This window comes from Actinomadura madurae (genome assembly GCF_900115095.1).
Taxonomy (GTDB): Bacteria; Actinomycetota; Actinomycetes; order Streptosporangiales; family Streptosporangiaceae; genus Spirillospora; species Spirillospora madurae.
The window spans coordinates 1-56,250 of the sequence record NZ_FOVH01000002.1 but is presented as its reverse complement, the minus strand read 5'-3'; the positions used below and the strand labels follow the sequence as shown (position 1 = coordinate 56,250).

The following is a 56,250-nucleotide window of genomic DNA, read 5'->3' as shown; positions in this document are numbered from 1 at the left end:
AGGCGCCGTCCGGCCGCCGAACGCCTCCACCACGGACTGCGCGCCGCTCGCGGCGTCGTCGAGCAGCGCCTCCAGCTCCGCCATGACGGGATCACCGGCCGGCAGCGGCGGCTTCCCGGACGCGAGCCGGATCGGCGGCACCGCCCCGTCCAGCGTGACCAGCGGCGTGCCGAGGTCGAGGCGCATCCCCGCGACCGGCGGCGGGGACGGCGGGGCCGCGCCGTAGCCCTCCGCCCAGAGCGCGGCGACGACGCGGCGGAGCTGGGCCATCCCGTCCCGTTTCGGCACGTTGACGGCCATCGCGAGGTGCTCGCGGTCGCCGAGCCGGTCGGCGACGAACCCGGTCAGGCTCCCCGGCCCCACCTGCACGAACGCCCGTACGTGCGCCGCGCCGTACAGCTCCTCGATCAGCTCGCCGAACCGGACCGGTTCGAGCAGGTGGCGGACGGCCAGGTCCCGCACGTCGGGCGCGGACCGCGGGAACGGCGCGACCGCCGTCGCCGACCACAGCGGGACCCGGGGCTCCTGGACCGCCAGTGCCTCGAAGGCGTGCCTCACCTGCTTCTCGCAGGCTTCGGCGAGCGGCGTGTGGAAGCCCGTCGCGAACGGGAGCTCCTGCCCGAGCACCCCCTCCGACGCCAGCCGGGCGAGGATCTCGCGGATCTCGCCGCGCCCGCCGCAGATCACCGACTGGTGCGGGCAGTTGTCGTGGCTGACGAAGACGCCGGGGCGCCCGCCGGCCGCCTCCCGCGCCCGCGCCGCGCCGCAGCCGAGCGCCGCGTACGCGATGCCGGGGACGTCCGGGATCTCGCCGTCGAGCGCCTCGACGAGCGCGGCGACCTCATCGGTGGCGTACAGCCCCGCGACGGTCGCCGCCGTCCACTCGCCGAGACCGTGGCCCGCCACGGCGTCCGGCTCGACGCCCAGCTCGGCGAGCGCCGCGGCGAGCAGGCGCCCGGCCCGGATCGCGTCGGCGGCGTGCCCGATCAGGTCGGTGCGGCCGGTGAGCCGGGCCTTCGGCAGCCCGAAATGCTCGGCGACGTCGTCCACGCGCGGGTCGAAGGCGGGCTCGAAACCGGGGAACAGGAACGCGAGCCGCCCGCCGTCCGCCAGCAGCGGGCGGGGCGAGAACCACACGTCGCTCCGGCCGCGCCAGGCGCTTCCGCGCTGGACGACCGCCCGCGCCAGGTCCAGCCTGCGCGGCGTGGGGCCGACGATGGCGACACGGCACGGCAGGTCCGGGACGTCCCCGGCGACCTGGGCGAGAAGTTCCTCGTCCGGGACGGCCAACGCTTCGGCCAGGTCGTCGGTCGTGCGCGCCGCCAGCCTCAGCACGCCCTCCTCCGAGGGCGGCGCGTCGAGCCTGCGCCGCCGGGCCCGGCGGGCGGCGGGCGGCTCCCGCAGGATCACGTGGGCGTTCGCGCCGCCGAACCCGAACGCGTTGACCGCGGCCCGCCGGGGTCCGCCGTCCCGGGGCCACTCCGCGGCCTCCCGGACGAGCCGCAGGCGGCCGTCCTGCAGCGCCGGATGCGGCTCGTCCACGTGCAGCGTCGGCGGCAGCACGCCGTCGCGCAGCGCGAACGCCGCCTTGATCAGCCCGGCCATCCCGGCGGCCGGCATCGCGTGCCCGATCATCGACTTGACCGTGCCGAGCCCGATCGGCGGGCCGGCCGTGCCGAAGACGCGGCGCAGCGTCGCGAGCTCCGCCTCGTCGCCCGCGGGGGTGCCGGTGCCGTGCGCCTCGATCAGCCCCACCGCGCCGGGCGCGGCCGGGTCGAGGCCCGCGTCCCGCCACGCCCGCTCGACCGCGAGGACCTGCCCGTCCACCAGCGGGCTCAGCAGGCTGGCGGCCCGGCCGTCGCTGGACGACCCGACCCCGGCGATGACCGCGATGACCGGGTCGCCGGCCCGCTGGGCGTCCCGCAGCCGCTTCAGCAGGACGACGCCCGTCCCCTCCGCGAGGAGCGTCCCGTCCGCGGCCCGGTCGAACGGCCGGATCGTCTCGCTCGGGCTCAGCGCGCGCAGCCGGCTGAAGACGCTCCAGACGGTCGCGTGCTGGGCGTGGTGGACGGCCCCGGCCAGCATCGCGTCGGCCTGCCCGCTCCGCAGCGCCCGCACGGCGTGCTCGACCGCGAGCAGCGACGAGGCGCAGGCCGCGTCCAGCGTGTACGCGGGACCGCGCAGGTCGAAGCCGTGCGCGATGCGGGACGCGGTGAAGCTCGGCACGAGCCCGGCCGACGCCTCCGGGTCGTCCGGGCCCAGCCGGGCGCAGAACGCCCGGCGGATCTCCGCCAGCCGCCGCTCCCCGAGCTCGGGCACCAGCTCGGCGAGGATCCCGGCGACCTGGTGGGACGTCCTGACCCGCTGGTCGAACCGCGCCACGCCCGGCGTGATGTAGCCGCCGCGCCCGATGACCACGCCGATCCGGGTCCGGTCGGGCAGCCGCTCGTCACCGCCCGCGGCGGCGATCGCGTCGCCGGCGGCGCGCAGCGCGAGGAGCTGGTCGGGCTCCATCCCGGTGACCGCCGCGGGCGTGATCCCGAACCGGGCCGGGTCGAAGGTCGCCTGCTCGTCCACGAACCCGCCGCGCCGGCAGTAGAACCGGTCGCTCTCCGGCTCCCGGCCGTACGCCCCGGGGTCATAGTAGAGCGCGGGGTCCCACCGGCCGGGCGGCACGTCGGTGATCGCGTCGAATCCGGCGAGGACGTTGCGCCACAGCTCGGCCGCCGATCCCGCGCCGGGGAACACGGCCCCCGCGCCGACGATCGCGATCGGCTCCCGGGCGTCGCTCACCGGACGGTCCCCGTGAACACGACGTGCGTCTCGCCGCCGTGCGCGATCTCCCTGAGCAGCGCGGCGGCCGCGGCGTCCGGATCGACCGGCCCGACCCCGGGCTCCGGCGTCGCGGACCCCGGCCACGGGCCGCAGTCGGCGGCGAGCACCCGGCCGCGCAGCCGGGTCCGCCACACGTGCGCGAGCGTGCCGCACGCCTCGGCCGCGGCGGCGGGACCGGCCTGCCCCCGCCCGCCCCGCGCTCCGGCGACGCCGCCGAGGACGACGAAGAACTCCAGGTCGGACCGGACCGCCTGGACGAGCGCGGCGGCCCCGTCCACCCTGGTCCGGTAGGCCTGCTCGAACGACTCGGGCGCCATGTCGCGGACGAGCCGGCCCGCGGCGCGGCCGGCTCCGTGGATCACGCCGTCCAGCCGCTCGTGGCGCTGGTAGACGGCGCCGACGACGTTCCGCACGGCGTACGGGTCCCGCACGTCGCCGGCGTGGTACCGGACGGAGGCCGCGTGCTCCCGCAGCGCCGCGAGGTTCCGGCGCGTCTCGCGTCCCGCCAGCACCCTGCGGATCGTCGCCTCGATCTCCGCCGGGCCGGCCTCGCCGCGCGCCACCAGCGCCCGGCGCAGGGCGGCCTCGTCCTCGGCCTCGGGGAACTCCGGCTCCCCGGCGGGTTCCGGGGCGCGTCCCATGATCTCGATGTGGCAGCCGCTGGTCCGCGCCAGCTCCAGCGCGACGCGGGCGGTCATGCCGCGCGCTCCCCCGGTCAGCAGGACGACGCCGTCCGGCCCGAGGTCCAGGCCGCTCTCCGCGGGCAGGTCGGCGGGCACCAGGTCCAGCCCGTGCCGGAGGTCGCCCTCGTGGCCGACGGCGACCGGTCCGTCCACGGTCAGCAACTCGGCGAGGATCTGCCGGGCGATCGCGCGCGGGGTGTTCTTGGTGTCGGTGTCCAGCGCGCGGACGAGCACCTCGGGGTACTCGTGCGCGATCGCCGTCGCCAGCCCGCGCAGCCCGGCTCCCGGCGCGGGGTCCCCGGCACCGCGGCCTTCGAACCGGCGGCCGAACGTGCCGCCCGCCCCGCCGGCGAAGACGAGCCAGCGCAGCCCGCCGTCCAGCGCCCGCCGGACGTCCTCGAACGCCTGCGGCAGGACGCCCGCCGCCCCGGGCCGCAGCGCCGCCAGATGGACGAGGCCGTCGCAGGGCTCGTCCACGTCCGTCGGGGTCCGCACCTGCGCGCCGTGCCTCTCCAGCATGGTCGCCAGTTCCAGCGCGACGCCGCATCCGTCGTCCACGACGAGGAAGCGCCTCCCGGCGAAGGCCGTCCCCGAGTCGGGCGGCGCCGGGAGCGGGTCCAGGTCGACGATGCGCATGACGTGCCGGGCGAGGCCGAGCGGGACGGGTTCTTCCTCCATGACGCCGGTCACGCCGCCCGCCGTGGTCTCCGGTGCCAGGGACGGAGCCGGGGGCGGGCCTCCGGACAGGGCGGCGCTCGTCACGTGGGCGGCGGACCGGGCCTGCGGCGGGACGGCCGGAAGCGCCGGTCCGGCCGGCGCCGCGCCGAGGCGGCCCTCCAGCCAGGAGACGATCTCCCCGACGGTGGTCACGCCGGCGAGGTGACCGGGTTCGGGGAGGGCGACGCCCGTGCGGTGGGCCAGCTCCCCGGCGATCACCGTGCGTCCGGCGGAGTCGATGGACAGGTCGGCCTCCAGGTCCAGGCCGTCGTCCAGCAGGGATTCGGGACGGCCCGTCCGGGCGCTGAGCACGGCGAGCACGGTGGCGCGGACGTCGAGCGCGGCCCCGGGCTCCTCCCCGGCCGAGGCCTCACCCGACAGCGCCTCACCCGGCATGGCCTCACCCGACATGGCCTCACCCGACATGGCCTCACCCGACAGTGCCTCCTCGGTCACGACGGGACGCGGCGCCGGGACGGACGGCGCTGGATCGGCCGGGGCCGGATCGGCCGGGCCCGGCGCGGGCGTGGCCGAGTGCCGGTCCGCCAGATGCCGCATGACCACCTCCCGCTGAGCGGCGATCATCTCGCGGCCCGCGCGCAGGTACTCCAGGACGGCGGCCTCGGCGGCGTCCGCGCCGGGCGGGTCGATCCGCTCGGCGGGCCGCAGCCCGCCCGGCGGGGGGCCGCCGTCCGCGTTGCGGACGAGGTGGCCGCCGACCAGCCAGCCGGGCGCGGCCGCGGGCGGCCCGGCGAGCGCGCGGGCGCCGCGGCCGGCGAACAGCGGCAGCGGGTCGACCGGGACGCCGGCGGCGGCCAGCGCGGCGAGCGCGGCCAGCAGTCCGGCCAGGTCGTTCTCGCCGGGGGCGTCGCAGCTCACGGCGGTGTGCGGGCGGTCGCCGAGGATCCCGCCGACGAGGCCGGTGAGGGCCCGTCCCGGACCGGCCTCGACGAAGGTTCGGGCGCCCGCGTCGTACATCGCCTCGATCTGCTCCGCGAACCGGACGGGCGCGGCGAGGTGCCCGGCGAGGGTGGCGGCGAGCTCGCCCGCGTCGGTGCCGTACGGGGCGGCGGTCAGGTTCGACCACACGGGGAACGCCGGCGATCTCAGGTCGCGGCCGAGCAGCTCGGCGCGCAGGGCGTCGGACGCGCCGGCGGCGAGCGGGACCCCCTCGGTGGGCGGCGCCGCCGCGGCGGCGCTCAGCTCGACCAGTCCGGCGTCGTCGACGACGCCGGCGGCGCAGAGCGCGGTCAGCTCGCCGGGGCCGTGCCCGGCGGCGAGGTCCGGGTGGACGCCGACGGCCGTGAGCAGCCGGTGGACGGCCAGCCCGGCGATGCCGGCGGCGGGCCGGCCGACCCGCGGGTCGGTGAGCCCGGCCCGGTGCCGCCGGGACTCCGCGCGCGTGAACGCCGCGGGCGGGTACATCGCCGCCGCGTACCGCCCGCCCGCCAGGCGCAGGAGGCGCTGGAGCCGGGGGAACGCGACGAACAGGCCGGCGAGCATGCCGGGCCGCCCGCCGCCCTCGCCGGGGAAGAGGAACGCGACCTGCCCCGGGTCCCGGCCGGACGCGGCGAAGACGCCGGGCGCCGCGCGGAACTCCGTTGCGAGGGCGAGCTTCTCGCGCAGGTCGTCCGGTCCGGAGGCGACCAGCGCGACCTGCACCGGCCCCTCGGACGAGGCGGCGGTCCGGGCGAGGTCGCGCAGCCGGGGCCGCCCCGCGAGCAGCTCGGTGAGCCGGTCGATCTCGGCGCGGGCGGCGGACCGGTCGGCCCCGCGGATCAGGAACAGCTCGGCCGGCCATTCCGCCAGCCCGGACACCGGCTCTGGCGCCCCCTCGTATCCGGCGAGGACGGCGTGGAAGTCCGCGCCGCCGAGGCCGGAGGCGCTCACCCCCGCGTACCGTCCGCCCGGACGGACGGCCCAGGGCCGGGCGGACGCGGCGAAGGCGAACGGGCCGTCCGGCGTCCAGTCCGGAGCGGGCCGGGTCAGGTGCAGCGTCCCCGGGAGCACTCCGGCGTGCAGGGCCTGCGCGGTCTTGATGAGCCCGGCGAGCCCCGCGGCGCTCCGGGTGTGGCCGATCTGCGACTTCACCGAGCCGAGGGTGACGGCGCCCTGCGCGGCCGGCGAGAACACCGAGGTCAGCGCCGCCAGCTCCGCCCTGTCCCCTGCCTCGGTTCCGGCGCCGTCCGCCTCGACGAGCCCGACGGCGTCAGGTGCGACACGCGCGCGCTCGTAAGCGCGTTCGAGGGCGCGCCGCCGCCCTTGCGAGCCGGGCGCGGTGAGGCCCCCGCTCGCTCCGGCGACCGCCTTGACGACCGCGTAGATCCGGTCGCCGTCGCGTTCGGCGTCGGCGAGCCGCTTGAGCACGACGCACGCGACGCCCTCGCCCGGCGCGACACCGTCGGCCGCGGCGTCGAACGCGGCGCAGCGTCCGGACGGCGACAGGGCCCCCGCCGAGGCGAGCAGCAGGTAGTCCTGGACGCCGGTGCGCAGGTCGGCGCCGCCGCACAGCACCATGTCGCTGGTGCCGGCGGCGAGGTCCTTGCAGGCGGCGTCGAGCGCGGCGAGCGAGGACGCGCCGGCGGCGTCCACCGTGCAACCGGGCCCGCCGAGGTCGAGCCGATCCGCGATCCGCCCGGCGATCGCGCTGGTGAGCACCCCGGGGAGGGAGTCGCCGGACGGGCGCGGCAGCTGCTCGTCCAGTCCCTGCGGGACCTCGCCGTAGTAGGACGGGAGCGTCGCCCGCACCCCGTACGCGATGCCGAGGTCGCCGCCGCCCTCAGCGCCGAAGACCACCGACGTCCGGGACCGGTCGAACGGGCGGTCGCCGTAGCCCGCGTCGGCGAGGGCTCGGGACGCGACCTCCAGCGAGAGCAGCTGGACCGGGTCGATGCCGCCGAGGACGTGCCGCGGGATCCCGTACGCGGAGGCGTCGAACGGGATCTCCGGGATGAACCCGCCCCATTTCGACGGCGTCCTGCCCTCCTCGTCCGGGGAGTAGTGGACCTCGGGGTCCCAGCGGGTGACCTCGGTGACCGCGTCGACGCGGCCGAGGATGTTCGCCCAGTACTCGTCGGCGTCGCGGGCGCCCGGGAAGACGCAGCCCATGCCGATGATCGCGATGTCGGCCGGGGGCCGGGCGGCCGGTGCCGCCTCCGGTCCGGCGATGCCCAGCTCGGCGGCGCGGCCGGCGAGGAAGGCGGTCGCGCCCGAGGTGACCTGGTCGTGCAGGGCGACGATGGTGGTCGTGGCCGAGCGGAGGGCGGCGGCCTGCCCGAGCGGGAACATGCCCTCCTCCCGCTGGACATCGGTGTCCACCGGCGTGCTGCGGCGCATGCCCTTGCTCGCGACGCGCAGGCGGCCGAGGTTCAGCTTCTCCAGGCGGCGCCACACCTCCGGCGTGGGCGTCCCGACCTGCTCCAGCTCGCGGCGGGTCTCCTCGAACGTCCGGACGTAGGGGGTGCGGGCGCAGCGGGTCGCGTGCCCGGGGAACGTCTCCAGCAGAACCGTCGCGCGGCAGCCGAGCGCGACGTCCTGGAAGCCCGGCGGGATCGCTCCCGCCGCGACCGCCTCCGTGGTGAACAGGTAGGCGGTGCCCATCAGGACGCGGACGCCGGCGCCGCGCTCGGCGAGCGGCCCGGCGAGCGCCGCGACCATCGCGGCGGACCGCTCGTCGTGGACGCCGCCGGCGAACATCACCGACAGCTCCGCCGCGTCGCCGTCGAACGCCATCAGCCGCTCGACCTGGGCCTCCCAGAGCGGGAAGCTCGCACGCGGCCCGGCGTGGCCGCCGCACTCGGCGCCCTCGAACACGAACCTGCGGGCGCCCTCGGCGAGGAACAGGTCGAGCAGTTCCGGGGACGGGACGTGCAGGTACGCGGCGATCCCGGCGGCCTCCAGCGGCGCGGCCTGCGCCGGGCTCCCGCCGGCGATGATCGCATGCGCCGGCCCGGCCTCCCGGACGGCGGCGATCTGGGCCTCCAGCAGCTCCGGCGGCGCGAACCCGAGGATCCCGGCGCCCCAGGGCCGTCCGCCGAGCCGGTCGGCGGTGTCGCGCAGCAGCTCGCGCGCCCGGTCGCCGTCCATCAGGCCGAGCGCGAGGAACGGCAGGCCGCCGTCCTGCGCGACCGCGCCCGCGAACGCGGAGCCGTCGCTGATGTGGATCATCGGCTTCTGCGCGGCGACCGGTTCCCCGCGCGCCGCGAGCGGTTCGGCGGCGACGGCCGCGCGAAGGTGCGCCTCGATCTGTTCCCGGACGGCCCGCACCACTCCCCCGGCCGTCCGGTACCGTCCCGCGAGCGCGGCGGCGAGCGGCGCGTCCTGGCCCACGGGCAACGGCTCCTGCCCGGCCGCGCGGCCCTGCTCCTCCGGCTCGGTGCCGGGGTGGACGCGGTGGCCGTCGACCACCGTGGTCTCGGTGCCGCCCATCGCCTTCAGCGCTGCCACGATCCCGGCGGGCAGGTCCGTCTCGCGGACGAGCGCGAGCTGCACGTCGAGGACGACGCCCGAGGCGCCCCCGGCCACCGCCGCCGCGGCGGTGTGCGGGCCGATCCCGCCCGCCGCGAACACCGGGACGTCCAGCTCGGCCAGCAGCTGCTGGAGCAGCACGAACGTGGTCGGCTCGCCGACCCGCCCGCCGGTCTCGGCGCCCCGCGCGATGATCCCCACGTCGCCGGTGAGGCCGCGGGCCACGCTGATCGCGGCGCGCGCCTCGTCCAGGCCGACCGCCTCGACCAGGAGGCGGCGCCCGCGGGCGAACCCGGCGACGTCCAGGGAATCGTCCGCGTCCAGGCAAGGCGCGTCGAGCAGGACGGTGCCGACCGCGGGCGGCAGGTCGCCGGGCCTGACCTGGCACCCGGCCGGCACGCGGACCCCGAACGGGCCCGTCCACCAGCGGCGGGCGTCGGCGAGCGCGGCGCGCCCGGTCGCGCGGTCGGTGCCGAGGTCGAGGACGCCGGTCCCGCCCGCGCGCGCGACGGCCACCGCGAGATGAGGCGCGGGACGTCCGAACGGGGTGACCCCGATGATCTCGGCCAGGGACCGGCCGCCGTGCGCGGTACCGCCCCCCGTCATGTCCCGCCCGCCGTCCTGCCCTCGTGCGCCGCCATGCCTGCCCCCCGACGTCCCGCGCGGCCCGGCCGTGGCCGGCGCGGCTCCGCAACAACGGTGCGCCACACTACGGTCGGCGACATCCCGATCACCGGGACGACACACCCGGGGGCGCGTTGATGGCGGCCCGGCGAAGGAGTCTGGAACGTCTTTTGACGCGCGGGAGGGTTCGGCCGGGGTCAGAGGGTGGCGGCGGCGCGCTGCGCGCGGATGCCGTGCCGGACGATGCCCTCGTCGAGCCACCGGTCCAGGTGCCGCCAGGTGGTCGCCTTGGCGGAGCGTCCGGTCAGCACGTCCAGGTGGCCGCCGCTCGCGACCTCGAACCGCACCTGCGGCGCCCCGCGCAGCAGCCGGACGAGCGGCCGGACGGCCCGGACCGGCGCGAGCGGGTCGCCGCGCCCGGCGATGGCCAGAACCGGCACGCCCACCGCACCGAGATCGACCGTCCGCCCATTGATCTCGATGCCGCCCGCCAGCAGCGCGCCGTCCCGGGAAAGGGCGTGATAAATCTGCCGGGCGGCGCGTCCCGGATAGGACATCAACGCGCCGGCGAAATGATCGAGTGCCTCAATCTGTGCGAGAAAGTCGGCATTGTCGAGGTTGATTATCGTCCGGTAGGGGCGCACCAGGTAGGTGTCGATGCCGGCGAGCCCGAAGGCCCGCTCCCGCGGCGGCGGCGGCGCGGGAGGCACCCCGCGGGCGTCGGCCGGCGCGGCGATCGCGGCGACGGACGCGATCGGCAGCCCCGGGTCGGCCGCGGCGGTCAGCAGCGCGAAGATCCCGCCGAGGCACCAGCCGACGAGCTGGACCGGCTGCCCGCCCGCGTCCGCGCTGACCGCCCGGACCGCGCCCGGCAGCACATCCTGGACCCACTCCCCGATGCCCAGGTCAGGGCCGCCCTCCCGGGCCGGCTCCGGGTCGAGGAGGTAGCTGCGCCGCCCGGCCCGGACGACGTGCTCGGCGAGGCTGCACCCCCGGCGCAGGTCGTAGCAGCGCGCCGGGGCCGCCGGCGGCGGGACGAACAGCACCGGCGGCCCGGCCGGCACCAGCCCGTCCGGCGGCCGGTAGCGGTACACCGTCCCCCCGGGGCCGTCGCCGACCGTCTCCGCCGGCATCGGCCGCAGGTCGGCGATGTGGCCGTACAGCGCGAGCTGGAGAAGATTGGACGTGGCGGCTCGCAGGCCTCGCGGGGTGAGGATCATTTCGCCATTATCCATCCGCATTAGACGACCGCACCGGGCGCGCAATGACCTAAGCCGGCCCCCGCGCACTCCCGTATTACTACCCTGGTCTCAGTACGGTCGAAATCGACCGCCTGTGAAGCCTTCGTTAAATCGGATTGACAGCGCGGGCCGGAGGTGGCCCGGGGCGGGTCTCGCGCACGCACGGCCACTTCGCGCATAATGACGATCACAGTCCGTGGCGGCCGTGCCGCGGGCAGGCGTCCAGGCGGTGCGTGATGGCGACGCTCAATCCGGCGACGGGGCGGTTCCGGATCCCCCCGCTCCGTTGGGGCTCCGCCACGGGCACCCGGCCGGACCCCGTGCGCGCCGCCGTCGCGCCCCTGCTCGCCGCGCACCGCGCCGCCCAGCCGGGCGCCGCCCTCCCAGGCAGCGCCGAGGCCGAGCTGCTGCGCGGCTACACGGTCGCCGAGCGGCTGCACCGGGGCCAGCTCCGCAAGTCCGGCGCCCCGTACATCACCCATCCGCTGGCCGTCGCGATGATCCTCGCCGGGATGGGCCTGGACACCACGACGCTCGTCGCGGCGCTCCTGCACGACACCGTCGAGGACACGCCGTACACGCTCGGCGAGGTCCGCGCCGACTTCGGCGACGAGATCGCCGTGCTCGTCGACGGCGTCACCAAGCTGGACGGCAGGCGCTGGGGCGACCGCGCCGAGGCCGAGACGTTCCGCAAGATCGTGCTGTCCGCGGCGGCCGACCTGCGCGTCCTGGTGATCAAGCTCGCGGACCGGCTGCACAACCTGCGGACCCTGCGGTACCAGCCGGAGCACAAGCGGGCCCGCTACGCCCAGGCGTCCCACGAGCTGCTGGTCCCGTTCGCCGACCGGCTCGGCGTCCACGTCCTCAAGCGGGAGATGGACGACCTCGCCTTCGAGGCCCGCGACCCGCGGGCGCACGCCGCGACGCGCGCCGCCGTCCGGGACGCGCTGGGCCGGGCCGGCCGGACGTTCGGGCCCGCGGCGGCCCGGCTGCGCGCCTCGCTCGCCGAGCACGGCGTCCCGGCCCGCGTGCTGGTCAGGCCGTCCCACCTGTACGCGGTCCATCAGTCGTGCGGCGGCGACCTGGCCGGGCTGCGGCCGGGCGAGGCGGCGCGGGTACTGCTGCTGGTGGACGGCGCCGAGGCCGACTGCTACATCGCGCTCGGCGCCGTGCACGCCGCGCTGCACCCCGTCGCCGGGCAGGTCCGCGACTTCATCGCGATGCCGAAGGACAACATGTACCGGTCGCTGCACACCCGGGTGATCGGCCCGGACGGCGACCCGTTCGAAGTGATCATCCGCACCGGCGCGATGCATCCGGTCGCCGAGTACGGCATCGTCGCGCACATCAGGGACGCGGGCGGCGACACCGCCACCACCGTCGCGGGCCGCCGCGACCTGGTCTGGCTGAGCCGGCTGCTGGCCTGGCAGTCCGACGCGCCGTCCGCGGAGTTCCTGGACCGGCTGCGCGCCGACCTCGCCGCCGGCCACGTCGCCGCGTTCACCACCCGCGGCGACATCGTCGCGCTGCCCGCCGGCGCGACCGCGCTCGACTTCGCCTACGCGCTCGGCCCCGGCACCGGCGACCGCTGCATCGGCGCCGTCGTCAACGGGCGGCTCGCGCCGATGTCGGTGCAGATCCGCAGCGGCAACGTCGTGGAGATCCTCACCGACCCGGCGGGCGCGCCGTCGGAGGACTGGCTGGGCTTCGCGGTGTCGGTGCCCGCCCGCGTCCGCATCCAGCAGCGGCTCGCGCTGCGGCGCGCCGAGGAGGCCGCCGCCGCCGGACGGCACCGCCTCGCCCGGGCCCTCGCCGGGCGGGAGGTCGACCTGCTCGCGGCGGAGGCGCGCGGCGACTCCCTCGCCGTCGCCCGCGATCTCGGCTTCCCCGAGATCGACCAGATGTACGCGGCGCTGAGCACCGGCGCGCTCGGCCTCGACGACCTGCTGGCCCGGTTCGCCCGCCCCTGAGCCGCCGGTTACGCTGGCCGCGAGGTGATCGCATGGCACCGTTCGAGTACGGCGTCGACGGCCCGAAGGTGATCGTGGCCGGGGTGGACGGGTCCGAGACGTCGCTGCGCGCCGGCGCCTACGCGTGGGGGCTCGCGCGCCGCGGCGGCGCCCGGCTCGTCGTCGTGCACGTGGCGCCGGTCGCCTCGCTGAGCACCCTCACCCCGGGCGGCGCGTCCGCCCTGCGCGAGACCGCCGACGAGATCGCCGCGGAGATCCGCCGCGAGCTGGAGGCGGCCGGCGAGCGCATGCGCGTGCCCTACGAGTTCGTCGCCGAGCAGGGCGACCCGTACGGCGTCCTCGCCCGCGTCGCCGACGAGGTCCGCGCGGACGCCGTGATCGTCGGCGCGTCGGCGCAGGCGGGGCACCGGCTCGTCGGGTCCGTCGCGGTCCGGCTCGTCCGGACGGGACGCTGGCCGGTGACGGTGGTGCCCTGACCGGGCCGGCCGGTCAGCGTCTGAAGCGTCCGGGCGGGCCCTCCCATGGGGACCGCCGCGAACACGCCACCACCGCGGACAGCAGCACGACCACCGCCGTCCCGCCCGCGAGGTTGACGGCCGACGTCGCGAGCGCCGCGTCGAAGGGGCCGCGCAGCACCAGCGGCAGGACGGTCAGCAGCACGACCGCGAAGCCGCCGATCCACGCGAACGCGCGGACGGGACGCGCCGCCGACGACAGCAGCAGGTGCATCAGCGCGGTCGCCTGCACCGTCGCCGCCATCGCGCACAGCGCGTAGCTGGTCGCGGCGGGCGCCGTGCCGGCGCTGTCGCCCGCGAACACCGGCACCTCGACGCCGAACATCGCCCGCAGCGCGACCACCGCGACGAACGCCAGGCCCGCCCCGGCCAGGGCGGCGGAGATCCCCGCCCACCACAGCGCCCGGAACGGCCGGCGCGCGTCGGCCGACATCTCCTCGTGCAGGGCGACGAAGTCCTCGTACCGCCGCGCCGGCGCCTCCGGCGGGCGTCGCCGCACCGTGGAGGGGCACCGGAACGAACGTTCCAACGGCCGTGGCACAGGACGGCCGGCGTGCCTGCCGGGCAGGTCGCCGGAGTACCGCCCGAACGGTGAATCGGGCATGTTCCCTCCCCCGGTGCGAACGTAGAGGTGCTACCCGGCACCGATGGGCGGAACTCACCCATGCCCACCATTTTGCAGATGTTTGGCCGCGTTCCCTACTCCGGACGGGCCCCCGGAACGCGACGATCCCCGGGGAACGCGGTGTTCCCCGGGGATCGTCCGGTCGTCCGTCAGACCTGGCCGGCCTTCTCCAGCGCGGCGCAGCAGGTGCCCGTGATCAGGCGGGCCACCACGTACGGGTCCACGTTGGCGTTCGGGCGGCGGTCCTCGATGTAGCCCTTCTTCTCCACCTCGACCTGCCACGGGATCCGCACCGAGGCGCCCCGGTTCGACACGCCGTAGCTGAACTCGCTCCACGGGGCCGTCTCGTGCATGCCGGTCAGCCGCCGCTCGATGTCGGCGCCGTACCCGGCGACGTGCTCCTGCGCCTTCTCGGCGAGCGCCTCGCACGCCGTGATGATCGCGTCGTAGCCCTCGCGCATCGCCCGGGTCGAGAAGTTGGTGTGCGCGCCGGCGCCGTTCCAGTCGCCCTCGACCGGCTTCGGGTCGAGCGTGGCGGCGACGTCGTGGTCCTCGGCGATGCGGTACAGCAGCCACCGGGCGACCCACATGTGGTCGCCGACCTCGAGCGGGCCGGCCGGGCCGATCTGGAACTCCCACTGCCCCGGCATGACCTCGGCGTTGATCCCGGAGATCTTCAGGCCCGCCTCCAGGCAGGCGTCCAGGTGCCGCTCGACGATCTCGCGCCCGAACACCTCGTCCGCGCCCACGCCGCAGTAGTAGAAGCCCTGCGGGGCCGGGAAGCCGCGCTCGGGGAAGCCGAGGGGACGCCCGTCCTTGAAGAACGTGTACTCCTGCTCGATCCCGTACCAGGAGTCCTGCGCCTCGTACTGCGCGGCGATCGGGCGGAGCAGGGCGCGCGTGTTGGTCTCGTGCGGCGTCCCGTCCACGAGGTACACCTCGCACAGGACCAGCTTGTTGTCGCCGCCGCGGATCGGGTCGGGACAGGAGAAGACCGGCTTCAGCACGCAGTCGGAGCGGTCGCCGGGCGCCTGGTTCGTGCTGGACCCGTCGAAACCCCAGTCCGGCAGGTCGGCACCGTCCGCGAGGATCCGCGTCTTCGACCGCAGCCGCGCGGTCGGCTCGGTGCCGTCGATCCAGATGTACTCGGCCTTATAGCTCAACGTCGATCCCCTTCGTGTCCGCCGGCCGTGGGTGGGTTCGGCCCCACAGAACGTGCCAACCAGGCATTTCGCATCTGTTGCCCTCGTGTGAACGCCATGTAACACACGAGCTGACCTGCTGAGACTCTGCTCACACCGGCTTGGACGGTCAGGGACCCGCCGCGCGGACGACGCATGACCGGAGAAATGGTTTACCCGATCACCAAGATTGGCGCGAATCGGCCATTTTCTCCGACGTTTCCCGCCGTGACCTGGAACGACCAAAAACGATCATACACCTCGACCTTCGCGGCGTGTACTGAAAATCGCCCTGGGTAAGGCGAAACCTTCCCAACAGAGACGCAAGACCAAAAAGGAGGAATGCGTCTATGAGAAGGTCCCTCTTTCACCTGTCCGCACTCGTGATCGCACTGCTGACCGCGCTCGCGTTCAGCGTCGCACCCGCCTCGGCCCGCGAGGCCGCGGCCCCGCCCCCGCTCGACAGCGTCCCGGTGACGGGCACCGCGGCGGACGGCTCCACGTTCACCGGAACCGTCGTGCCGACCGCGTTCACGTCACAGGACCGGCGACTGCTCCTGGACGGCGCGCTGAGCGGAACCATGCGCGACGCCTCGGGCGCCACCACCGGAACCGTCGCCGACGCTCCGGTCTCGCTCCCGGTCTCCCTGCCCTCCGCCACCTGCCCGATCCTGCACCTGACCCTCGGCCCGCTGGACCTCGACCTCCTCGGCCTGACGGTGCACCTGGACCGGGTGGTCCTGGACATCACGGCGATCTCGGGTCCCGGGAACCTGCTCGGCAACCTGCTGTGCGCGATCGCCGGCATCCTCGACGGCACCGGCGACGCCGCCGCGCTCCCCGCCCTCGTCGCCCAGCTCAACGGGCTCCTCGGCCTCGGACGATGACGGCCCGCGGCCCCGTCCGCCCCGCGGACGGGGCCGCTCCCGCCCCCGCGTCCGCGTCCGCGTCCGCCACGACGATGGTCAAGGAAACCCCGGACCGCCGAAAGCGTCGGCAAATACTTATTGGCTTCCCTTAAAGCCTCCGAACGTTTACGTCCATGGCATCGACGCAATGGGCCGGCCGCTCCAAGATGATCAGGGAACCGTCGGCGCCAAGGCGCGCTTTCGGCTTCCCATCACAAGGAACAGATTCGGGGGAATGGGATGAAGCGAATTCTCGGCGCCTCGCTCGGCACGGTCGTCGTGCTGGGCGGGCTGGCCTCCTTCGCACCGGCCGGCCAGGCGGCGACCGCCGGCGAGAAGGGCGGGCGGACCCATGTCGTGCGGCCGGGCCACTCGATCCAGAAGGCCGTCGACCGCGCGAGGCCGGGCGACGTCATCAAGCTCAAGGCCGGCCGCTACGGCGGGGGCGTCCTCATCCGCAAGCGCCTGACGATCCGCGGCGCGGGCGACAGGACCGTGATCCGGCCGGGCCGCAAGGACCACTGCAAGAAGGCCGGGGTGCCGGGCATGGGCTTCTGCGTGGTCGGCCGCGCGAAGCACCTGGTCAGGGGCGTCACGATCAAGAGCCTGAAGGTCGAGAGGTTCAAGGACACCGGGGTCTTCGGCACCTACACCGACCGGCTGACCGTCAAGCACGTCCTCGCCGCGAGGAACGGCGAGTACGGCATCGCCGAGTTCAACTCGACCCGCGGCGCGTTCGTCCACAACCGCGCGATCGGCAACCGCCTCGACGCCGGCCTCTACGTCGGCGACATCAAGAACGCGCGCGGCACCGTCGTCGCCCACAACCACGCCTCGGGCAACGCGATCGGCGTGCTCGTCCGGCACGCCCGGCACGTCAAGGTGCTTGGCAACAAGCTCGTCGGCAACTGCACCGGCGTCGTCCTGGCCGACGACGGCCAGAAGGGCGGGCAGGGCCACACCAAGGTCTGGAAGAACCTGGTCGAGAAGAACAACCGGTTCTGCCCCGGCCAGGGCCCGGTCCCGCCGCTCGGCGGCACCGGCATCCTGCTCTTCGGCGGCGACCACAACTCGATCGAGAAGAACACCGTGAAGGGGAACCGCGGCAAGCTGCCCTACTCCGGCGGGATCGTCCTGTTCCCGAGCCCGGCGCAGCGTCCCGCGCACCACAACCTGATCAAGTTCAACCTCGTCCGCGGCAACGCGCCGTTCGACCTGGTCGACAACAGCGGCAGCGACACCAACCGCTTCCGCCACAACTCCTGCGGCACCTCCAAGCCGAACGGCCTGTGCCACCACTGACGGCGCGAACCCCCTGTTCCCACCGGAACAGGGGGTTCCACCGCGCTCACTCCTTGATCAGGCTGGGAACATCGCCGGCCTCGAAAGCGGGGCGTGAGGGCCTCCGAGCCGAGGTGACGAGCAGCGAACCCGCCGTCAGAACCACACCGAACCAGACGACGCTGGTGACGCCCAGATGGTCGGCGAACAGTCCGCCGAACAGCGCCCCGAGTGCGATGGACGTGTTGTACGCCATGGTGTTGAGCGACATCGCGGCTTCGAAGGTCTCGGGCGCGGCGGCCAGCGTCATGTTCACCTGGGACAACTGCACGACGCCGAAGGACAGCCCCCACAGCACCAGCGCGACGACCGCACCGACCTTCCCGCTCCCGACCGTGAGCAGCGACAAGAGCGACACGACAAGCCCCACGCACCCCACAACGAAGCTGCCCTTGAGGCTCCTGTTCACCGTGTACCCGGCGGCGAAGTTCCCGACCGCACCCCCCACACCGAAGACGATCAGCACCACGGTGATGAAGAGAGGCCCGGCGGACGCCTTCTCCTCCAGGAAGGGCCGCACGAACGTATACGCCCCGAAATGGCCGAGCACGAACAGCACCACAGTCAACAGCACCGACCGCAGCGGCACGTTCTTCAGGGGCAGCCCGAAGACCTCGCGCACCGAAACCGCGTTCGCCGAAGGAAGCGACGGCACCACCACTGCGACCGCGAAGAAGACCACCAGGCTGAGGCCTGCCCAGATCAGGAACGTGTTCCGCCAGCCGGTGAGGTCCTCCAGGACCGTCCCGAGCGGTATGCCCACCACCGTGGCGATCGAGATGCCGGACATCACGACCGCGGACGCCCTGCTCGCCTGACGCTCCGGGACGAGCCGCATCGCCATGCTCACCCCGAGGGCCCAGAACACCCCACTGGCGAACCCCATGACGAGCCGCGTCGCCAAGACCAGCGGATAGTTCGGCGACACAGCCGTGACCAGGTTCCCCAAGGCCAGGATGGCCAGCAGTACGGCGAGCAGCACCCGCCGGTTGACGCGCCTCGTCCACGCCACGATGAACGTCACGCCCAACCCGGCCGAGACGCCGTACAGCGTGACCATGAGCGCGGCGACCCCCACCGAGATGCCCAGGCTCCCGCTCAACGGAGTAAGGAGCCCGACAGGCATCAACTCAGTAGTGAGGAAGACGAACAGGCTCGCCGTGATAGCAGCGACCCCTCCCCAGGCCCGCAAAACCGGGCGCGAACTGGTGACCACTACACCCTCCAACGTCTCAACGTTGAAATCTTCAACGCTGAGACGTTAACAAGCTGATACCTTGACGTCAAACAGTTCAACGCTAAGGAGTTCAGGTGACCCGTGACGCCGTCGACGTCGTCCTGGAGCAGTGGGCACGTGCCCGCCCGGACCTCGACGCGTCCCCCATGGGCGTCCTCGGCCGCCTCTCGCGGCTGACCCGCATCGTCGAACGCGAACTCAAGGCCCTCTTCGAGGAGTTCGGCCTGGAACGGGGCGAATTCGACGTCCTCGCCACCCTCCGGCGCGCCGGCTCGTCCGACGGCATGACCGCGGGCGCGCTGGCCCGCTCCTCGATGGTCACCTCGGGCGCCGTCACCAACCGCCTCGACCGGCTCGTCGCCAAGGGCTACGTCACCCGCGACGTAGACCCCGCCAACCGCCGCACCGTCATCGTCGCCCTCACCCCCACCGGCCGCGACCTCATCGACCAGGCCGTGGCCGCCCACGTCGAGAACGAACGCCGCCTCCTAGCCGCCCTGGACGACAACCAGCAGAACGACCTGGCAGCAACCCTCCGCACCCTCCTCCTAAACCTCGGCGACGAGGCCCAGCCGGCCACCGACCGATGAGTTCCACGAACGGACGTGGTCTACATCCAGACCACAACCTTCGGAGGAACCAATGACCAAGGCACTACCGCCCGTCGTGGACGCCGAGACGTGGCAAAGCCACCTCGACGAGCTCCGCGCCCGCGAGAAGGCCGCGACCCGCGAACTCGACGCGATCGCCGCCCAGCGCCGCCACCTGCCCATGGTCGAGATGCCCGACTACACCCTGGAGGGCGAGGACGGCCCGGTCTCCTTGGCCGACGTCTTCGACGGCAAGTCGCAACTGATCGTCTACAACCACATGTGGTCCCCGGGCGAGACCTGGCAGTGCTCAGGCTGCACAGGCCTCACGTCGCAGTTCACGCGGCTGGAGTTCCTGGACGCCTACGACGCCAGGTTCGTCATCGTCACCCAGGGCCCGATCGACGAGGCCCTCGCCTACAAGCGCCGCGTGGGCAACAAGATGACCTGGTACTCCACCGCCGACAGCACCTTCGGCACCGACGTGGGCGCACCCCCTGGCGGCGGCTTCGCGGTGAACGTCTTCCTACGCGACGGCGACACCGTCTACCGCACCTGGCACACCAACGGCCGCGGCACCGAGCAACTCACCCACACCTTCGCCCTGATCGACCTCCTGCCTTACGGCCGCCAGGAGGAATGGCAGGACTCCCCCAAGGGCTGGCCCCAGTCCCCCACCTACAGCCGCTGGCCCAGCTCCGAACAAATAGCCACCCACTACGGCCCGCACACCTAACCCACCGAACACGGCCTGATGTCAGGATCGGCCGCACGCGGCCGATCCTGCCGGGCTACACATGGCCCCTCAACTGAGCCTGGCCGCAGATTAGGTCCTTGCTCACAGGCAAGGCCGCCCTCGTACAGAACCAGGGAGACTGGGCGCTCTACAGTGCTGGATGCCCCGAGAGATCGACCGCGCACTGGCAGCGTAAGGACCGCCTACGACACTCAACGACCGCAGACCGGGCCAGGCCATGATCCGCACCGGACCGGGCGCACGGTGGCCAGCGACGTTGCCTCACCGCAGCGTTTGGTAGACGTCGGACGAGTACAGGCCGAGCCTGACGTAGACCCGTCTCATCCAGGGATCACCCGTCCCCGAATCATCGTGGATCAGATACCCCGGATCGTGGTCGAGCGCGCCCGCCACGAACATGCTGTAACGGCTGGCAGGTGGGCTGAACTGAACGTAGTCAAGGATGCCGCGCGGGTCGCCTAGATCGGGCCTCGTGCTGGGATTGGTGTACCAGAAAGCCGGACGGATGAGGCCGCCGTTCTCGAACTCGTCCCAGCCGAGGATAGAGACCATGCAGTAGAAGTCGTGCCCATGACCATGTTCGACGATCCGAGGCAGGTGCGCGACGGTGGCGCGGATGAGCAGACGGTTCTTCTGCTCAGTGGTCAGACCCCCAAGGAATGCCAGTTGGGCGTACTGAGTGTAAAGCGGCGGCTCATCAAAATCATCGACCCGCTTGAGAAACGAGTCGAAATCATCGAGCAACTGATGATGAATCAGCCGCGCAAAGTCGGCCGCGAACCGTGGATCGATGAGCGCCGGTTGCTCTACCAATGATCACCCCTCACCGCAAGGGCCTCCCGGGATCGCCCATCGTGCCACGCTCGGCCCAGCCCGTAAGCCGCCTACTACGAGCAGAGCGGCATAGCTTGCTGATCTTCACTGGCAGGCGCAGCGGCATCCACCTCGGGAACAAGTTCGCGCCCGAGTCCGGCGCAACGCTCCGCGACCTCATGGGGCGTCGGCGACGACATAGGAGACTCAACCCGGGAGACCGGGTTGGTCGAGTACGAACTGGTGGCGGTGACGCGGGTCCAAAGAGATTCCGCGGGTAGAGGACGAGGCGTCATGGTCGGCGGGCTGGCCGTGTGTCCCAGCGTTGGCTGGCCCTGCTGCTGGCCGCGGTGGCAGGCATCCTGCTCACCGCGCTGGCGGGCAGCGCGCAGATCATGCAGTTGCGCGCGACCGCCCGCAAGCACCACCGGGCCGACCACAGGTTGTGAAGGCCGAGCCCAAGGACTCGCCGAAGGCCCGGCGGTAGCCCGGATTACCGGGAGCCCGCCACAGACCGCTGCTTGTAGAAGGACTCCTGCAGGTAGGCGGCCTCGTGCGGCTGGTACGGCTCCTCCAAGTACGCGGCCTCGTCGTCGTCGAGTCCGACGTCCACCGCGGCGATCGCGTCGGCCAGTTGGGCCGGCTTGGTGACCCCGACGATGGGCGAGGTCACCACCGGGTTGCGCATGACCCAGGCCAGGGCGACCTGGGCTGGGGACAGACCCCGCTTGCCCGCGATCTCGTGGACGCGCTCGGCCACTGCCTGGTCCTCGTCGCGGTAGAGGATCTTGCCCCCCTCGTCGGTCTCGGCACGCGCCGTGGCGGTGTCACGGACCCGCGTCAGCCTGCCCCGCGCCAGCGGGCTCCACGGGATCACGCCGATGCCCTGGTCGGCGCAGAGCGGGAGCATCTCCTGCTCTGCTTCTCGGTGGATGAGGTTGTAGTGGTCCTGCATCGACACGAACCGGGTCCAGCCGTTCAGGTCAGCCAGGTACAAGGCCTTGGCGAACTGCCAGGCGTACATGGAAGAGGCTCCGATGTAGCGGACCTTCCCGGACTTGACCGCATCGTGCAGCGCCTCGAGGGTTTCCTCGATCGGGGTGTCGTAGTCCCAGCGGTGGATCTGGTACAGGTCGATGTAGTCGGTCCCCAGTCGCTTCAGCGAGGCGTCGAGCTCGGCGAAGATCGCCTTGCGGGACAGCCCGGCGCCGTTCGGGCCGGGGCGCATCCGCATCCAGACCTTGGTGGCGAGAACGACCTCCTCTCGCCGGGTGAAGGCCTTGACCGCCTGGCCGACGATCTCCTCGCTGCTTCCGGCGCTGTACCCATTGGCTGTGTCGAGGAAGTTGACGCCGGCCTCGAAAGCCTGCTTGATGATGTCCCGGCTGGCGTCCGCGCCCAGCGACCAGGGCTCGCCGCCCCGGCCCGGCTCGCCGAAGCTCATGCAGCCGAGGGTGATGGCGGAGACTTCCAGTCCGGTCGTTCCGAGTTTGATGTATCGCACGCTTCGGAACCTAGGAGCTGGAGTGCGCTCCAACGCAAAATCGGAGGCGGGGGCATACGCGCCCTGTCAGGTTCCCGAGCGCGTGGGGCACTGCTCAGCCCCGACGGCAACCCGCCCTCGCGGGTCCGTCGCCACGACCGATCATCGCTCGATCACTAATTCCGCTGGCCCGGGCGGCGGTATCGCGGCGCTCGCGACGGCGCCCCTATCCGCGGGATCTCTTAGCTTAGTCACTCACTTTGTCACTCGGATGAGGAAGGGCCATGATCCGCGACAGCGGATCATGGCCCTGACCTTGGTGGGCGCGGACGGGTTCGAACCGCCGACTCCTCGCTTGTAAGGCGAGTGCTCTTCCCCTGAGCTACGCGCCCGGGTGCCGGGAAAGCGTACCTGGTTCTGGAGGGGGTGCGCGAAACGGTCAGGGGAGGGCGCCCAGGGTCTTCAGGGCGCGGCGCATCAGGGGCGGGTGGGCGAGGCCGTGGCGGGTGGCCAGGCGCATGATGCGGGGGTCGTCGATGGCTCGGGTGAAGGCGCGGCCGAGGGTGAAGGGGGTGGCGTTGGCGCGGCGGACGGCGTCGGGGTAGCGGCGGAGGACGTGTTCGGGGAACGGGGAGCGGTACGCGGTGGTGATCACTTCGGCGGCGATGCGGCCGGCCTCCAGGGCGTAGGCGATGCCCTCGCCGCTGGAAGGGTTGATCATGCCGCCGGAGTCGCCGGCGAGGAGGAGGCCGGGTAGGTAGTGGGGGCGGCGGCTGTAGCCCATCGGGAGGGCCGCGCCGCGGAGGGGCCCGGTGGCGTGGTCTTCGGTGAGGTTCCAGGACGCGGGGAGGGAGGCCAGCCAGCGGGAGCAGAGGCCGTGGTAGTCGGGGTGGTCCGTGCGGAGGAGGGCCACGCCGGCGTTGACGGTGCCGTCGCCCATGCCGAAGATCCAGCCGTAGCCGGCGGGGGCCAGGTCCAGCCAGATCTCGAGGTAGGGGTCGTCGTGGCGGGGGGCTGCGGAAGTAGCGGCGGCCCGCGATGCCGATGGGGCGCGCGCGGCGGGGGCGCAGGCCGAGGGCGACGCCGAGGCGGGACGAGGCGCCGTCCGCGGCGATCACCAGGCGGGCGCGGTGGGTTCCGGAGGCCGTGCGGACGCCGGTGACCCGGCCGTGGGTGGAGATGGGGGCGGTGGCCTTGGTGTTCAGCAGGGTCGCGCCCGCGGAGATCGCATCGCGGGCCAGGAGTTCGTCGAGGTCGGCGCGGGTGCGGGTGAGGCCGGAGCCGGAGGGCCAGGGGATCTCCAGGCGGCGGCCGGCGCCGATGAGGCGGATGCCGTCGTTGCGGAACCAGCCGGGGGTGGTGATGTCGACGCCCAGGGAGTGGAGTTCCCGGACGGCGTGGGGTGTCAGGCCGTCGCCGCAGATCTTCTCGCGGGGGAAGGACGTCTTCTCCAGGACGAGGACGTCCAGGCCCGAGCGGGCGAGGTGGGTCGCGGCGGCAGATCCGGCGGGGCCCGCGCCGACCACGATGACGTCGTGCATCACAGGTGCCGGTTGAACCAGTCGGCGGCCTGGGTGGTGACCTCTTCGAGCGCGCCCTGCTCCTCGAAGAGGTGGCCCGCGCCGGAGATCACGTGCACCTCGGAGTCCTCCAGGCTCTTGGATGCTTTCCGGTTCAGTTCCAGGACCTCGGTGTCGCGGCCGCCGACGATCAGCAGGACGGGGGCCCGGACGCGGGCGAGGGACGGGCCGGCCAGGTCGGGGCGGCCGCCGCGGGAGACGACCGCGCCGATCTGCGGGCGGGCCGCGGCGGCGGCGAGGGCGGCGGCGGCGCCGGTGCTCGCGCCGAACAGGCCGATGCGGAGCCCGGCGGTGTGGGGGGCGGATTCGAGGCCGTCCGCGAGCGCGTCGATCGCGCCGATGAGGCGGAGGGTGAGCAGTTCGATGTCGAAGCGGAGGGCGGCGGTGACGCGGTCGATCTCGTCCTCGTGCTCGGTGAGGAGGTCGATGAGGAGGGTGCCGATGCCCGCGGCGTTGAGGCCGTGGGCCACGGCGCGGTTGCGGGGGCTGTGCCGGGAGCTGCCGCTGCCGTGCGCGAAGAGGACGACGCCCGTGGCGGCGTCCGGGAGGGCGAGGTCGCCGCCGAGCTCGGCGTCCGGCAGCCTCAGCGTGATCATGTGTTGGGCGGTTCGGCGCTGATGTCGGCGAGGGCCGAGCGCTCGTCGCGCTGGACGGCGAGGTCGCCGATGGAGACCATGCCGATCGGGCGGTCGCCGTCGACGACCGGGAGGCGGCGGACGGCGTGCCGCCGCATGAGGCGGACGGCGGCGTCGGCGTCCTCGCCCGGCGCGATCGTGATCATGTTGGTGGAGCAGATCTCGGCGACGGTGGTGCCGGCCATGTCGCGCTGGGCGGCGACGGCGCGGACGACGATGTCGCGGTCGGTGACGAGGCCCCGGAGCCGGCCCTCATGGACGACCAGGACGTCGCCGATGCCGTGCCGGCGCATCAGGTCGCCGACCTCCACCAGGCTGGTGTCCGGTGACACCGCCACGGGCACCGGCGTCATCACTTCGTTCACCCTCTGGGCCATGCGGACCTCCCCTCTCGGGGCGTCGCCTACCCAGCGGCGGACGGGATATGTCTACCCGGCCGCGTCCGGACCGTCCTGCTCGGCGAGGAAGCGCTCGAACTGGGCGCCGAGCTCCTCGGCGGTGGGCATGTCCTGCGACTCGGCGAGCAGGTTGTCGCGCTCGGCGGCGCCGGCGAACGCGTCGTACTGCTGCTCCAGGGCCCGGACGACCTTCTCGACCTCGTCGTTGCCGTCCACCTGCTCGGCGATGTCGGCGTCGGTGGCGGCGGCCGCCTCCCGGAGCCGCTCGACGGGCAGCACGAGCCCGGTGACGGAGACGATCGCGTCGAGGGCGGAGACGGCGGCGGCCGGGTAGGCGGACTGGGCCAGGTAGTGCGGGACGTGGACGGCGAACCCGACGGCGTCGTGGCCGGCCTCGCCGAGCCGCAGCTCCAGCAGCCCGGCGGCGCTGCCGGGGACCTGGACCTTGTCGAACCAGGAGTTGCGGGTGATCAGCTCGGGGCGGGTGGCGTGCGCGGTGGTGCCGACGGGACGGGTGTGCGGGACGCCCATCGGAATGCCGTGGAAGCCGACGACCAGCCCGACGCCGAGCCGTTTCACCAGGTGCAGGACGGACGCGGTGAAACCCTCCCACAGCCGGTCGGGTTCGGGCCCGGACAGCATCAGGAACGGGCTGCCGACGTCGTCGTGGAGCAGCCGCACGACGAGCTCGGGCGCCTCGTAGGAGGCCCAGTGGTCGCGGTCGAAGGTCATCGGCGGCCGGCGGGCGCGGTAGTCGATCAGCGAGTCGACGTCGAAGCGGGCGATGACGCGGTGCTCCAGCGCTTCCAGGAGGTGCTCCCGCACGAGCTGGCCGGTGGACCCGGCGTCCACGAAACCGTCGAGGCTGTGCAGCAGCACCGGACCCGTCATCTCCGGCAGGTCGCCGTCAAGCTCGTACAGATCCTCAGGGTTAAGCAACTTCTCCCCCACCTCTACATGTCCTGCGCACAACACTAGGACATCCGGAGGCTCATCCCCGGTTCGGTCGTGACGCCCGTCACTCTCCACGCCGGGCGGCCCCGGCTCCATCCGAGCTCATGGCCCTTGGAAGACGCGGCTGGGGAGGAAGTCGTCTGGGTGGAGGGTGGTGAGGTCTTCGCGGCCCACCTCACCGGCGGTGAGGAGGCGGCTGGCGTGCCGCAGGCGGGCGCGTTCTATGGCATTGCGGACGGAGCGGGCGTTGGCGAAGCGGGGCTGGTCGCGGCGGCGGGCGAGGTAGTCGCGGAAAATCGGTTCGGCCTCGGGCGCGAGGGCGTAGCCCTCGCGGGCCATCATCAGCCGGCCGATGGCCTCCAGCTCCTCTGGTTCGTAGTCGGGGAAGTCGATGTGGTGGGCGATGCGGGAGCTCATGCCGGGGTTGGACGCGAAGAAGGAGTCCATGCGGTCCTTGTAGCCGGCGAGGACGACGACGAGGTCGTCCCGCTGGTTCTCCATGACCTGGAGGAGGATCTCGATGGCCTCCTGCCCGTAGTCGCGCTCGTTCTCGGCCCGGTAGAGGTAGTAGGCCTCGTCGATGAACAGCACGCCGCCCATGGCCCGTTTCAGGACCTCCTTGGTCTTGGGGGCGGTGTGTCCGACGTACTGGCCGACGAGGTCGTCGCGGGTGACGGAGACGAGGTGGCCGCGGCGGACGTAGCCGAGGCGGTGCAGCAGCTCGGCGAGCCGGACGGCGACGGTGGTCTTGCCCGTCCCGGAGCTGCCGGTGAAGCACATGTGCAGGCTGGGGCGTCCCGAGTCGATGCCGAACCGGGCCCGGACGCGGTCGACGAGCAGCAGCGCGGCGATCTCGCGGATGCGGGTCTTGACCGGGGCGAGCCCGACGAGGTCGGCGTCGAGGGCGTCCAGGACGGATCCGGCCTGCGAGTCGGCGCGTTCCCGGGCGAGGTCGACGCGGGCGCCGGGCGGAAGCGGCTCCCCGGTGGACGGGGTGGGATCCACCGGGGAGCCGTTCCGGCGAATCCCGAAGCCGGGCCGCTCGGTCAACGTCCCGCCCCGTAGCGGTCGCCTTCGGGACGGTCGAGCGCGTACGGGTGCAGCGTGTACCGGACGCGCCGGTCGGACGTCTCCGTCCGGTCGAGCCGGAAGCCGGGCTCCTCGGCCGGGCGCTGGACGATGAACTGCAGCGCCGTCGTCTGCCGTCCGTAGCGGGCGTCGTAGGCGTTCAGCCGGATGTAGTGGTGCGGGTAGGCCTTGCGGCACTCGTTGATCTCGTAGAGGACGCCGGCCGGGTCGGCGAGGTCGAACATCGGGAGCCCCCACATCTCCCAGTAGGGGTTGCGCGGGTGCGGGTCGTCGGTGAACTCGACCGAGCAGGGCCAGCCCTGGCCGAGCGCGTAGGCGATCTGCGCGGCGATGTCCTCGTCGGTGAGGTCGGGCAGGTAGGAGAAGGTGCCTTGGGTGATCCGCATCAGATGCTCACCGGGGTTTCGACGACGTCGGGGGTGTCGGTGGACTCGTAGGTGAAGGTGATGTCGCCCCAGGTGGACAGGGCGATGTCGAGTTCGCGGCTGTGCTTGGCGGCGGCGCGCAGAATGTCGGGTCCCTCGGCGAGGTAGTCGCGGCCCTCGTTCCGGGCCTTGATCATCGCTTCGAGCGCGACGCGGTTGGCGGTCGCGCCGGCGGCGATGCCCATGGGGTGGCCGATCGTCCCGCCGCCGAACTGGAGGATCGAGTCCTCGCCCAGGTAGTGCAGGAGCTGGTGCATCTGCCCGGCGTGGATCCCGCCGGAGGCGACGGGCATCGTCCCGGGCATCGACGCCCATTCCTGGTCGAAGTACAGGCCCTTCACCGGGTCGGCCCCGACCTTGTCCAGGCGCAGCGTGTCGTAGTAGCCGCGGACGCTGTTCGGGTCGCCCTCCAGCTTGCCGACGACCGTCCCGGCGTGGATGTGGTCGACGCCTGCGAGGCGCATCCACTTGGCGATGACGCGGAAGTTCACGCCGTGGGATTTCTGCCGCGTGTACGTGGAGTGCCCAGCGCGATGCAGGTGCAGCAGGACGCCGTTGCGACGCGCCCATCCGGCCATCGACTGGATGGCCGTGTAACCGATCGTGAGGTCGATCATCACGACGACGCTGCCGAGCTCTTTCGCGAACTCGGCGCGCTCGTACATGTCCTCCATCGTCGCGGCGGTGACGTTGAGGTAGTGGCCCTTGACCTCGCCGGTCGCGGCCTGGGCCCGGTTGACGCCTTCCATGCAGTAGAGGAAGCGGTCCCGCCACCGCATGAACGGCTGGGAGTTGATGTTCTCGTCGTCCTTGGTGAAGTCCAGGCCGCCGCGGAGCGCCTCGTAGACGACACGTCCGTAGTTGCGGGCCGACAGGCCGAGTTTGGGCTTGACGGTCGCGCCCAGCAGGGGGCGGCCGAACTTGCCGAGGTACTCGCGTTCCATGACGATGCCGTGGGCCGGTCCCTGGAACGTCTTCACGTAGTGGGGCGGGATCCGCATGTCCTCCAGGCGCAGCGCCTTCAGCGCCTTGAACCCGAAGACGTTGCCGATGATGGACGACGTCAGGTTCGCGATCGATCCCTCCTCGAACAGGTCGAGGTCGTAGGCGATGTGGGCGATGAACTGGTCGCCCTGCCCTGGGACGGGCTCCACCTTGTAGCACTTGCCCTGGTAGTTCTCATAGGACGTGAGCCGGTCCGTCCACACGACCGTCCAGGTCGCGGTGGACGACTCGCCCGCGACGGCCGCGCCGGCCTCCTCCGGCGGCACGCCCTGCTGCGGGGTGATCCGGAAGGCGGCGAGGATGTCGCTGTCCTTCGGCTCGTAGTCCGGACGCCAGTAGCCCATCTCCGCGTAGGGGATCACGCCCGCCGACCATCTGCCCGAGCTCATCGCCGCTCTCCTTCAGCCTGGAGCATTCGTGGAACCGTGACGGGTCGAGCTTCGCCGCCCGACACTTGCGATGTCCATCAAGTGTTCTACGGTGACCATCAAGCATTCACTTGAATGAGGAGGCCGGACGCGTGACTGAAGCACGGCTGCGGACGTTCGTGGCCCTCGCCGACACCGGGTCGGTGCGGGCGGCGGCGCGGCGGCTGTACGTGACCGAGTCCGCGGTGTCGGCGGCGGTGGCGGCGCTGACCCGCGATCTCGGCGTCGCGCTCGTCCGCAAGCAGGGGCGCGGGATCGGCCTGACCGAGGCGGGCACCGCCTACGCCGGGTACGCGCGGCAGGTGCTCGGGCTGCTGGAGGAGGGGCGGGCCGCGGCGCGCGGCGCGGCCGATCCCGGCCGCGGGACGCTGCGGCTGGCGGCGGTCACGACGGCCGCCGACCAGCTCCTTCCCGACCTGCTCGCGTCGTTCCGCGAGCGGTGGCCCGAGGTCGAGCTGACGCTGGAGGTGGGGCCGCGCCGCCAGGTGTGGAGCAGCCTCGCCGCGCACGAGGCCGACCTCGTGCTCGCCGGCCGGGCCCCCGCGGAGGCCGCGGCGACCGTGCTGGCAAGGCGCCCGAACGAGCTGGTCGTGGTCGGTGCGCCCGCGGTCGCGGCCGGTTTCGACCTCGCGCGCACGCCGTGGGTGATGCGCGAGCCCGGCTCGGGGACGCGGGCCAGCGCGGACGCCTACCTGGCCGAGCGGGAGACCGCGCCGCCGCGGCTCGTGCTCGGCTCGAACGGCGCGGTGGTCGCGGGCGCCGCGGCGGGGCTGGGGGTGGCCCTGGTGTCCCGGGACGCGGTCGGCGCCGAACTGGAGGCGGGACGGCTCGTGGTGGTCGGCGCGCCGGGCATGCCGCTCGACCGGCCGTGGCACGCGGTCGCCGGGGCCGCGCCGACCCCGACGACGCTGCTGTTCGTCCGGCACCTGCTGGACGCGCCGGGCTGGACCGCCGCTAGGGCAGGCTCCACAGCGACACCGACAGCAGCCCCAGGCTGACCGCGATGAGGACCATCGCGACGGACCGGCCGCCCTCGCCGGCGGGCACGCCCCTCTTGCGGGTCACCAGCACCAGGAACCACGCGAAGAACCCCGCGGCGACGACGTCCATCGCCACGGCGAGCCCGGTCACCACGCCACCATCCGCATCACCGGAGCAACCCTAGAGGAGTGCGGTCCCTCACATCGCCGTGCCCGCGTACACGCCGGGGCACGAAAACGACAGAATCGGATTCGGAACCGTGAAAGGGGCCCACATGACCGCCGCCCGCCCGTACGACATCGTCCTGTTCGGCGCCACCGGCTTCACCGGCGCCCTCACCGCCGAGTACCTGGCCGCGCACGCCGGTCCGGGCACGCGCTGGGCGCTCGCCGGCCGCAACCGGGCGAAGCTGATCGCCGTCCGCGACCGGCTGGCGAAGCTGGACGCCGCGTGCGCCGACCTTCCGCTGCTGCACGCCGACACCACCGACGCCGCCTCCATCGAGGACGTCGCGAAGTCGGCGCGCGTCGTCATCACGACGGTCGGCCCCTACGTCCGGTACGGGGAGCCGCTGGTGGCGGCGTGTGCGCGCGCGGGCACGGACTACGTCGACCTCACCGGCGAGCCGACGTTCGTCGACCGGATGTACGTCAAGTACCACCGGGAGGCCGTGCGCAGCGGCGCCCGGATCGTGCACGCCTGCGGGTTCGACTCGATCCCGCACGACCTCGGCGCCTACTTCACGGTCAAGCGGCTCCCGGAGGGCGTCCCGCTGCATGTGGAGGGGTTCCTGCGTGCGCGCGGGGACGCGTCCGGCGGCACCCTGCACTCGGCCGTCGGCATCTTCGGGGACGCCGCGGGCATGGTGCGCGCCGAGCGCGAGCGCCGCAAGGTGGAGGAGCCGCCCGCGGGCCGCAGGGTGCGCATCTCGCGGCGCCCGTCGCCGAAGGCCCGCATCGGCGGCGGCTGGACGCTGCCGCTCCCGACCATCGACCCGCAGATCGTCGTCCGGTCGGCGGCCTCGCTCGACCGGTACGGGCCCGACTTCTCCTACGGCCACTACGCCGCCGTCCGGCGCCTCGCCACGGCCGCCGGGATGGCGGCGGGCTCCGGCGCCCTCCTCGCGCTCGCCTCGCTCCCGCCCACCCGCAACCTGCTGCTGCGGCTCCGCGCGCCGGGGGACGGGCCGTCCGAGGAGCAACGCGCGCGCAACTGGTTCCGCGTGACGTTCGTCGGCGAGGGCGGCGGCGAGCGCGTCGTCACCGAGGTCGCGGGCGGCGATCCGGGCTACGGCGAGACGGCGAAGATGCTCGCCGAGTCGGCGCTGTGCCTCGCCCACGACGACCTGCCCGCGACGTCCGGCCAGGTCACCACCGCGGCCGCGATGGGCGACGCGCTGATCGACCGGCTGGTGAAGGCCGGGATCACCTTCCGGGTGCTGGACCCGGCGTGACCCGGCGGCGGCCGGGGATCGGAACGACGGCCTCCACGGTCGTGCCGACGCCCGGACGGCTCGTCACCGTGAACCGCCCGCCGAGCAGCTCGGCGCGCTCCCGCATGCCGCGCAGCCCGTAGGAGTCGGGGCGGCGGCCCCGGCCGCCCTGCGCGAGCACGTCCCGGATGGAGAAGCCGGCCCCGTCGTCGGTGACCTTCAGCCGGACCCGGTCGCGGGAGTGCTCCAGCAGCAGGTCGACGCAGGTCGCGTCCGCGTGCCGCAGGCTGTTGCCCACCGCCTCCTGCGCGATCCGGTACAGGGCGGTCTGGACGTGGTCGGGCAGCTCGTCCTCCAGCTCGCCCTCGACGGTCACCGTCACGTCGAGCGGACCGGACGGGGCGCCCGGACCGTCCCCGGCCTCCCGGGCGAGCGTGGCGAGCGCGGCCGACAGGCCGAGATCGTCCAGGACGGGCGGGCGCAGGCCCCCGATCGCCGCGCGGGTCTCGGCCGCGGCCAGCTCGCAGAGCCGGCGCGCCATCATGATCTGCGCGAGCCCCTCGGGATGGTGCTCGGGGATCGCGCGCTCGGCCGCCGACAGGTGGAAGCCGAGGCTGGCGAGCCGCTGCGCGACGCCGTCGTGGATCTCCCGGCTCAGCCGCGACCACTCGGCCTCCTGCGCCTCGACGGCCCGTTCGGCGAACCGCTCGGCGGCGTGCTCGCGCTCACGCGCGGTGCGCAGCCGCCGGCACGAGGACAGCACCGGCGCGAACAGCCCCGCGAGCGCGGTGGCGAGCGCGAGGTCGTCGGGCGGGCACGGGCCCGCGGACCGGACGTCCACGACCGCGATCACCGCGCCCTCGTCGTGCACGGGGATCGCGGCGCCGCGCCCGTCCGGATGGGCACGGACCCGGCCGTGCGCGGCGGCCCGGCCGACGTCCCCCTCCCCCAGCGGGACGGGCGGGCCCGGCCATTCGAGGACGCGCTCGTCGTCGTCCAGCACGTACACGTCGCAGAACGTCAGCGCCCCCGCGGACCGGACGACGAGCTCGGCCAGCCGCTCGGCCATCCCCGGCAGGTCGCGGCCGGAACAGGCCACCCCCGCGATGCGGACGAGGAGGTCGCCGCCGCGCCCGGCGAGCAGCTCCAGCGGAGCCGTCACCGGAACAGCCCCTCCCGCAGCGCGACCGCGATCGCCGCCGACCGGTCGGTCACCTCCAGCTTGCGGTACAGGGCGCGCAGGTGGCTCTTCACGGTCTCCTCGCTCAGCACCAGCCGCGCCGCGATCGCCTTGTTCGACAAACCTCCGACGAGCAGGGACAGCACCTCGCTCTCGCGCTGGGTGAGCCCCCGGTTCGCGCCGGGCCAGAACTCGCCGCGGGTGAGCCGCGCCGCGGTCACCGCCATCCGGCCCGCGAGCGTCGGGTCGACGACCGTCTCGCCCTGCGCGACCTCCTCCAGCCGCCGGACGAGCTCCGGGCCGTCAACCCGCTTGAGCAGGTAGCCGCCCGCCCCGGCCCGCAGCGCCTCGAAGACGTACTGCTCGTCGTCGTACACCGACAGGAACACCACTCGCGACTCCGGCACCCGCCCCGTGATCAGCCGGCACAGGTCCAGGCCGCTCTCCGGGCCGAGCCGCACGTCCAGCAGGACGACGTCCGGGCGCAGGGCGGTGACCAGCCGGGCCGCCTCCTCCCCCGTCCCCGCCTGCCCGACGACGCGCACCCGGCCGGGGAACCCGGCCAGCATCGCGGTCAGCCCGGCGAGGATCATCTCGTGGTCGTCCACCAGGACGACGCGTACGGGGGCGCTCATCCCGGCACGATAACAACCGAAAGCTACTCACCAGTAGCCGCGCCCGGGAAGGCGTCCCGCGGGTTCACCCCCGCTCTCCCCTGTTTGGGGGAAGAACGGCCCGGCGCACCTGCCTACGCTGCATCACGAAAACTGAATTCCGCAGGACGGAGGAGCCAGGTGCCCCATCGGATCGTGCATATGCTCCGGGCGCGCGGGTCGGGCCGCCGCCCCGTCATGCTCGCCATCGCGGGGGACAGCGCGGCGGGCAAGACCACGCTGACCAGGGGGCTTGTGCGGTGTCTGGGGGCCGACCGGATGACCGCGGTGTGCGTGGACGACTATCACCGCTACGACCGCGCCGAACGGGCCGGCAAGCCGTTCACGGCGCTGCACCCCGACTGCAACCACATCGACGTCATGGAGCAGCACCTGCAGTTGCTGTCCATGGGCGAGCCGATCCTCAAACCCGTGTACGACCACACGACCGGGAAGCTCGTCCGGCCGGAACTGGTCGAGCCACGCGACTTCGTGATCGTCGAGGGGCTGCTGCCGCTGCACACCCGGCTCGCGCGGGCCTGCTTCGACATCACCGTCTACCTCGACCCGCCCGAGCCGCTGCGGCACTCCTGGAAGGTCCGCCGCGACTGCGAGAAGCGCGGCTACAGCCCCGAGCAGGTCATGGCGGAGCTGGCCCGGCGCGAACCGGAGAGCGCCGCCTACATCCGGCCGCAGCGCAGGCACGCCGACATCGTCGTCCGGTTCGCGCCGGTCGCCGGCCGCCTCGACCCGCCGGGGACGCCGCTGTCGGCGGAGCTGCTGCTGCGTCCGACCATCGACCATCCCGAGCTGGCGGACGTCCTGGACGGCGGCGCAGGCGACACCGGGACCGCCATGCACCTGCGGCTGCACCGCGACACCGACGGCCGTCCCGTGGACGCCCTGCACGTGCACGGGTACGTCTCGCCGGAGGAGTCGCGGGTGGTCAAGAAGGCCATCTGGGAGCGTCTCGGCCCCCGCGCCGGCACCGGTCTCCCCGACCCCGGCGCGCTCGGCCGCCTCGGCGACTCCGGAACCAGCGACCCCCTCGCCATCACCCAGTTGCTCCTGCTGTACCACCTGCTGGACGCCGACCACCGCCAAGCCGCTTGAGCGAAGCGAACCGGGGGGTGTGGGGGGTCGCCCCCCCACAAGCAACACGCTTGAGCGCGAGCGAACCGGGAGGTGTGGGGGTCAACGGCTCCGCGTGTGCGCGGGGAGGCCCCGGGGCTTCGGACCTGTGCCCCGGGCCGCGCGCTCGCGGCCGCCGGGAGAGCGCCCCAGCGGGCGTGCGGGGCGCTCTCCCGGTCCCTCACAGCTCGTGCCAGGGGATCTCCGGGCGCTCGGGGGCGACCACCGCGAGGGACTGGCCGCCGCGGATGCGCTCGTCCGGGAGGGCGGTGAGCCGGAACCGGGCGTTCGGGCCGTGCGACTCGCCGACCGCCAGCAGCGTGCTCCCCCGGTGCAGGAGGAAGACCGCGACGTCGAGGCGGGACCACTCGCCGGCGTCCTCGGGGACGTCCACGCGGTAGAGCGTCCCGTCGCTGTCGAGCGTGCTCGCGAGGTTGTGGTAGATCGCCGCGACGCCCGGGTTGCGGATGGCGACGGCGACCACGGCGGGGTCGTCGACGTCCACCGGCTCGATGTCGGCGCTGATCAGGTCCAACGCCTCGGTGATCTCCGCGCGGCGGCCGCCGTCGCGCAGCCCCGCCAGCAGGTGGACCGGCGGGGCGCCTCTGCGCCGCAGGTAGGCCACGACGCCGAGCATCACCCGGACGGTCTCGTCGTCGGAGTGCCCCACGACCACGGCCGTGCGTGCGTGCTCCAGGCACGCCCTCTCGTAGGCGGTGTCGTCGAACGCGACGACGTCGTACAGGTCGGGGTCGGGATTCTCGCCCGTCAGCTGCCCCGGCCAGAAGATCGTGACGACGGGCGTCCGCGCGTACGCGGGGTCGGCGCGCAGCTGGCCGATGATGGCGCGCAGGGCCTCCCGCTCGTATCCGACGATCACGACGTGCCGCCGCCTGTGCAGCCGCGCCTGCCCGTTCGCCTTCATGGTCCTGCCCTTCGCCATCCAGAGCGTCAGCTCGGCGAACAGCACGAGCCCCGCGGTGAGACCGGCCACGATGATCAGCACGCCGCCGATCCGGCCGCCGACCGTCTCCGGCGCGAGATCGCCGTACCCGGTGGTGGTGCCGCTGACCAGGAAGTACCAGACGTACTGGGACGGGTTCTTGAGGTCCGCGCCGGGCTCCTCGAACACCGCGATCAGCACCCAGCCCAGCAGGAACGCGCCCGCGAGGACGAGCGCGGGCACGCGCCAGGACCGCCCGGTGATCCGGCTGACCAGGCGTAGCAGGACGATCGGCATCCGCGAAGCGTCGCAGCAGGCAAAACACCGCGTCAAGACCGGACGAGGCGTACGAATCGGACGGGTGCCGGCCGTCCCCCGCGGCGCCCCGGATCAGCCGGCCGGGCCCCGTTTCAGGACGCGCGACAGCGCCGCCGCGACCTCCTCTGACAGGCCCCCGTCGGCGGGCGGCTGCGCGCCCGAGTGCACCAGGTCGGCGCCGCCGAGATCGTCCCGGACGGCGTCGCGGGTGTGCCCGCAGTCGCGGCACTCCACCTCTCCGAGCCGGCAGACCAGGGCGGCCGAGCCGCACGCCGCGCAGCGGTCCAGGGTGTCCGCCCAGTCATGGGCGGCCTGGCAGGCCGGGCAGATCAGTACCTGGTGGTCGGCCCGCACCCCGCGCTTCCACGGGCTCGCGCCGCGCACGGGGTCGGTCTGCCGCGCCCCGCAGCGGAAGCAGGGCATCACACCTCCAAGGGTGCGGGGGACCGGTTCCGGCCATCCGTTACGGATGGTCGCGGACGGCACCGGAACCGGTCCGTTTCGCTCAGAGTTCGGCGAGCGCCTTGCGGTACTCCCCGATGTCGCGTGCGTCCGGAATGGCGTTCACGACCTTCCAGCGGACCACGCCCTCGGTGTCGATGACGAAGGTGCCCCGCAACGCCAGCCCCTTCGCCTCGTCGAACACGCCGTAGTCTCGTGCCGTCCCGCCGTGCGGCCAGAAGTCCGACAGCAGCGGGAAGTCGAATCCTTTCTGGTCGGACCAGGCCCGCAGGGCGAACATCGAGTCGACCGAGACCGCGAGCACCTGCACGTCGTCCGGATCGCCCAGGCTGGGCAGCTCGTCCCGGATCGTGCACAGCTCGCCCGTGCACACGCCGCTGAACGCCAGCGGGTAGAACACCAGGACGACGTTCTTGTCTCCACGGAAGCCCGACAGCCTCACCGGGGCGCCGTGCTGGTCCCTCAGCTCGAAGTCCGGCGCGGCATCGCCTACGTCGACGGCCAAGAGTGGCTCCAGCCCCGCCCTACTTGCGGACCTTGGGCGCGACCAGCCGCGTGCCGGACCATTCCTTGGCGGCACTGACGCTGCTGGTCTGCGACAGGCCGGCGGTCTGCGCCGCTTCGCCGATGTCGCTCGGCTCCACATGCCCGTCCCGGCCCGCCTTCGGCGTCAGCAGCCAGATGTTGCCGCCCCCGGTGAGCGGGATCATCGCGTCGGTCAGACCCTCGAACAGGTCGCCGTCCTCCTCGCGCCACCACAGCAGCACGATGTCGACCACGTCCTCGTAGTCCTCGTCGACCAGCTCGTTCCCCGTGAGCTCCTCGACGGAGCGACGAAGCTCCTCGTCTACGTCGTCGTCGTAGCCGATCTCCTGCACCACCTGGCCCGCCTTCAGGCCGAGCCGTTCGGCCAGGCTGCGCTCAGACTGCGCCTGACCCGCGGTCGCGCTCACGAAAGTCCTCCCATTGTCGTCAGTCCGCACGGTGCCGTGCTCGTGTCCTTCCGACCCCCCGAGACGGGTGGCCCGTCCGCACCTGCGCGGTGTTTGCGGGACAGTCCACACAAGTGAGGCCCCGTTGCGCAAGTGTCTTCCCGGCATTTGGTGGCCTCATCGACCCGAATACGGAGATCGCCGTCACCGCACGTCCACGGAGGGTGATGCGCCGCCCCGCGTATCCCGCCGCTCCGGTTCGGCCCCCGCTCATCCTTTAATGAAGGACAACCGAACCTGGCGCTCCGCATTGTCCACGTTGAGGTCGACCAGGGCCACCGACTGCCAGGTGCCGAGCGCGAGGCGCCCGCCGACGACCGGCAGCGTCGCGAACGGCGGGACGATCGCGGGCATCACGTGCGACCGCCCGTGCCCGCGCGACCCGTGCGCGTGGCGCCACCGGTCGTCCGAGGGCAGCAGGTCACCCAGGGCCGCCAGCAGGTCGTCGTCGCTGCCCGACCCCAGCTCGATGATCGCCACGCCGGCGGTGGCGTGCGGGACGAAGACGTGCAGCAACCCGTCGCCGCCCGCCGACGCGGCGAACCGCTCGCATTCGGCCGTGATGTCGTGCACGGCCTCGCTCGTACCGGTGGCCACCCGGACCACGGTGCTCTCCATGATCCCCGGTGTACCCGATCGGCGCCGCGGAACGCGTCCGCGGCGGCGCGATCTCCGGCCGCCCGTCTGCTCAGCGCGAAACCTGCTTACGGGGCTCGATGACGGCGTCCGGACCCGGGTAGACCAGGGTCTCGTGGCCGTCGTCGAAGCGGACCAGGTACGGCGGGCCGCCGGCCTCTCCGCGCACCTCGATGATCTCGCCCGTACGGTCCGGCTGCCCGACGACGTTGCCGTGCACGTGCAGCCGGTCTCCGATCCGTCCGTTCATCACTACTCCCCATGTCGCCGGAAAAACGGCTCTCCACAGGGTGGGTACCCCGGTTGACCGGGGAGAATGGTTACCGGTTGGTAGAGATGCGTTAGCCGTCATAAACGGCGACGATGGATCACGAACCGAGGCGACAACAGTCTGCCGGGGACCGGCCGCCTCCCGCTCGGTGGCGCGCAGGTCTCACCAGCAAGGACGGTAAGGACAGAGGGGACCCCGTGGCTTCCGGACGTCAACGCTTTTCGATCATCAGCGACGGCCTGCCGAGCCAGCTGCCCGACATCAACCCGGACGAAACCCGGGAATGGCTGGAGTCGCTGGACACGGTCATCAAGACAGAAGGCCGCGGCAGGGCGCGCTACGTGATGCTGCGGCTCCTGGAGCGGGCGCGCGAGCAGCAGGTCGGCGTGCCCGGCCTGCGCAGCACCGACTTCATCAACACCATCCCGCCGGAGTCCGAACCCTGGTTCCCCGGCGACGAGCACGTCGAGCGGCGCATCCGCGCCTACATCCGCTGGAACGCGGCGATCATGGTGTCCCGGGCCAACCGGCCCGAGCTCGGCGTCGGCGGCCACATCGCCACCTACGCCTCCGCCGCCTCCCTGTACGAGGTGGGCTTCAACCACTTCTTCCGCGGCAAGGACCACGGCGAGTCCGGCGACCAGGTCTTCATCCAGGGCCACGCCGCCCCCGGCATCTACGCCCGCGCGTTCCTGGAGGGCCGGCTGCCCGAGGACAAGCTCGACGGGTTCCGGCAGGAGCACTCGCACCCGGGCGGCGGCCTGTCGTCCTACCCGCACCCGCGGCTCATGCCGGACTTCTGGGAGTTCCCCACGGTGTCCATGGGCCTCACCGCGATCGACTCGGTGTACCAGGCGCGGTTCAACCGCTACATGTACAGCCGCAAGATCAAGGACACGTCCCGGTCGCACGTGTGGGCGTTCCTCGGCGACGGCGAGATGGGCGAGCCGGAGTCGCTCGGCGCGATCGGCCTCGCCGCCCGCGAGGAGCTAGACAACCTCACCTTCGTCGTCAACTGCAACCTGCAGCAGCTCGACGGCCCGGTGCGCGGCAACGGCAAGATCATCCAGGAGCTGGAGTCGTTCTTCCGCGGCGCCGGCTGGAACGTCATCAAGGTCATCTGGGGCCGCGACTGGGACCCGCTGCTCGCGCAGGACGTCGACGGCGTGCTGGTCAACCAGATGAACACCACCCCGGACGGGCAGTTCCAGACGTTCAGCGTCGAATCCGGCGAGTACATCCGGGAGAAGTTCTTCGGCGCCGACCCGCGGCTGCGCAGGATCGTCCAGCATCTGTCGGACGACGACCTGCGCAAGCTGTCCCGCGGCGGGCACGACTACCGCAAGGTGTACGCGGCGTTCAAGTCGGCCCGCGAGCACGTCGGCCAGCCGACGGTCATCCTGGCGCACACCATCAAGGGCTGGACGCTCGGCTCCGACTTCGAGGCCCGCAACGCCACCCACCAGATGAAGAAGCTCACCAAGGCCGAGCTGAAGGAGTTCCGGGACCGGCTCTACCTGGACATCCCCGACTCGGCGCTGGAGGCCCCGCTGCCTCCCTACTACCACCCGGGCGAGGACTCCGACGAGATCCAGTACATGCGCGAGCGGCGCGCCGCCCTCGGCGGGTTCCTGCCGAAGCGGGTCGTGCGGGCCAAACCGCTCAAGCTGCCGGGCGACCCCGTCTACAGCGAGATGAAGAAGGGCTCCGGCAAGCAGAACGTCGCGACGACCATGGCGTTCGTCCGGCTGCTCAAGGACCTGATCAAGGACGAGAACATCGGCGCCCGGTTCGTGCCGATCGCCCCGGACGAGTACCGCACGTTCGGCATGGACTCGCTCTTCCCCACGTCCAAGATCTACTCGCCGCAGGGGCAGACCTACGACGCGGTGGACCGCAAGCTGCTGCTGTCGTACAAGGAGTCCGAGAGCGGCCAGATGCTGCACGAGGGCATCAGCGAGGCCGGCTCGATGGCGTCCACCATCGCCGCGGGCACCGCGTACGCCACGCACGGCGAGCACATGATCCCGGTCTACATCTTCTACTCGATGTTCGGGTTTCAGCGGACCGGCGACCAGATGTGGGCGCTCGGCGACCAGATGGGCCGCGGCTTCCTGCTCGGCGCCACCGCCGGACGCACCACCCTCACCGGCGAGGGCCTGCAGCACGCCGACGGCCACTCCCCGCTCCTCGCGGCGACGAACCCGGCGTGCGTCCACTACGACCCGACGTGGGCGTTCGAGCTGGCGCACATCGTCAAGGACGCGCTGCGCCGCATGTACGGGACGTCCGAGGAGCACCCGAACGGCGAGGACGTCTTCTACTACCTCACCGTCTACAACGAGCCGTACCAGCAGCCCGCCGAGCCCGAGAACCTCGACGTCGACGGGCTCCTCAAGGGCCTGTACCGGTACCGGGAAGCCCCGGAGGTCGCCTCCGGGAACGGCGAGACCCCGCGGGCCCAGATCCTCGCGTCCGGCGTCGGCGGCCGGTGGGCCCTGGAAGCCCAGCGCCTCCTCGCCGAGGACTGGGGCGTCGCCGCGGACGTCTGGTCGGCCACGTCGTGGAACGAGCTGGCCCGCGAGGCCCGCGACTGCGACGAGTGGAACCTGCTCAACCCCGACGCCGAGCAGCGCGTCCCCTACGTCTCCCGGACGCTCGACAGCGTCGCCGGGCCGATCGTGGCGGTATCGGACTTCACCCGCGCCGTACCCGACCAGATCGCGCCCTGGGTGCACGGGGACTTCTCCTCGCTCGGCACCGACGGGTACGGCTTCTCCGACACCCGCGCCGCCGCCCGCCGGTTCTTCCACGTGGACGCCGCGTCCGTCGTCCTCGCGGTGCTCACCCGGCTCGCCCGGCACGGCGAGGTCAAGCCGGAGACCCTGCCGCAGGCCATCAAGCGCTACCGCCTCGACGCCGGCGTCAGCGACGTCTTCGCAGGCGGTGTAGGCAGCGCCGAGAGCAACACGGGCGGCGACGCTTGATCTAAGGGGTGATTGCGGAGGTGTAGGCCGCAATCACCGGAGAAGGGCCCCGGAATGGTTTCCGGGGCCCTTCTCGCGTTTTAGATCAGCGCGCCGGGGGCGTGAAGACGGCGAACTCGTTGCCCGACGGGTCCGCCAGGTGGGCGAACCTCAGGCCGTTGCCCGTCGTGGTGGCGGGCGCGGCGACCTTGCCGCCGTGCTTCTCGGCCTCGGCGCAGGCGGCGTCCACGTCCTGGACGAGAACATAGAAGATCGCGTGGTTGCCGGACGCGTCGGGCATGTGCGCGATGCCGCCGCTGGGGATGTCGGCCCCCGGGTAGCGGATCAGGTCGTAGCCGTCGTCGTCCGGGTCGAGCGTGAACTGCCAGCCGAACATGTCGCCGTAGAAGCGGCGGGCTGCCTCGGGCGCGTCGGTACCGACCTGGAACCACGCGACGGTGTTGAACGCGGGAACACTCATGGATCTCCTCCTTCGAACGCTGCGGGCACCAGCCTCCGGGAGCACTCCGACAACCCCCTGTCGGTGTTTCCCAGCCAGATTCCGCACGGCGAGGCGAAACGCGCCCACACGATGGTGCGGTCGCCGTCCGTCCGGAATCCCCATGCCTCCGCCAGGGCCTCCACGATCTTGAGCCCACGCCCGCCCTCGGCCCCGGTCTCCCCCTTGACCTGCGGCCGCCCGCCGCCCGCACCGTCATCGGCGACCTCCAGCAGGTAGAAGTCGCCGCCGCCGAGCAGGCTGACCGTCACCCGTCCACCTTTGCCCGAAGCCGTATGGGTGATGGCGTTGCAGACGGTCTCGCTCCCGACCGTCACCAGGTCGTCCAGCGCGGGATGCCCCGGAGGCAGCAGGTCGCGCAGGAACCGCCGCGCGAACCCCACCGACCGCCGGACGCCGGGAAGAGTAAGCGTGCCGAGCACGACCACCCCGCCGCTCATCACCGCGCCGTCCACGACACACCGCACCGGGCCGTTCCCGTCTCAGGCGCTCCCATTCCGGCGCCTCCCTTCGATTCGGAATCGCCCGCCACACTCGCCGCCCGAACCGCTCGTGTCCCCCACCCTGAACGTTTCCCGACTGAACGTTCAATGCGCACCGATTCCGTGAACAACCAACAACACAGAGTGACATCCTGAAGGAATGCCTTCCGGGAACGCCCCCACCGTTCGCCAGCGCCGGATCGGCTCGGCGCTCCGCAAAGCCCGCGACCACCACAACCTGACCGTCGCCACCGTCGCCCGCCGCTTCGGCCGCTCGCAGGGCTGGATGAGCATGATCGAGAACGGCCTCCAGGTCATCTCCCCCGACGAACTCAACGACCTCCTCGACTTCTACGCCATCGAGAACGGCCCCCTCCGCGAGTCCCTCCTCCACCTCGCCACCCACACCCCGGGGACCTGGGCTCGGGCTTACGAGTACCGGATCTCCGCCGCCGCCTTAGACCTGGCCAGCCTCGAAGAAGACTCCGCCCAGATCCGCAGCTTCGAACCCAGCATCGTCCCGGGACTACTACAGACCCCCGAGTACGCAAGAAAGATCATCGCCATCGGCAACGCCAAGCAACAGCACGAAATAAAGACACTGGTCGACTTCCGAATGTCGCGCCAGCGGGTCTTGGGTCAGCCAAGCCCTCCCCGTTTAGTGGCGATCATCGCAGAGGCCGTCCTCCACAATCAGGTCGGGCGCGATCCCACAATCTTGCAAAAGCAGGTTGGGCGGCTGGCAGAGGCCGCCCGCCTCGACCACGTGGAACTCCGCGTCCTTCCCAGCACGGCCAGCGAGTACCTCGGGCTCATCACCCCATATCTTCTCCTCTCCCTACGTCCACCCGGACGGCTCACTGTGTCGGTGGGCGACCACCTGACAGGCAGCATCTTTGTGGAAGACGAGGTGGAGGTTGCAACCCATGAGGAGATCTTCGAGCTACTACTGTCAGCGACAGTGAGTAGAACCGCTTCGCTGGAGCTCATTGAGCGGGTAGCGTCCCAATCATGAGCACCCCGACGCCGGACCGCACCCAGTGGCGCAAGAGCTCCTACAGCGGCGCCAATGAAGGAAATTGCGTCGAGGTGGCCGACCTCAACGACCAAGTCGCCATCCGCGACAGCAAAGCACCGGAGACCGGTCACCTCGCCCTGACCCGCGAGAGCTTCGCCGCCCTCCTCAGCCACCTGGGAGGACAGACATGATCGCTGCGCCTACCTGGCGCAAGAGCAGCCACAGCGGCGGCGTCGAAAACGAATGCGTCGAAAACGCCGACCTCAACGACCACATCGGCATCCGCGACAGCAAGAACCCCACCGGCGGACACCTCACCGTCACCCGCCAAGACTTCGCCCCCCTCCTCAACTACCTGACATCGGTGAGGTAAGCGAGGCGCGAGCTGGGATCTCTAGCGGGCCCTGGGGGCGGTCCTGGCTGCTGCGGAGGACGAGGAGCTTGATGGCAGTCGAACGGATGCATTGGGCTGATCTGCCGCCGTCCACCAGGATGAAGGGCAAACGCCAACCTGGGTGGTCAGGTGGTCGGCGAACTCGTCCGTTCGGTCTCAACCCCGGTAGTAGCGGCGGGTGGTTCCTTCGGTGTGAGGGCTTCCGCGGGTTTGGGCTTTGCCAGGCAGATGCCTGTGTAGGCGGCGGTGAACACCGCGACGCCGGACAGGAACACCCGCTTGCAGCCGAAGCGGTCGGCGAAGCGACCCAGCCTCCCGGGACGGGACGGACCCATGACTGGTGCTCGATCACGCAGTTGCCAACCGGGGTCTCGAATGCGGCCGGCTGGAGCAGTTGCATGATCACCACCAGCCATAACCGACAAGGCGGTATCCACATCCGAAACTTCTACAACTCGGAACGGGTCCTTGAAGACGACCCGTTCTATGTGAAGGTCGAGCCGTAGCCTCAAGAGCATGGCAAGTGCCGGTTGACGGGACCGATCGGTCTCGTCAACCGGCATATGTCGTCGATTTCCGTTGACCTTTATCCCGGCTTCGATAATTTTTGGGCAGTCACTTGCCCGATTACCATTTCCTCAGGTAGGATATGACGATGCTACACTTTTCCGTCAAGGGTGAGATTTACGCGGATAATCACTCGTTCCTGTTGGCGGAACCTGGAGAGTACCCGTCATCCGCCATTGAATTCTTCAATGGTCTGGTGGCGGTTCAGTCCGGGCTGGCCATGATCCTCACCGGGGTGGCGATGGGCCCGGTTGAGGTCACCCTTGAACTCTGGGATGAACTTCCATCCGTTGACTTCGGGGATTGGGATGAGATCGTCGAGGTTTCATTGTATGCCCGTGAGGCCAACGTGTCGCTTACCGGGCCCGAGGTGGAAGCACCGGCACACATGCCGGTTGTTTCTTCAGCAGGTCCAGGAAGTTACCGGCTGAGGGTTCACGCCCGGGGCAGGGACGAAAACTATGATCTCGCTGTACGGTCGCCTTCTGAGTCCTATCTGATCCAAACATGCCTCGGCCCGAGTGCCCCTGAAGTAGTAATCAAGGCCACCGATCAATGCGGTCGCGACTTTTACGCTTAAACCATCTCCGACCGGTGGGGGGCCGGCGTTTGGCCGCGGCCTCAGACGAACTCCAGGGAGCGGATGACGTAGTCTGCGGCTCATGGCCGACGGACACAGCGCCGCACAGGCCGAAGGGGTCGTGAGTCGGCTCCCAGCATGGTCGGTCGCCCCACCTGATGCTCTGGCCGCCTTCGCGGCGGCGAGTGCGAACCTGTGGACCGAGATCGCCGGGCACGATCAATCGTCGTGGACCAAGGCCATGGAGTTGGCCGCGCTTGAATGGGCGGCCTACCACACCGCACGCTGAGGGTGATTTGTTTCCGCTTGTTCACCGTCAAGGAACTCGGCCGCTTCATGATCCGCGCCTACGAAATGGGCATCTACAAGCGCTACTTCGACCTGATCGCCACCGGACGCAAGACCACCGAGATCCGGGTCAACGACTCCAGCCGCAAGAAGATCAAGGAAAGGATGCGCCGCTGGATTCGCTGGTGCGGACGATCGCGCCGAGCGCCGCTACGCCCATGCACTAGAACCAGTGCGAGCAGCCCCGCACCGGCTAGCGCCAGGTCGGTGGGGACCACGGTCTGGAAGCCGTACCTGGCGGCGAACGGGTTGACGACCACCAACGTTCACCAGGTGAGCGCGGCTGCTACTGGTAGGTGGTCGCTGCCGGTGGCTGGGAGCACCCGTGAGCTCACCGGGCTCATGCCCTTGACCATGATCTGGTCGATGCGTGCCACCGGGAACTTCGCCGGCCAGGTGAAGCCGAAGCCGGCCCCGGCCGCTACCTGGGTTGAGCGCATCTGGGAGGTGATGCCGGCGAACGCGCGGTCGTCCATGGTGCCGTTCAGGTCGCCGAGCAGCACCACGCGCTCGTTGTGCTCGGCGGCGATGGCCTCCCCAAGGGCCCGCGCGTTCCTGTCGCGGTGGACCGTCCAGAAGCCCGCCCGGGGATTCACTCGCGCCGACCCCAGGTGGGCCACGTACACCGCCAGCGGCCCGTGGTCAGTCGTGACCGTGATGCGCAGCGCCCGAAGGTATTCCTTCGTGACCTCGGGCGGTCTGGTCGCTGCCAGCGGCCCGTAGTCGGTCTGGATGTCGACCGGCCCGGTGTCGGACAGCGGCAGCTTGCTCCACAGCCCGACCGTGCCCTGAACCACACGGTGCGGGTACGCCTCCGCCAACTCCCGCTCATAGATGGGTTTGGCCTCGTCGGTCAGCTCCTCCAGGGCCAGCACGTCCGCACCGGACGCGGCCAGAGCGTGGGCAGTGCCGGCCGGGTCGGGGTTGTCCGCGCCGACGTTGTGGCTGGCCACGGTGAGGTCGCCGCCGGAGTGTGACGTGCCGACGAAAAGCCCACCGAAGAGGCTCAGCCATGCGACGAGCGGCAGCAGCAGTGCGGCCAGCGCGGAGGCCGAGCGGCGCCACAGGGCCCCGACCAGCAGCACCGGGACGAACAGGCCGAACCATGGGAGGAACGTCTCGACCAGGCTGCCGACGTTCCCGATGCGGTTCGGGATCTGCGCGTGCAGCAGTATGAGCAGGCCCAGCAGCACCGCCAGCGTCGCGAGGACCGGGCCGCGCTTCCAGGGACCCGGCCGGGAGAGGGCGCGGATGGCCTGGCGGGTGCGCGAGCGCCACGTCCCGGTGTCCGCGGCTTGCGGGTCGGCGGTGTGGGGTTCGGCCTCCGCCGCGTCCACCTGTGTCATCGACCGTCCTGGCTCCCTACCTGCGGTGATCATGCGACCTCGCCGCGGGCGATGTAGAGGTTCATGCGGGTGAAGTCGAGCGTGATGGTGAAGGGCTTGAAGAAGCAGTGGGCGAAGTGGCCGAACGAGTCGAACCCCGGCCCGTACGGCCAGGGCACGTTGACCGGCATGTTCGTGTCCGTCTCGCAGTAGACGTCCTTGGCGACGGCGCCGCCGAGGCGGATCTCCTTCGGGTAGCAGGGATAGGTGGTGGTCGCGTGGCTGTGGGCGAAGGTCTCGACCGGACGGTCGCGGTCGGTGCGAACACCCAACCGCTCGGCCACCTCCCCGGGCATGCCCGCGGCCATCGCACCGCTGTCTCCGCCGAAGTTCACGCCCATCACCTGCGGGCCGGAGCCGGCGATGCCGCCGATGCTGCTGAGGTCGTGGTCGCGGGACAGCCACAGCGGCAGGCGCTCGGCGCCCGCACGTGCGGCGTCCGCGCGGGCCCGGTACACCGCTTCGGGGGTCGGACGGCGCAGGATCAGCGACCGCCCCGCGTAGTCGAAGGTGGTCAGCAGGTGGTAGAAGACCCACGTGCCGATCATGCCGTCGCTGTCCGTTCCGACATCTGCGCCCGACTCCGTCGACGACCAGCCCACGGGGACGTTCCGCAGCTCGATACCGCCCAGTTCGAAGGAGTCCAGCACCCCGTAGTACACCCAGATGGTGGTGCCTTCGAAGTCGGTCTTCTCCTTGTACACGGGGCTCAGCCCGGCTTCCTTGGCCACCGTCGCGGTCACCTGCAGATTCGGGGCGCCGGTGTAGAACGTGAAGCGCTTCGGCGGTCCGCCGTTGACCGATGCCTCCACCAGCGGCACCGGGTCCATCTGCACCCATGGCACACGGCCTGTGTCGCCGTGGATCCGATAGGGCTCGCCGCGGACCGCCGCGAACCATTCGGCGTACCCTTGCTCGCCTGCCGCTCGCCAGCGCGGCACGGACAGCGAGAGCTTGTCCTGCCGGATGTAGCAGTCGCCCAGCAGCCCGTTGGTCTCCTTGTCGTCAGGCGCCAGTTCGAGGGCCATCGTGAGGTATTTCTCCGCGTCAGCGAACTTGTTGGACAGCAGCCCGATATAGCCGCGCCGGCGCGCCGCGCGCAGGTTCGTCGGGTCCTTTCTGAGGATCTCCTCGTACGCGCGGCCCGCCCACTCGAACTTCCCGGCCTTGAACAACGCGTCCGCGTCACCGCCGTCGGCGTGCGCCGTGCCCGCCTCGCCCAGCAGCGGCGCGGTCGCGGCGGCGCCGACCACCACGGCCGCCACCTCCAACAGCGAACGCCGGTCCCAGCCTCCGTCACCCGCCACGGCCTCCTCCTTCTCCGAAGCCGGGGCGCCATGCCCCCGGCACGGACCGCCGTGGTCCGCGCCTCCATGGAAGACGGGGCGCTGTTGCGGTGGCGTATGCGTTTTTCGATACGCCCGCGATACGCCTGACGGCAGCGAACCGCGCGGCCGATCAGGTTCTGCGCGAGATGACCATGATGTATTCGCAGGGAGCGTTCGTTCGGTTGGCGAAGCCGTGGTCCGCGTCGGCCTGGAAGAACAGGGAGTCGCCTGTGCCCAGGGTCTCGCTGATCCCGCCGATCGCGACGGTGAGGGTGCCTTCGAGCACCACGAGCTGTTTCTCCGTACCCGGCGGATACGCGGGCAGCAGCCCGGTGGAGACCTGCGCGGGGAGGTAGTGGACGACCATCTCGGCTCCTCCCGCGCCGGGGGCCGCTGACACGATGTGCCGCTCGAAGCCGGTTTCCGGGTCACGGAAAACGGGGCGATCGTTCTTGCGCATGACAATGGCCGCACCGGACGCGGCGGCCGGTGCACCGATCAGGTCCGAGAGCGACGTGCTGAGCGCGTGGGCGATCCTGGACGCGACGCCGATCGTCGGGCTCTTCTCACCGCGTTCGACCTTGGACAGCATCGCCCGGCTGACCGACGCCTGTGTGGACAGCCGCTCCAGTGTCAGGCCCGCCTCCTCGCGGCGTCTCCGCACGTTGCCGCCGAACGCGCCGGCCAGGTCGTCACCGTGCTGCGGTTCGGCCGCGTTTCCGTCCTGCTCGACCACCGTGCTCCTCGATCGATGGGTACCGCGCCGCCCACAGTGTAGGGTTTCTTCTAAAGTAGATAGCGTGTCTTCTATAAGAGACATTCGATGTGCGCCCAACGCGACGGAGGTTCCATGCGTCTGACCTCAAGTGGCCGGCACCATGCCACGTTCGAATTCGGCGACCTGCAGGTGATCTCGTTGCGGGACGGGTACATCGACATGGCGCCGACACGACTTCGCGCCGAGGACGGGCACGCGCTCGATGAGCTACCGGCCACCGTCCCGCTGGTCGGCGACAACCTGCGGCTGTCGGTGAACGCCTTCTTCGTCACCGACGGCACGCGGTCGGTTCTCATCGACACCGGCGCGTCCAACGCCTGGCACGACCCCACCATGGGATTGATCTACGACGCGCTCGACGAAGCGGGAATCGACCGCGCGCGGGTCACCGATGTGGCCATCACCCACAAGCACGTGGACCACGTGAGCGGCCTAATCGCGCCGGACGGTTCAGAGGCGTTCACCGACCTTGAGCGCGTGTGGATCGGCGCGGGCGACGCCTCGGTGATCACGGGGAGGCTCAAGCCGATCCGCGACCGGGTCGTGCCCGTGTCGGAGAAAGTCGCGATCAACGACTGGACCACCGCGATCCCGACACCGGGCCACACACCCGGTCACACCGTCTACGAGTTCAGGAGCGGCACCGGCCGCCTTCTCGCCTGGGGCGACACCGTGCACGTTCCCACGCTCCAATTCGATCAGCCGAAGGTGTCCTGGGAGCTCGACGGCGACCAGACCCAGGCCCGCGCCGCGCGAGCCGCCCTTCTCGAACAACTGACCCGACCGCACCACTTCGTCGCCGGCGCCCACCTCGACTCACCCGGCATCGCCCGCGTGACCCCCTCCGGCGACGGTTATGCGCTGGAATACCTCGCACCACCGATCGGCTGACCGAGCCCGTCGCGGTCAGGGGTTGGCGTACATGGTGGTGGCCACGCGGTCGAAGTGGCGTGACGCCAGGTCTTGGCGTCTGATCGCCCAGTACATGGTGGCCATCTCCAAGCCGGCCATCGCGGGGCGCCATTCGGCGAGAAGCGCCCAGTCCTGAAGATCCCCGGGGTCGGCGGTCTCTCGTGCGCAGTTGACGACGGGGTCGCCCCATCCCTCGGCGTCCGAGGCGTAGCCGCCGATCTGCAGGTGAGACCACTTGTAGATCCTTCGCTCTTCGCCCCAGATCTCTTCCCACACCTCGCGTAGTTCCTCGGCGCGAGGATGCTCGGCGGTGTCGACGGTCACCTCGTCATCGGCGATCTCGTGGTTGGGCAGGGACACGTTGGGCTTCAGGCGCAGGTCGCCTTGCAGCTCGGTGTCGAAGTCCAGACTCGCCAAGTGGTCGTCCGGGTCGTAGTGGTATTCCACCCGGCGTTCCTCGACGGCCGTGCCCGCGGGGACGTACACCGCGGCGCCGGTGGCGCCGTCCAGGCCGGTGATCGCGAACACCCGCACCCGCCGGCCCCGCGGGCTGCTTCCGGACTGCGCGCGGCCTCAGACGAATTCCAGGGGTCGGACGATGTAGTCGGACGGGAGGTCGTCGGGCATGGCATCGGCGGCGCGGTCGGGGGCGGTCTCCTCCAGGAGGACGGCGCGGCGGACGCGGTCGGTGCGGAAGACGCGGCAGCCGCCGCGCATCCGGCACCAGGCGGTCAGGTACCAGCCCTTGTCGGACGCGGTGAACGTGACGGGTTCGACGTCGCGCTCGGTCTCGGCGCCCCAGCGGTCGACATAGGTCAGGCGGACCACCCGGCGGGTCAGGACGGCCTCCTCCAGCACGGCGGGCACGGACGCCGCGTCATCGTTCCCGGCCGGGTCCAGGAAGCGGATGCGGGCGGCCAGCTCGCGGGCCGAGGCTCCGTCGTCCGCGGACATGGCGGCGACGATCTTGTGGAGTGCGGTGCGGGCGGAGCGCGAGTACGGCGAGCCGTTCGCCCGGGACAGGGTGATCGCGACGGCGACGGCCTCGGCGGGGGTGAAGTTCAGCGGCGGCAGCGTCCGGCTCTTGTCGAGGGTGTAGCCCCCGGCGCGGCCGACGTCCGCGAAGATCGGCACCCCGGCCTGCTGGAGCGCGCTGATGTCGCGCTCGATCGTGCGGACGCTCACCTCGTACCGCGCCGCCAGTTCGCGCGCGGCGAGCCGGCGAGGCGCACAGGCGCGCAGTTCCTCCACCAAGGCGTACAAGCGGTCCGTCCGGTTCACGCGGCGACCGTACGCGACGGCTCCGACATTTTCGGGACGCTAAGGGAAGCGCCAGAGGCGCACCGTTCCGTTGCCGCTGCCCGCGCCGGCGGCGAGCAGGCGGCCGTCCGGGCTGAACGCCAGGGTCACCCCGTCCGACCTCACCCAGTCCAGGGTCGCGAAGCTCTCGCCGGTGCGCATGTCCCACAGCCGGATCGTCCGGTCCAGAGCCGCGCTGGCCAGGACCCGGCTGTCGGGGCTGAACGCCAGACCTTGCACGCGGCCCTCGTGTCCGTTCAGCTCCCGCATCTTCCTGGATTGCAGGTCCAGGAGCCGGACCGTCCAGCCCGGCTCGTCCCGGACGTCGGACGCGGCGGTCCGCCCGTCCGGCGCGAACGTGAACAGCACGTTGGCGGGCCTGGGCACGGCGTTGGCCCGGTGCGTCCGCAGGTCATGGATCTGGATGTCGCCGCGGGCGCCGACAACGCCGAGCCGCTCACCGGCCGCGTCGAAGATCAGGTGCAGGGGCGCACCATTCCTCGGAGCGAACGCGCCGGTGCGCCGGCCGGTCGCGGTGTCCCAGAGCTCGATGCCGATTCCGACGGTGGCGAGGGTCCGGCCGTCCGGGCTGAGCGTCTTGATGTACGACCTGACCTCGGGCCTGATCGTCCGGAGCCGGGTACCGGTGGCCGTGTCCCACAGTTGGACCGGGCCCTTCCCGCGCAGGGTCGCCAGCAGCCGACCGTCCCCGCTGAGCGCCGTGAGCTGGTCGGTGCCCTCCTCGCCCAGCTCGTGCGCGGCTCCGCGGCCGGTCGCGACGGGCCACCGCCAGATCTGCCCCGCGCCCGAGCAGACCAGCGTCGCGGAGTCGGGGGTGAACGCGAGCTGGAGCGTCGTCGCCGGTCCGCCGGCGAGGACCAACGGCTGGGGCTTCTTCAGCGGTGTGGTGCCCTCTCCCGAGGCATCGCCGGGCCACCACCACACCAGCGAAGGGACGCCCAGTACAGCGGCGGCGCCCGCCGCACCGCCGATCAGGACGGCACGGCGTCGCGGCCGTGCGGGCGGGGCCGCCAGCAGCCGGGCGGCCTCGGCGGGCGAGGGCCGCTCATCCGGGTCCTTGGCCAGGCACGCCTCGATCGCGGGCCGCAGCTCGGCGGGCACCCCGGTCAGGTCGGGCGGGGCGCTGACGATCCGGTGGACGATCCCCGGCACGTTGGCCGCGTCGAACGGCCCGCGTCCGGTGGCGGCGAACGCCAGGACGCAGCCGAGGGAGAACACGTCCGACGCCGGGCCCGCCGTGTCCGCGCGGACCTGCTCGGGCGACATGAACGCGTACGTGCCGACGACCGCGCCGGTGGACGTCAGCGCGGTGGCGTCGGCGGCGCGGGCGATGCCGAAGTCGATGATGCGCGGCCCGTCCTCCGACATGATCACGTTGCCCGGCTTGAGATCGCGGTGCACCAGCCCGCTCGCGTGGATCGCCTCCAACCCCTCGGCCAGCGCCGCGCCGAGCGCGCGAACATCGGGGACGTCCAGTGGCGCGGCCTCGCGCAGGGACGGGCCGGGGATGTAGGCGGTCGCCATCCACGGCTCGTCGGCCTCCGGATCGGCGTCCACCACCTGCGCCGTGTAGAAACCGCCCACCTTGCGGGCCGCCTCGACCTCCCGCGCGAACCGCACCCGGAACTCCGGACGGTCCAGATGCTCGGCACGGATGACCTTCACCGCGACCCGACGACCACCGGACGAGACCCCCAGGAACACCTCCCCCATGCCCCCGGCGCCGAGCCGACCCTCCAACCGGTACGGGCCGATCCGGCCGGGGTCACCGTCCTGCAGCGCCTCCATCTGGGCGACTCTCCCGTCCATCCAGCGACTCCCGCACTCTCCTCGCGGGATGTGACGCCGCCCGAGCGCCTAAAGATCGCGAAGGAAGGCGAGCAGCGCGTCGTTGACCTCGGCGGGACGCTCCTGCTGCGTCCAGTGGCCGCATCCGGACAGCCATACGGTGCCGCGGAGGTTCGGCACGAAGTCGGACAGGGAGTCGATCACGTGGCGGGCGCCGAGCGCGACGCCGTCCCGGTCGCCGCCGATGTAGAGGGCGGGCGGGCCGATCGGGGCGCGGTGCCAGGCGGCGGTGAGCTCCCAGTTGCGGTCGAGGTTGCGATACCAGTTGACCGGGCCGGTGAAGCCGCTCTCGGCGTACTCCTGGACGTAGGCGGCGATGTCGTCCTGGGTGAGCCAGCCCGGCAGCTTCTCCGGGTCGGGGAGGACGTCGAGGAACCCGCCGTTCTCCGGGGCGACCAGCATCGGGCCTGGGCCGTCACCGGACATCCCGTACAGCATCCGGCGGAAGGTGGCCGCCCGGTCGCGGTCGAGTTCGGCCTCCGGGGCGTCCGGTTCCTGGAAGCGCACCATGTAGAAGCCGTCGCCGAACATGCGGCGCATCGACGCGACCGGCGGTCCGCTGCCGCGCGGCCGGTGCGGGACCGACATCCCGACCACCCCGCGGACCTTGTCCGGACGCATCTGCGCGACGGCCCACGCGACGGGGGCGCCCCAGTCGTGGCCCACCACGACCGCCCGGTCCTCGCCGAGGGCGTCGATGAGCCCGACCGCGTCCCCGGCCAGGTGCAGGATCGTGTACTGGTCGGCCTCGGCGGGGCCGCCGGTGCGGGCGTAGCCGCGCTGGTCGGGCGCGACGGCGTGGTAGCCGGCCTCGGCGAGCGCGGTGAGCTGGTGCCGCCAGGAGTACCAGCATTCGGGGAAGCCGTGCAGGAGCAGCACGAGCGGCCCCTCGCCCGCCTCGGCGACGTGCATGCGCAGCCCGCTCTGGGACTGGACGCGGCGATGCGTGATCTCGGTCATCGGCACCCCTCCCGTGCGGCCCTAACGGTAAGCCCCCCGGGTTTCCGGGCGGCACGCGAGATGGGAGTTCGCCGCGAATGCCGCCCGTCCATACCGTCCCGGACCGGATTGTGTGCGCGGGCCACATGGGAGGAAACGGGCGCACTCCGTAGGTTCTGCCCATGACGAGCGTGACGCCGCGGGCGGCCGCGGGGACTTCGGGGACGCTGGATCTGTCGGGCCGGCGCGCCCTGGTCACCGGCGGCGCGAGCGGCATCGGCCGCGCCTGCGCCCGGCGGCTGGCGGCGGCCGGCGCCGAGGTGGTCGTGGCCGACATAGACGGGGACGCGGCGGACCGGGCGGCGGCCGAGATCGGCGGTGCCGCGATGCGGGCCGACCTGGCCGACACGGGTGCCCTGGACGGGCTCGCGTCCGGGGTCGACATCCTGGTCAACAACGCCGGGATCCAGCATGTGGCGCCCGTCCACGAGTTCCCGCCCGAGACGTTCGCGCGGATCCTGCGGCTGATGGTGGAGGCGCCGTTCCGGCTCGTCCGCGACGCGCTGCCCGGCATGTACGAGCGGGGCTGGGGACGCGTCGTCAACATCTCGTCCGTCCACGGGCTGCGGGCGTCGCCCTTCAAGTCGGCCTACGTGACCGCGAAGCACGGCCTTGAGGGCCTGTCCAAGGTGGTCGCCCTTGAGGGGGCCGCGCACGGTGTGACGTCCAACTGCGTCAACCCCGCCTACGTCCGGACACCGCTGGTGGAGAAGCAGATCGCCGACCAGGCGCGCGCCCACGGCATGCCCGAGGACGAGGTCGTCGAGCGCGTCATGCTCGACCACGCCGCCCTGAAGAGGCTGATCGAACCGGACGAGGTCGCCGAACTCGTCGCATATCTCTGCTCGCCCGCCGCGTCGATGGTGACCGGCGCCTCGCTCACCCTCGACGGCGGCTGGACGGCGCACTGAGAATGGGCCGTATGACCTGCGGCGTCTTCCTCGAACTCCTGGCCCGGGAGGCCTCCCCCGTCGAGTTCGAGGGTCCCCTCGTCCAGGCGCGGGCGGAGGGCGCGCCGCCGGCCGTCCTGGAGGAGCTGGAGGCGGCCAAGCTGGCGGCGCTGCGGGTCCGCACGATCATGCGGCGGCACGCGCGCCGGGAGGCGGAGCTGGCGGCGCTGTTCGACACCGCGGGCGACCTCGCCGGGCTGCGCGACCTCGACGCGGTGCTGGAGGCGATCACCCGGCGCGCCCGGCGGCTGCTGAACGCCGACATCGCCTACCTGACGCTGAACGACGACGAGCGCGGCGACACCTTCATGCGGGTGACGGACGGGTCGGTGTCGGCGGCGTTCCGGCGGCTGCGGCTGCCGATGGGCACCGGCCTCGTCGGGCTGGTCGCGCAGACCGCGATGCCCTACAACAGCGCCCACTACCTCGGGGACGAGCAGTTCCAGCACCGCGGCTTCATCGACGACGCGGTCGCCGAGGAGGGCCTCGTCGCCATCCTGGGCGTTCCGATGAAGCTTGGGAGCCGGGTCATCGGCGTCCTGACGGCCGCGAACCGCAGCGAGCGCCCGTTCGACCAGGAAGAGGTCGCCCTGCTCGGCTCGCTGGCCGCGCACGCCGCGATCGCCATCGACAACGCCCGCCTCCTGGAGGAGACCCGGACCGCCCTGGACGAGCTGAGCGCCGCCAACGAGGAGGTCAAGGCGCGCAGCGCGGCGGTGGAGCGGGCGGCGCGCGCGCACGACCGGATGACCGCCGTCGTCGTCCGCGGCGGTGGCGTGGAGGACGTCGGCGCCATCGTGACCGAGCTGCTGGGCGGCACGCTGCACGTCCTGGACGCCGACGGCCGCCACCTGGCGACCACGGGCACCGTGTCGGCGCCGCTCAGCGACGAGGAACTGGTCGGCGTGTCGGCCTCCGCGCACTCCGCGCGCGCCCAGGGCCGGACGGTCAGGCGCGGCGACCTGTGGATCGCGTCGGTGTCCACCGGCGACGAGATGCTCGGCACGCTGGTGCTGCGCACCTCCGACGAGGTGGACGACGCCGACCAGCGGATCCTGGAGCGCGCGGCGCTCGTCACGGCGCTGCTGCTGCTGTTCCAGCGCAGCGTCACCGAGGCGGAGGGACGGGTGCGCGGCGAACTGCTGGACGACCTGCTCTCCGGACGCCGGACGGGCACCGACGCCCTGACCGCGCGGGCCCGGCGCGTCGGCGTCGACCTGAACGCGCCGCACGTCGTGCTGTGCGCCAAGTACGAGCACCGCGAGCACCGGCAGCGCGCCGCGTTCTGGGCGTCGTCCTTCGCCGCCGTGGAGCACGGGCTGGCCGCCTCCCGGCCGGAGGAGATCGTCCTGCTGCTGCCGGGCGACCGTCCGGGCGACACCGCGCGCCGGATCGCCAAGGAGCTGGGCGCCTCCCTCGGCGGGCCCGCCACGGTCGGCGCGGCCGGCCCGGTGACCGAGCCGGGCGGCGTCGCGTCCGCGCACCGGGAGGCGCAGCGCTGCGCCGACGCCCTGCTGGCGCTCGGCCGCCGCGGTGATGGCGCCGGCGCGTCCGAGCTCGGGTTCGTCGGCCTGCTCGTCGGGGACGACCGGGACGTGGCGGGGTTCCTGCACGGCGCGCTCGGGGCCGTCCTGGAGTACGACGAGCGCCGGGGCACCTCCCTGGTGCAGACCCTGGAGGCGTACTTCGGCACCGGCGGCAGCCTGTCGCGGACGGCGGAGCGCCTGCACATCCACGTCAACACCGTCAGCCAGCGCCTGGAGCGCATCGCCCGGCTTCTCGGCGACGACTGGCAGACCCCCGAGCGCGCTCTGGAACTCCAGCTCGCCCTGCGGCTGCACCGCCTCTCCCGCTGAAACGCGGCGTGCCGCCTCGTGGACGGCACGCCGCGTTCGCGGGTCAGGCTGGGGTGTCGACGGGTTCTTTGGTTTCGGGTGCGGGTTGGTCGGGTGTGGGTGGGTGGCGGGTGGTCAGGAGGTGGCGGGCGGTGCCCCAGATGCCGCGGCGGAACAGCAGGACGATGACGATGAAGATGGATCCGGTGACGATTCCGGTTTCCTGGAATCCGGCGGTGGCCAAAAAGTCCTGGAGTTGGACGACCAGGGCCGCGCCGATGGCGCCGCCCCACAGGGTGCCGATGCCGCCCAGGATGACCATCATCACCGCCTGCCCGGAGGTGGTCCAGTACACCCCTTCCAGGGAGGCGAAGCCGTGCCCGACCGCGAACACGCCCCCGGCCAGGCCCGACAGCCCGGCCGACAGCACGAAGGCCAGCAGCCGGTACCGGTCCACCGGATAGCCCAGGGCGCGGGCGCGGGCGGGGTTGTCGCGGATGGACACCAGAACGCGCCCGAA

General features: G+C 72.1%; 54 protein-coding genes, 1 tRNA gene and 2 pseudogenes (1 of these 57 only partly in view). 21 read left to right on the top strand and 36 right to left on the bottom strand.

Translation table 11 applies throughout. From position 1 onward, the window contains the following. The 3 genes from BM339_RS06085 to BM339_RS06075 form a co-directional block, all read right to left on the bottom strand. A protein-coding gene (locus BM339_RS06085) for a type I polyketide synthase (protein ID WP_075020196.1) crosses the window boundary here: on the bottom strand, window positions 1-2,793 show its 5' portion. It extends 1,509 nt beyond the left edge of the window; only the first 2,793 of its 4,302 coding nucleotides appear in the window; its start codon is at window positions 2,791-2,793; its stop codon lies beyond the left edge, outside the window. Beyond that, window positions 2,790-9,308, bottom strand: coding sequence for an SDR family NAD(P)-dependent oxidoreductase (locus BM339_RS06080; RefSeq protein ID WP_075020195.1), 6,519 nt, complete (start codon window positions 9,306-9,308; stop codon window positions 2,790-2,792). The genes BM339_RS06085 and BM339_RS06080 overlap by 4 nt, the downstream gene beginning before the upstream one ends. A 215-nt stretch (window positions 9,309-9,523) precedes the next feature. Continuing rightward, window positions 9,524-10,546: an alpha/beta fold hydrolase gene (locus BM339_RS06075; protein ID WP_075020194.1), complete on the bottom strand. Its 1,023-nt coding sequence runs from the start codon at window positions 10,544-10,546 to the stop codon at window positions 9,524-9,526. Window positions 10,547-10,803: 257 nt separating this feature from the next. Between BM339_RS06075 and BM339_RS06070 the strand changes: the two genes are divergently transcribed. Both BM339_RS06070 and BM339_RS06065 read left to right on the top strand, forming a co-directional pair. Then, window positions 10,804-12,537 (top strand): RelA/SpoT family protein, encoded by a 1,734-nt coding sequence (locus tag BM339_RS06070; RefSeq protein ID WP_083597338.1) that lies wholly within the window; start codon window positions 10,804-10,806, stop codon window positions 12,535-12,537. A gap of 32 nt (window positions 12,538-12,569) precedes the next feature. Next, window positions 12,570-13,013, top strand: a complete 444-nt coding sequence (locus BM339_RS06065; RefSeq protein ID WP_033333123.1) for a universal stress protein — start codon at window positions 12,570-12,572, stop codon at window positions 13,011-13,013. Between the two features lie 13 nt (window positions 13,014-13,026). Here the strand turns inward: BM339_RS06065 and BM339_RS06060 are convergent, their stop codons facing one another. Both BM339_RS06060 and glnII read right to left on the bottom strand, forming a co-directional pair. Further along, a complete protein-coding gene (locus BM339_RS06060; protein ID WP_143118293.1) occupies window positions 13,027-13,656 on the bottom strand; it encodes a hypothetical protein in 630 nt (209 codons plus the stop codon). A 170-nt stretch (window positions 13,657-13,826) separates the two neighbouring features. Beyond that, window positions 13,827-14,840 (bottom strand): glutamine synthetase, encoded by a 1,014-nt coding sequence (gene glnII / locus BM339_RS06055; RefSeq protein ID WP_021596367.1) that lies wholly within the window; start codon window positions 14,838-14,840, stop codon window positions 13,827-13,829. 368 nt (window positions 14,841-15,208) lie between these two features. On the opposite strand from glnII, the gene BM339_RS06050 reads away from it, so the two are divergent. Together BM339_RS06050 and BM339_RS06045 are read left to right on the top strand one after the other, a co-directional pair. Beyond that, window positions 15,209-15,745, top strand: a complete 537-nt coding sequence (locus BM339_RS06050) for a hypothetical protein (protein WP_075020193.1) — start codon at window positions 15,209-15,211, stop codon at window positions 15,743-15,745. Window positions 15,746-16,006: 261 nt separating this feature from the next. Continuing rightward, the gene (locus BM339_RS06045; RefSeq protein ID WP_021596369.1) at window positions 16,007-17,068 is read left to right on the top strand and encodes a right-handed parallel beta-helix repeat-containing protein; all 1,062 of its coding nucleotides are present in this window, start codon (window positions 16,007-16,009) and stop codon (window positions 17,066-17,068) included. A 46-nt stretch (window positions 17,069-17,114) separates the two neighbouring features. Here BM339_RS06045 and BM339_RS06040 read toward each other — a convergent pair whose 3' ends face one another. Then, on the bottom strand, window positions 17,115-18,323 hold the full coding sequence (locus BM339_RS06040; RefSeq protein ID WP_075020192.1) for an MFS transporter: 1,209 nt from the start codon (window positions 18,321-18,323) through the stop codon (window positions 17,115-17,117). A gap of 95 nt (window positions 18,324-18,418) precedes the next feature. On the opposite strand from BM339_RS06040, the gene BM339_RS06035 reads away from it, so the two are divergent. Both BM339_RS06035 and BM339_RS06030 read left to right on the top strand, forming a co-directional pair. After that, the gene (locus BM339_RS06035; protein WP_021596371.1) at window positions 18,419-18,934 is read left to right on the top strand and encodes a MarR family winged helix-turn-helix transcriptional regulator; all 516 of its coding nucleotides are present in this window, start codon (window positions 18,419-18,421) and stop codon (window positions 18,932-18,934) included. 52 nt (window positions 18,935-18,986) lie between these two features. After that, the gene (locus BM339_RS06030; RefSeq protein ID WP_021596372.1) at window positions 18,987-19,670 is read left to right on the top strand and encodes a DUF899 domain-containing protein; all 684 of its coding nucleotides are present in this window, start codon (window positions 18,987-18,989) and stop codon (window positions 19,668-19,670) included. Between the two features lie 282 nt (window positions 19,671-19,952). Here the strand turns inward: BM339_RS06030 and BM339_RS06025 are convergent, their stop codons facing one another. Next, entirely contained in the window at window positions 19,953-20,504 is a 552-nt protein-coding gene (locus BM339_RS06025) for an Imm15 family immunity protein (protein WP_075020191.1), read from the bottom strand. 314 nt (window positions 20,505-20,818) lie between these two features. Here BM339_RS06025 and BM339_RS51160 point away from each other — a divergent pair, with 314 nt between their 5' ends. Further along, the gene (locus BM339_RS51160; protein ID WP_256255225.1) at window positions 20,819-20,953 is read left to right on the top strand and encodes a hypothetical protein; all 135 of its coding nucleotides are present in this window, start codon (window positions 20,819-20,821) and stop codon (window positions 20,951-20,953) included. Between the two features lie 44 nt (window positions 20,954-20,997). Here BM339_RS51160 and BM339_RS06020 read toward each other — a convergent pair whose 3' ends face one another. From BM339_RS06020 to BM339_RS05975, 10 genes and pseudogenes are all read right to left on the bottom strand, one after another. Beyond that, window positions 20,998-22,008, bottom strand: coding sequence for an aldo/keto reductase (locus tag BM339_RS06020; protein WP_021596375.1), 1,011 nt, complete (start codon window positions 22,006-22,008; stop codon window positions 20,998-21,000). Between the two features lie 296 nt (window positions 22,009-22,304). Next, window positions 22,305-22,379, bottom strand: a tRNA-Val gene (locus tag BM339_RS06015). Between the two features lie 47 nt (window positions 22,380-22,426). Continuing rightward, a complete protein-coding gene (locus BM339_RS50595) occupies window positions 22,427-22,927 on the bottom strand; it encodes a hypothetical protein (protein WP_075020190.1) in 501 nt (166 codons plus the stop codon). Window positions 22,928-23,111: 184 nt separating this feature from the next. After that, window positions 23,112-23,528: pseudogene (locus tag BM339_RS52575) on the bottom strand (NAD(P)/FAD-dependent oxidoreductase); the annotation flags it as partial. Further along, window positions 23,528-24,163, bottom strand: coding sequence for a dienelactone hydrolase family protein (locus BM339_RS06000; protein WP_075020189.1), 636 nt, complete (start codon window positions 24,161-24,163; stop codon window positions 23,528-23,530). The gene BM339_RS06000 and the pseudogene BM339_RS52575, both read right to left, overlap by 1 nt. Continuing rightward, entirely contained in the window at window positions 24,160-24,579 is a 420-nt protein-coding gene (locus tag BM339_RS05995) for a CBS domain-containing protein (RefSeq protein ID WP_021596377.1), read from the bottom strand. Before BM339_RS05995 ends, BM339_RS06000 begins: the two co-directional genes overlap by 4 nt. A gap of 51 nt (window positions 24,580-24,630) precedes the next feature. Then, on the bottom strand, window positions 24,631-25,539 hold the full coding sequence (locus BM339_RS05990) for a proteasome assembly chaperone family protein (RefSeq protein ID WP_024936063.1): 909 nt from the start codon (window positions 25,537-25,539) through the stop codon (window positions 24,631-24,633). Window positions 25,540-25,656: 117 nt separating this feature from the next. Further along, window positions 25,657-26,604: a CbbX protein gene (gene cbbX, locus BM339_RS05985; RefSeq protein WP_083597336.1), complete on the bottom strand. Its 948-nt coding sequence runs from the start codon at window positions 26,602-26,604 to the stop codon at window positions 25,657-25,659. Then, window positions 26,601-27,029, bottom strand: coding sequence for a ribulose bisphosphate carboxylase small subunit (locus BM339_RS05980; protein WP_021596380.1), 429 nt, complete (start codon window positions 27,027-27,029; stop codon window positions 26,601-26,603). The genes cbbX and BM339_RS05980 overlap by 4 nt, the downstream gene beginning before the upstream one ends. Beyond that, window positions 27,029-28,462, bottom strand: a complete 1,434-nt coding sequence (locus BM339_RS05975; RefSeq protein ID WP_075020188.1) for a form I ribulose bisphosphate carboxylase large subunit — start codon at window positions 28,460-28,462, stop codon at window positions 27,029-27,031. Before BM339_RS05975 ends, BM339_RS05980 begins: the two co-directional genes overlap by 1 nt. A 131-nt stretch (window positions 28,463-28,593) precedes the next feature. Between BM339_RS05975 and BM339_RS05970 the strand changes: the two genes are divergently transcribed. After that, window positions 28,594-29,499 (top strand): LysR family transcriptional regulator, encoded by a 906-nt coding sequence (locus BM339_RS05970; RefSeq protein ID WP_075020187.1) that lies wholly within the window; start codon window positions 28,594-28,596, stop codon window positions 29,497-29,499. Here the strand turns inward: BM339_RS05970 and BM339_RS49625 are convergent. Beyond that, window positions 29,456-29,632: a hypothetical protein gene (locus BM339_RS49625; RefSeq protein WP_161791047.1), complete on the bottom strand. Its 177-nt coding sequence runs from the start codon at window positions 29,630-29,632 to the stop codon at window positions 29,456-29,458. The genes BM339_RS05970 and BM339_RS49625 overlap by 44 nt on opposite strands. 124 nt (window positions 29,633-29,756) lie before the next feature. Between BM339_RS49625 and BM339_RS05960 the strand changes: the two genes are divergently transcribed. Beyond that, the gene (locus BM339_RS05960) at window positions 29,757-30,935 is read left to right on the top strand and encodes a saccharopine dehydrogenase family protein (protein ID WP_075020186.1); all 1,179 of its coding nucleotides are present in this window, start codon (window positions 29,757-29,759) and stop codon (window positions 30,933-30,935) included. On the opposite strand, the gene BM339_RS05955 is transcribed toward BM339_RS05960, so the two are convergent. Next, the gene (locus BM339_RS05955; RefSeq protein ID WP_021594399.1) at window positions 30,907-32,076 is read right to left on the bottom strand and encodes a GAF domain-containing sensor histidine kinase; all 1,170 of its coding nucleotides are present in this window, start codon (window positions 32,074-32,076) and stop codon (window positions 30,907-30,909) included. The genes BM339_RS05960 and BM339_RS05955 overlap by 29 nt on opposite strands. Next, complete coding sequence (locus BM339_RS05950) at window positions 32,073-32,729, bottom strand: response regulator (RefSeq protein ID WP_021594400.1); 657 nt, start codon at window positions 32,727-32,729, stop codon at window positions 32,073-32,075. Before BM339_RS05950 ends, BM339_RS05955 begins: the two co-directional genes overlap by 4 nt. Window positions 32,730-32,888: 159 nt before the next feature. On the opposite strand from BM339_RS05950, the gene BM339_RS05945 reads away from it, so the two are divergent. Continuing rightward, window positions 32,889-33,860: a phosphoribulokinase gene (locus tag BM339_RS05945; protein WP_075020185.1), complete on the top strand. Its 972-nt coding sequence runs from the start codon at window positions 32,889-32,891 to the stop codon at window positions 33,858-33,860. Window positions 33,861-34,059: 199 nt separating this feature from the next. Here the strand turns inward: BM339_RS05945 and BM339_RS05940 are convergent, their stop codons facing one another. The 6 genes from BM339_RS05940 to BM339_RS05915 form a co-directional block, all read right to left on the bottom strand. After that, window positions 34,060-35,118 (bottom strand): potassium channel family protein, encoded by a 1,059-nt coding sequence (locus tag BM339_RS05940; RefSeq protein WP_075020184.1) that lies wholly within the window; start codon window positions 35,116-35,118, stop codon window positions 34,060-34,062. Window positions 35,119-35,211: 93 nt separating this feature from the next. Continuing rightward, window positions 35,212-35,562 carry a hypothetical protein gene (locus BM339_RS05935; protein ID WP_021594403.1) on the bottom strand — a complete coding sequence of 117 codons (351 nt, stop codon included), beginning with the start codon at window positions 35,560-35,562 and terminating at the stop codon, window positions 35,212-35,214. Window positions 35,563-35,644: 82 nt separating this feature from the next. Further along, a complete protein-coding gene (locus BM339_RS05930) occupies window positions 35,645-36,106 on the bottom strand; it encodes a peroxiredoxin (RefSeq protein ID WP_021594404.1) in 462 nt (153 codons plus the stop codon). Between the two features lie 19 nt (window positions 36,107-36,125). Further along, window positions 36,126-36,554: a DUF3052 domain-containing protein gene (locus tag BM339_RS05925; protein ID WP_021594405.1), complete on the bottom strand. Its 429-nt coding sequence runs from the start codon at window positions 36,552-36,554 to the stop codon at window positions 36,126-36,128. 249 nt (window positions 36,555-36,803) lie between these two features. Then, window positions 36,804-37,211, bottom strand: a complete 408-nt coding sequence (locus BM339_RS05920) for a YjbQ family protein (RefSeq protein ID WP_075020183.1) — start codon at window positions 37,209-37,211, stop codon at window positions 36,804-36,806. A 70-nt stretch (window positions 37,212-37,281) separates the two neighbouring features. Next, on the bottom strand, window positions 37,282-37,479 hold the full coding sequence (locus tag BM339_RS05915) for a DUF1918 domain-containing protein (protein ID WP_021594407.1): 198 nt from the start codon (window positions 37,477-37,479) through the stop codon (window positions 37,282-37,284). Window positions 37,480-37,697: 218 nt separating this feature from the next. Here BM339_RS05915 and aceE point away from each other — a divergent pair, with 218 nt between their 5' ends. Next, window positions 37,698-40,487, top strand: a complete 2,790-nt coding sequence (aceE, locus tag BM339_RS05910; RefSeq protein WP_021594408.1) for a pyruvate dehydrogenase (acetyl-transferring), homodimeric type — start codon at window positions 37,698-37,700, stop codon at window positions 40,485-40,487. 85 nt (window positions 40,488-40,572) lie between these two features. Here aceE and BM339_RS05905 read toward each other — a convergent pair whose 3' ends face one another. Continuing rightward, window positions 40,573-40,947, bottom strand: coding sequence for a VOC family protein (locus tag BM339_RS05905; protein ID WP_021594409.1), 375 nt, complete (start codon window positions 40,945-40,947; stop codon window positions 40,573-40,575). Beyond that, window positions 40,944-41,453: an ATP-binding protein gene (locus BM339_RS05900; RefSeq protein WP_143118292.1), complete on the bottom strand. Its 510-nt coding sequence runs from the start codon at window positions 41,451-41,453 to the stop codon at window positions 40,944-40,946. Before BM339_RS05900 ends, BM339_RS05905 begins: the two co-directional genes overlap by 4 nt. Before the next feature lie 175 nt (window positions 41,454-41,628). Here BM339_RS05900 and BM339_RS05895 point away from each other — a divergent pair, with 175 nt between their 5' ends. The 7 genes and pseudogenes from BM339_RS05895 to BM339_RS52420 form a co-directional block, all read left to right on the top strand. Further along, on the top strand, window positions 41,629-42,483 hold the full coding sequence (locus tag BM339_RS05895; protein ID WP_075020181.1) for a helix-turn-helix domain-containing protein: 855 nt from the start codon (window positions 41,629-41,631) through the stop codon (window positions 42,481-42,483). Beyond that, the gene (locus BM339_RS05890) at window positions 42,480-42,677 is read left to right on the top strand and encodes a DUF397 domain-containing protein (RefSeq protein ID WP_075020180.1); all 198 of its coding nucleotides are present in this window, start codon (window positions 42,480-42,482) and stop codon (window positions 42,675-42,677) included. Before BM339_RS05895 ends, BM339_RS05890 begins: the two co-directional genes overlap by 4 nt. Next, window positions 42,674-42,859, top strand: coding sequence for a DUF397 domain-containing protein (locus tag BM339_RS05885; protein ID WP_075020179.1), 186 nt, complete (start codon window positions 42,674-42,676; stop codon window positions 42,857-42,859). The genes BM339_RS05890 and BM339_RS05885 overlap by 4 nt, the downstream gene beginning before the upstream one ends. Window positions 42,860-42,930: 71 nt before the next feature. Next, window positions 42,931-43,386: a hypothetical protein gene (locus tag BM339_RS49620; protein WP_177287632.1), complete on the top strand. Its 456-nt coding sequence runs from the start codon at window positions 42,931-42,933 to the stop codon at window positions 43,384-43,386. Between the two features lie 143 nt (window positions 43,387-43,529). Next, complete coding sequence (locus BM339_RS48430) at window positions 43,530-44,027, top strand: hypothetical protein (RefSeq protein WP_143118291.1); 498 nt, start codon at window positions 43,530-43,532, stop codon at window positions 44,025-44,027. An 82-nt stretch (window positions 44,028-44,109) separates the two neighbouring features. Then, window positions 44,110-44,316, top strand: a complete 207-nt coding sequence (locus BM339_RS05880) for a hypothetical protein (protein ID WP_075020178.1) — start codon at window positions 44,110-44,112, stop codon at window positions 44,314-44,316. Further along, window positions 44,289-44,468 (top strand): annotated as a pseudogene (locus tag BM339_RS52420) (ASCH domain-containing protein); the annotation flags it as partial. The gene BM339_RS05880 and the pseudogene BM339_RS52420, both read left to right, overlap by 28 nt. 173 nt (window positions 44,469-44,641) lie before the next feature. Here BM339_RS52420 and BM339_RS05870 read toward each other — a convergent pair. The 3 genes from BM339_RS05870 to BM339_RS05860 all read right to left on the bottom strand — a co-directional run bounded on the left by BM339_RS05870 (window position 44,642) and on the right by BM339_RS05860 (window position 47,824). Beyond that, window positions 44,642-45,721 carry an endonuclease/exonuclease/phosphatase family protein gene (locus BM339_RS05870; protein ID WP_083597332.1) on the bottom strand — a complete coding sequence of 360 codons (1,080 nt, stop codon included), beginning with the start codon at window positions 45,719-45,721 and terminating at the stop codon, window positions 44,642-44,644. Between the two features lie 29 nt (window positions 45,722-45,750). Continuing rightward, complete coding sequence (locus BM339_RS05865; protein WP_083597330.1) at window positions 45,751-47,067, bottom strand: aspartyl protease family protein; 1,317 nt, start codon at window positions 47,065-47,067, stop codon at window positions 45,751-45,753. 151 nt (window positions 47,068-47,218) lie between these two features. Continuing rightward, window positions 47,219-47,824: a helix-turn-helix domain-containing protein gene (locus tag BM339_RS05860; protein WP_021594418.1), complete on the bottom strand. Its 606-nt coding sequence runs from the start codon at window positions 47,822-47,824 to the stop codon at window positions 47,219-47,221. Window positions 47,825-47,938: 114 nt separating this feature from the next. Here BM339_RS05860 and BM339_RS05855 point away from each other — a divergent pair, with 114 nt between their 5' ends. Further along, a complete protein-coding gene (locus tag BM339_RS05855; RefSeq protein WP_075020176.1) occupies window positions 47,939-48,757 on the top strand; it encodes an MBL fold metallo-hydrolase in 819 nt (272 codons plus the stop codon). A 15-nt stretch (window positions 48,758-48,772) separates the two neighbouring features. Here BM339_RS05855 and BM339_RS05850 read toward each other — a convergent pair whose 3' ends face one another. From BM339_RS05850 to BM339_RS05835, 4 genes are read right to left on the bottom strand one after another with little or no spacing between them, the layout of a single operon-like run. Beyond that, window positions 48,773-49,312: a DUF1963 domain-containing protein gene (locus BM339_RS05850; RefSeq protein ID WP_075020175.1), complete on the bottom strand. Its 540-nt coding sequence runs from the start codon at window positions 49,310-49,312 to the stop codon at window positions 48,773-48,775. Between the two features lie 39 nt (window positions 49,313-49,351). Then, complete coding sequence (locus BM339_RS05845) at window positions 49,352-50,059, bottom strand: helix-turn-helix transcriptional regulator (protein ID WP_024936067.1); 708 nt, start codon at window positions 50,057-50,059, stop codon at window positions 49,352-49,354. Between the two features lie 39 nt (window positions 50,060-50,098). Beyond that, the gene (locus tag BM339_RS05840; RefSeq protein WP_143118290.1) at window positions 50,099-51,907 is read right to left on the bottom strand and encodes a WD40 repeat domain-containing serine/threonine protein kinase; all 1,809 of its coding nucleotides are present in this window, start codon (window positions 51,905-51,907) and stop codon (window positions 50,099-50,101) included. Window positions 51,908-51,955: 48 nt separating this feature from the next. After that, complete coding sequence (locus BM339_RS05835; RefSeq protein ID WP_075020173.1) at window positions 51,956-52,906, bottom strand: alpha/beta fold hydrolase; 951 nt, start codon at window positions 52,904-52,906, stop codon at window positions 51,956-51,958. Between the two features lie 161 nt (window positions 52,907-53,067). Between BM339_RS05835 and BM339_RS05830 the strand changes: the two genes are divergently transcribed. Together BM339_RS05830 and BM339_RS05825 are read left to right on the top strand one after the other, a co-directional pair. Beyond that, the gene (locus BM339_RS05830) at window positions 53,068-53,856 is read left to right on the top strand and encodes a 3-hydroxybutyrate dehydrogenase (RefSeq protein ID WP_075020172.1); all 789 of its coding nucleotides are present in this window, start codon (window positions 53,068-53,070) and stop codon (window positions 53,854-53,856) included. Between the two features lie 11 nt (window positions 53,857-53,867). After that, complete coding sequence (locus BM339_RS05825; RefSeq protein WP_021594426.1) at window positions 53,868-55,751, top strand: helix-turn-helix domain-containing protein; 1,884 nt, start codon at window positions 53,868-53,870, stop codon at window positions 55,749-55,751. A gap of 43 nt (window positions 55,752-55,794) precedes the next feature. Here the strand turns inward: BM339_RS05825 and BM339_RS05820 are convergent. Continuing rightward, a partial coding sequence (locus BM339_RS05820) for a branched-chain amino acid ABC transporter permease (RefSeq protein WP_143118289.1) occupies window positions 55,795-56,250 on the bottom strand: 456 nt, incomplete at its 5' end.

Coding starts and splice junctions, on each gene's coding strand:
- BM339_RS05840 (WP_143118290.1), bottom strand. CDS start 51,907: ATGGACGGGAGAGTCGCCCAGATGGAGGCGCTGCAGGACGGTGACCCC.
- BM339_RS05855 (WP_075020176.1), top strand. CDS start 47,939: ATGCGTCTGACCTCAAGTGGCCGGCACCATGCCACGTTCGAATTCGGC.
- BM339_RS05905 (WP_021594409.1), bottom strand. CDS start 40,947: ATGAGTGTTCCCGCGTTCAACACCGTCGCGTGGTTCCAGGTCGGTACC.
- BM339_RS05975 (WP_075020188.1), bottom strand. CDS start 28,462: ATGAGCTCGGGCAGATGGTCGGCGGGCGTGATCCCCTACGCGGAGATG.
- BM339_RS05870 (WP_083597332.1), bottom strand. CDS start 45,721: ATGACACAGGTGGACGCGGCGGAGGCCGAACCCCACACCGCCGACCCG.
- BM339_RS06070 (WP_083597338.1), top strand. CDS start 10,804: ATGGCGACGCTCAATCCGGCGACGGGGCGGTTCCGGATCCCCCCGCTC.
- BM339_RS05920 (WP_075020183.1), bottom strand. CDS start 37,211: ATGGAGAGCACCGTGGTCCGGGTGGCCACCGGTACGAGCGAGGCCGTG.
- BM339_RS05935 (WP_021594403.1), bottom strand. CDS start 35,562: ATGCCCTGCTTCCGCTGCGGGGCGCGGCAGACCGACCCCGTGCGCGGC.
- BM339_RS06050 (WP_075020193.1), top strand. CDS start 15,209: ATGAGAAGGTCCCTCTTTCACCTGTCCGCACTCGTGATCGCACTGCTG.
- BM339_RS05825 (WP_021594426.1), top strand. CDS start 53,868: ATGACCTGCGGCGTCTTCCTCGAACTCCTGGCCCGGGAGGCCTCCCCC.
- BM339_RS05980 (WP_021596380.1), bottom strand. CDS start 27,029: ATGCGGATCACCCAAGGCACCTTCTCCTACCTGCCCGACCTCACCGAC.
- BM339_RS05960 (WP_075020186.1), top strand. CDS start 29,757: ATGACCGCCGCCCGCCCGTACGACATCGTCCTGTTCGGCGCCACCGGC.
- BM339_RS50595 (WP_075020190.1), bottom strand. CDS start 22,927: ATGGGCGACGGCACCGTCAACGCCGGCGTGGCCCTCCTCCGCACGGAC.
- BM339_RS05950 (WP_021594400.1), bottom strand. CDS start 32,729: ATGAGCGCCCCCGTACGCGTCGTCCTGGTGGACGACCACGAGATGATC.
- BM339_RS06065 (WP_033333123.1), top strand. CDS start 12,570: ATGGCACCGTTCGAGTACGGCGTCGACGGCCCGAAGGTGATCGTGGCC.
- BM339_RS49620 (WP_177287632.1), top strand. CDS start 42,931: ATGGCAGTCGAACGGATGCATTGGGCTGATCTGCCGCCGTCCACCAGG.
- BM339_RS05880 (WP_075020178.1), top strand. CDS start 44,110: ATGGCCGACGGACACAGCGCCGCACAGGCCGAAGGGGTCGTGAGTCGG.
- BM339_RS05835 (WP_075020173.1), bottom strand. CDS start 52,906: ATGACCGAGATCACGCATCGCCGCGTCCAGTCCCAGAGCGGGCTGCGC.
- BM339_RS06000 (WP_075020189.1), bottom strand. CDS start 24,163: ATGATCACGCTGAGGCTGCCGGACGCCGAGCTCGGCGGCGACCTCGCC.
- BM339_RS05885 (WP_075020179.1), top strand. CDS start 42,674: ATGATCGCTGCGCCTACCTGGCGCAAGAGCAGCCACAGCGGCGGCGTC.
- BM339_RS06080 (WP_075020195.1), bottom strand. CDS start 9,308: ATGACGGGGGGCGGTACCGCGCACGGCGGCCGGTCCCTGGCCGAGATC.
- BM339_RS05890 (WP_075020180.1), top strand. CDS start 42,480: ATGAGCACCCCGACGCCGGACCGCACCCAGTGGCGCAAGAGCTCCTAC.
- BM339_RS06045 (WP_021596369.1), top strand. CDS start 16,007: ATGAAGCGAATTCTCGGCGCCTCGCTCGGCACGGTCGTCGTGCTGGGC.
- BM339_RS06075 (WP_075020194.1), bottom strand. CDS start 10,546: ATGATCCTCACCCCGCGAGGCCTGCGAGCCGCCACGTCCAATCTTCTC.
- BM339_RS05995 (WP_021596377.1), bottom strand. CDS start 24,579: ATGGCCCAGAGGGTGAACGAAGTGATGACGCCGGTGCCCGTGGCGGTG.
- BM339_RS05895 (WP_075020181.1), top strand. CDS start 41,629: ATGCCTTCCGGGAACGCCCCCACCGTTCGCCAGCGCCGGATCGGCTCG.
- BM339_RS05940 (WP_075020184.1), bottom strand. CDS start 35,118: ATGCCGATCGTCCTGCTACGCCTGGTCAGCCGGATCACCGGGCGGTCC.
- BM339_RS48430 (WP_143118291.1), top strand. CDS start 43,530: ATGACGATGCTACACTTTTCCGTCAAGGGTGAGATTTACGCGGATAAT.
- BM339_RS06030 (WP_021596372.1), top strand. CDS start 18,987: ATGACCAAGGCACTACCGCCCGTCGTGGACGCCGAGACGTGGCAAAGC.
- BM339_RS05915 (WP_021594407.1), bottom strand. CDS start 37,479: ATGAACGGACGGATCGGAGACCGGCTGCACGTGCACGGCAACGTCGTC.
- BM339_RS05830 (WP_075020172.1), top strand. CDS start 53,068: ATGACGAGCGTGACGCCGCGGGCGGCCGCGGGGACTTCGGGGACGCTG.
- BM339_RS06060 (WP_143118293.1), bottom strand. CDS start 13,656: ATGCCCGATTCACCGTTCGGGCGGTACTCCGGCGACCTGCCCGGCAGG.